Raw genomic sequence first — 57,671 nt, 5'->3', positions numbered from 1 at the left:
TGCTCAACCGCTTCCCGCAGTTGCGCGAGGCGGCGATCAGCGGCTTCCTGCAACCGGCGGGCGACATCTTCATTCGTCTGATCAAAATGGTCGTCGTGCCGATCGTCTTCACGAGCATGGTGGCCGGCATCGCCGGGGTCGGCGACGGCCGCTCGCTCGGACGCATCGGCCTCAAGACGCTCATCTACTTCGAAATCATCACGACGATCGCCATCGTGCTGGGTCTCGTGATCGGCAATGTCCTGCATCCGGGCGCGGGAACGGACCTCTCCCAACTCGCGCATACCGACATCTCGCACCTTCAGCAGACGTCGCAGCAAAGCCAGGGGCATCGCGGCTTCATGGCCCTTCTGCTCGCCATCATCCCCGACAACATCGTCATGGCGATGGGGCGCGGCGACTTGCTGCCCGTGATTTTCTTTTCCGTTCTCTTCGGGCTCGGCTTGCAGTCGGTGCCGGAAGAGTATCGCAAGCCCGTGCTCGCCACCTTCAAGGGCATCGGCGACGCGATGTTCAAGGTGACCGGCATGGTGATGCGCTACGCGCCCTTCGGCGTCTGCGCGCTGATCGCGGTGACGGTCGCGAGCTTCGGCTTCGGCTCGCTGCTGCCGCTCATCAAGCTCGTTGCCGTGACCTATCTCGCCATCGTCGTATTCGTCGTTGTCGTGCTCGGCATCACGGCGCGCGTTTTCGGCTTCAGCGTCTTCACGCTCATGAAGGTGATCAAGGACGAACTCATCATCGCGTTCTCCACCTGTAGTTCCGCGACCGTGCTGCCGCAGTTGATGAAGAAGATGGAGGACTTCGGCGTGCCCAAGAGCATCACGACGTTCGTGGTGCCGACCGGCTACACGTTCAATCTCGACGGCGCATCCATTTATCTCGGCATCGGCACGTTGTTCGTCGCGCAACTCTACGGCGTGCACCTCGGTTTGCAGGAGCAGATCGTCCTCGTGCTCACGATGGTCGTCACCTCCAAGGGCGCGGCGGGCGTGCCGGGCTTCATGTTCGTCATCCTGCTCACGACGCTCGCCAGCGCGGGGCTGCCGCTCGAAGGGCTCGCCTTCATCGCGGGCGTGGACCGGATCATGGACATGGGACGCACCGCCCTGAACGTCGTGGGCAACGCGCTCGCGCCGCTCGTCATCGCCAAATGGGAAGGTCAGTACGACGCGGAAAAGGGCAAGGCCTATCTCGCCTCGCTGGACGCCTGAACACCTGAACACTCGAACGCAGCAAGTTGAAGCCGCAATCAAGATACACAACGAGGAGCAAGTCTGATGAGCAGCACCCAGGGTCAATTGTTTTCCGAATCGCTCATGGAGCAGATCAAGAGCCGGTTCCACTACGTCGACCATGACATGGACGGCCGCGAACGTCTCTTCTTCGACAACGCGGGCGGCTCGTTCCGGCTCAAGGCCGCCTTGGAGGCCTATGCCCGCATCGACGCGCTCCCGGACTGTCCGGAGCGCATTCACGAGCGCGCGATATACCTCCAGGACATCCAGGCCCAGGGCGAAGCCGACATTCGCCGCGTGCTCAACGCGCGGGACGGCAGCGTCTATCTCTCGCTGACGGCGTCCGCCGCGATGTTCGAGATGGTGCGCGCCGTGATGGAGAACGTGCCCGGCTCCAACGCGGTCACGACCATCCTGGAGCATCCGTCGTCGTTCGACGCCATGAAGCTCTACTGCGAGCGCACGGGCAAGACGCTGCGCGTCGCGCCGAGCAACGCCGCGACGGGCGGTGTGGATGTCGACGCCATCGTCTCGCTCATCGACGACGACACGGCGCTGCTGAGTGTGATGTACGCGTCCAACATCTCCGGCGCGAAACTCGACATCGCCGCCATTGTCGAGCGCGCACGCGCGCGCAAGCCCGATATCTTCATCATCGTCGATGCGGTCCAGCACGCGCCGCACGCGCTGATCGATCTGCAAGCGACGCCGGTGGACGGCATCAACTTCGCGCCGTACAAATTCTTCGGTTGCCGCGGTTCCGGCGTTACCTGGTTGTCCGATCGATTGGCCGTGCTGCCCCATCATCGGCTCGATGCCAAGGAAAAAGGCGCGTGGGAGCTTGGCAGCCCCGCGCCCGCGCAATTCGCCGTGGTGAGCGCGATGGTCGATTATGTCGCCTGGATCGGCTCGCATTTCAGCGACGCCGCCGACCGGCGCGAGGTGTTCGCGCAAGGCATGCAGCGTATCGAAGCGCACGAACGGGCGCTGCTTGCCGCATTGCTCGACGGCGTCGGGACGCAACGCGGTCTGCGCAAGATTGAAGGCGTACGCGTGTTCTGGGATCACGACGATCTGACACAGCGCGATCTGATCGCGGGCATCGGCTTCGACGGCCTCGATCCGACCGCGGCGGTGCGCGAGTATGAGAAGCGCGGCGTCATCGTCTACGAGCGAATCGGCACCAGCCTCTACTCCGGCCGTATGCTGAAATCCTTCAACCTGGAAGGCGCGGTACGCGTTTCCCCGTTGCACTGCCACACCCCGAACGACATCGCGAAGTTCCTCGCGGTGACGGAAGCCATCGCAAACGCAAACCGGCTTTCCCGATAAGCCGTCGCAGCCCTTCCTGCATGCGCCCGTCGTCCATCGCGTGACGCGGGCGCTCATTCGATCCACGACAGCGTGCGATTCTGAAAATACCGCCATGCCACTCCGGTAACACTAGTGTCAGCCTGAGCGCGCAATCGTCTGCGACGTTCGGCAATGTGTCATCACTTTGACAAAGGCTACGCTATGAACCAGGAAATCGACCATGCCGTGCTATCGGTGTTCACGGACCACAACGACGCGGACGACGCGATCAGAAAACTGGCCGCGTCGGGCTTCGACATGGAGAAGCTATCGGTCATCGGCAAGGGCTACCACTCGGAGGAACACGCGGTCGGCTTTTATTCGACCGGCGATCGCATCCGGACATGGGGGACGACCGGCGCCGTCTGGGGAGGAATATGGGGACTGCTGGTCGGTCCCGCGCTCTTTCTCGTGCCGGGCGTCGGTGTCGTCGCGATGGCGGGGCCCTTCGTGGCGACGCTGCTCACCGCGATCGAGGGCGCGCTGATCGGCGGCGGCATCTCGGCAGTCGGCGCGGCGCTCGCCCAGTTGGGTCTGCCCAAGGATCAGGCCATCAAGTATGAGAGCGCATTGAAGGCGGACGGCTTCCTGTTGATCGTCCACGGCACACAGGACGATATCGCGCAGGCGCACTCAATACTCGGCAACGTCGCGCCACCCGCAAGCGAAGCTTCCGTGCCCGCGCACTCGGCAACCTGAACCCGCTTTTTTGTGCCCTCTTTCTGCTGGAGATCGATCATGAGCAGGACTACCAGGTTCTATCGTTCCATCACGGCCGCCGGCCTGTTCGCGCTGGCTGCCTCAATGCACGTCGCGTCGGCCCAAACCACTGCGGGCTTGCCCGCCGTGCAAACCCAGAACCATGTGGAATACGTCACGGGCGGCATCGGGCACGATCAGGCGCTCGCGCTGCGCGATGCGGGACACACCTGGCCGCTCTCGCTGGGCTTTTTCGGCCCCCAAGGTGATTATCTCGCCAACGTGCATGTCGAGATCACCGCGGCGAATGCGCAGAAGCGGCTTCAGGTGGAATCCACCGGCCCGTACATGCTGGTCAAGCTGCAACCCGGCGCATATCACGTTATCGCCCGCTACGAAGGCAACACCCAGCAAAAGGACATCACGATCACGCAAGGCAAGAACGAGGCGGTTTCATTCAGATTCTGAGTTCGATGCGTGGTGTTCGGGTCAACTCGCCGGGGCGCGTCCAATGACGCGCCCCGGCGCACTTTGGCGCCGCCTCACGCGAGCATAATCGCTCGTGCGATTCCTAAAAATGCACTCCCCGTGCAATTGCCGCCGGCTCCGTTTACGCAGAATGGTCACACAGAAGCGGTTCGTGACCCATAGAGCCATCCGCGCGACATGTCCCATGTCGATCCGGCCGGATGCTCAACGTGAAAGGAGTAACAGGATGAGCCTCCCTCTCAGCGGCATCAAGGTGATCGACTTCACCGGCGTACAGTCCGGCCCCGCCTGCACGCAGATGATGGCGTGGTATGGCGCGGACGTCATCAAGGTCGAGCGGCCCGGCGTTGGGGACGTCACGCGCAACCAGTTGCGCGATATCCCCGATCTCGACGCCCTCTACTTCACGATGCTCAACAGCAACAAGCGTTCGCTGGAACTCAACACCAAGACGCCGGAAGGCAAGGCGATCATGGAGCAGTTGATCCGCGAGGCCGACGTGCTGGTCGAGAACTTCCATCCGGGCGCGATGGATCATATGGGCTTTACCTGGGAGCATCTTCAGGCGCTGAATCCGCGGCTCATTTTCGGCTCGGTCAAAGGCTTCAACGACGCCTCGCCCTATGTGCACGTCAAGGCCTACGAGAACGTCGCGCAATGCGCGGGCGGCGCCGCGTCCACCACCGGCTTCTGGGACGGCCCGCCCACCGTGAGCGCCGCCGCGCTTGGCGACAGCAACACCGGCATGCATCTGCTCATCGGCCTGCTCACCGCGCTGGTGGGCCGCGAAAAGACCGGCAAGGGCCAACGCGTGACGGTTTCGATGCAGGACAGCGTGCTGAACCTGTGCCGCGTGAAGCTGCGCGATCAGCAGCGGCTCGAACGCCTCGGCTACCTGGAGGAATATCCGCAGTACCCGAACGGCTCGTTCTCCGACGCCGTGCCGCGCGGTGGCAATGCCGGGGGCGGCGGGCAGCCGGGTTGGGTGCTCAAGTGCAAGGGCTGGGAAACCGATCCCAACGCATACCTCTACTTCACGATCCAGGAACAGAACTGGCCGAACACCTGCGACGCCATCGGCAAGCCCGAATGGAAAGACGACCCGGCCTACGCCACCGCTCAGGCGCGCCAGCCACGCCTTTTCGACATCTTCGCGGCGATCGAAACCAGGCTCGCGGACAAGACCAAGTTCGAAGCCGTGGACTATCTCAGCCAGTTCGACGTTCCCTGCGCGCCGGTGCTCAACATGAAGGAGATCGCCAACGACCGCTCGTTGCGCGAAAGCGGCACGGTCGTGGAAGTGGCGCAGAAAAAGCGCGGGACTTACCTCACGATCGGCAGCCCCGTGAAATTCTCGGACTTCACGCCGCAAATCCAGGGCGCGCCCCTCCTTGGTGAGCATAACGAAGAAATACTCTCGGGTCTCGGCTATAGCGCGGAGCAGATCGCCCATCTGCGCGAAGCGAAGGTCATTTAAGCCCGCGCGCAGCCGTGCATTCCGTTCACGCATACGAGGCCACACCTATGTCCGAACCGCAAATCAAGCCCGCCGCCACGGATGGTTTTCATCTCGTCGTCAAGGCGCTGCTCGCCAACCGCATCGACACCATCTACGGCGTGGCGGGCATTCCCATCACCGATCTGGCGCGTCTCGCGCAGGCCGAGGGCATTCGCTATATCGGGTTTCGTCACGAGCAATCGGCGGGCAACGCGGCCGCGATCTCGGGTTATCTGCGCCAGTGGCCAGGCGTGTGCCTCACGGTGTCGGCCCCCGGCTTTCTGAACGGGCTGGTGGCGCTGGCCAACGCCACCACGAACGGCTTTCCGATGATCCAGATTAGCGGTTCGAGCGACCGCGCGATCATCGATCTGCAACAGGGCGACTACGAGGAACTGGATCAGTTGAACGCGGCGCGTCCCTATGCGAAGGCGGCCTTCCGCGTGAACCGCGCCGAGGACGTGGGCGTGGGCGTGGCCCGCGCCATTCGCGCCGCGCTTTCCGGCCGCCCCGGCGGGGTCTACCTCGACATCACAGCGGCCGCGCTCGCCTCGACCACCGACGAAGCGACCGCCCAACAGTCGCTGATCGAAGTCGTCGATCCGGCGCCCGCCCGCGCGCCCTCGGCGCAGTCGGTCGAGCGCGCGCTAACGCTGCTTGCCGGTGCGCAGCGCCCGCTCGTCATCCTCGGCAAGGGCGCGGCCTACTCGCGCGCGGAAGGCGCGATCCGCGGCTTCATCGAGCAAACCGGCGTGCCGTTCCTGCCGATGTCGATGGCCAAGGGTATTCTCGAAGACGATCATCCGCTGTGCGCGGCGGCGGCGCGCTCCTTCGTGCTCGCGCAAGCCGACGTGGTCATGCTGGTGGGCGCGCGGCTGAACTGGTTGCTCGGCCACGGCCGCAGCCCGCAGTGGTCCGCCCAGGCGAAGCTCATCCAGATCGACATCGAGCCCACGGAATTCGACAGCAACCGGGCGATTGCCGCGCCCATTGCCGGGGACATCGCGTCGTCGATGCAGGCCCTGCTCGCAGGCTTGCCGGCGCGCCCCGTGCATGCGCCGCCGGCCTGGATCGAGCTCGTCTCGTCTCATCGTCAGCATAACGAAGCACACATGGCCGACATCCTCCGTGCGAATCCCGTGCCGATGAATTTCCATAGCGCGCTCGCGGCCGTGCGCGACGCGCTCGCGCAACGGCCCGACGTGTATGTCGTCAACGAAGGCGCGAATACGCTCGACGTTGCGCGCAATCTCATCGGCATGAAAGCGCCGCGCCTGCGCCTCGATGCGGGCACGTGGGGCGTGATGGGCGTCGGCATGGGCTATTCGATCGGCGCGGCGGTGACGAGCGGCAAGTCCGTCGTGGCGATCGAGGGTGACAGCGCGTTCGGCTTCAGCGGCATGGAGATCGAAACGATCTGCCGCTACCGTCTGCCGGTCGTGATCGTCATCCTGAACAACGGCGGGATCTATCGCGGCGACGACATCAATCGCGGGCCGGGCACCGATCCGGGCGCGACCACGCTCATGGCCAGCGCGCGGTACGACCGCATGATCGAGGCGTTCGGCGGTATCGGCTATCACGTCGAGCGGCCCGAGGCACTGAAGGCCGCCCTCGAAGCGGCGCTCGCGGCCGGCACGCCCGCGTTGATCAACTGCGTGATCGATCCGCACGCCGGCACGGAGAGCGGCCACCTCAAGAACCTCAACCCGAAGAGCGCGCTCACGGGCGCGAACTGAAGGCCGGCGATACAAGACACAAGGCACACGACTCAACGCGGACGCATCGCACCATGGAAACCACGACGACTCACGCACGGATTGCCGGGCCCTTCTCGGACCTTCTGGTGATCGACCTCACGCACGTGCTCAACGGCCCGTTCGGCACCAACCTGCTCGCCGATCTCGGCGCGCGCGTGATCAAGATCGAGCGGCCAGGACACGGCGACGACACGCGGCTGTACGGCCCGTTCGTCGACGACCAGTCGCTCTACTTCAGCTTTCTGAACCGGGGCAAGGAAAGCATCGTGCTCGACCTCAAGGCGGAGCCGGACCGCCTCGTGTTTCTCGACATGGTCCGCCAGGCCGACGTGCTCGCGGAGAACTTCCGCCCCGGCACGATGGAGCGGCTCGGCTTTTCCTATGACGCGCTTTCGGCCATCAATCCGCGCCTCGTCTACGCGTCGTCGTCCGGGTTCGGCCAGACGGGCCCGATGGCCGCGTGGCCCGCCTACGACACAATCGTGCAGGGCATGAGCGGCATACTGGAGGCGACCGGCTTCCCGGACGGTCCGCCCACGCGCGTCGGCACGTCGCTCTCCGACCTGTGTGGCGGCGTCTATCTTTTCTGCGGCATCGCCAGCGCGCTCTACGACCGGCAGAAAACGGGCAAAGGCGCGCAAGTGGACATCGCCATGTTCGACGCGACCATCGCGTTTCTCGAACACGGCCTCATGTCCTACGTGGCCACGGGGGTCGCACCGGCGCGCATCGGCAACCGGCATCCGTATATGGCGCCGTTCGACGTGTTCGACACCCAGGACCGCCCGCTCGTGATCTGCTGCGGCAACGATGAGTTGTTCCAGCAACTCTGCGCCGCCATCGGTCGCGAGCCGCTCGCGGGCGACGCACGCTTCGCGACCAATCGCGATCGCATGGACCATGTCGCCGACTTGAAGCACGAACTCGAAGCGACACTGAAAACGCGCGACGCCGAGCACTGGCTGCGCGTCATCCACGGCGCCGGGGTGCCGGTCGGGCCGCTGCTCGATGTCGCCCAGGCCGCGCAGCTTCCTCAAACGCAGGCGCGCAACATGATCATCGAAGCCGGCGGTGTCGCCATGGCGGGCAATCCCGTGAAAATCAGCGGCTACCCCGACCCGCGTGTGCGTCCCGCCGCGCCGAAACTCGACGAGCATGGCGCTGCGCTGCGGCAGGAGTTCGGCGGCTATGCCGGGGCGCACCGGACAACGGAGCAGGCAACGCCGCCCGCTTCCCCTTTGAAAACGACGGTTTGATGATCGATACGATCGGCGGGCGAAAGGGGCAAGCGCGTGCCCGCCGTGGGCCTGTGCCCCTTCCTCAATCGCCTGCCGTGCCGCCCGCGTGCGGCTGCGTCAACGCTTCGAGCAAGCGGTCGCGGAACGGATTGAGCACCGGCGGCCGGCGCAGGATGCACACGCGCAGGTCGCGCCGCGCCCACGGCTCCGCGAGCTTGAGGACGACGACATTGCCCGCCGCGCCGCCATCCACGGCCGAGCGCGCGACGATGCCGATGCCCGCCCCCGAGGCGACGAGCTTGACGATCGCGCCATAGCCGGAAACCTGCACGCGCAAATCCAGCCGCCCGCCCAGCGCGCTCGCATGATTCATGAGGAAGGTATGCAGCGCCGCGCCCGTGCGCAGGCTGATAAACGGCCGCCCGAGACATTCGGCAAAGGTGATGGACTCGCGCTGCGCGATATCGCTGTTGCATGCGGTCACCACCACGAGTTCGTCCTCGCGGTACGCGTGAAAATCCAGTTCGGGATGCTCGGCCTCCAGCGCCACCACGCCGAGGTCCGCACGCCCGGAAGCCACGGCCGCCACGATGTCGTGACTGAGCCGTTCTTCGAGCGAAATGCGAACGTTCGGATAGTCGGCGAAGAAGCGCGCGAGGTCGTCGGGCAAATAGGAGCTGATCGCGTTGTTGTTCGCGAACAGCGTGACGTGACCGACCAGACCGTTCGAATACGGCAATAGATCGGCGTTCATCTGCTCGAGTTGCGCGATGCACCGCCGGGCGTGCTCCATCACGATGCGCCCGGCCGGCGTGGGCGCCACGCCGCGCGCGAGGCGCACCAGCAAGGCCGCGCCCACCACGTCTTCCAGCCCCTTGATTCGCAGGCTAACCGAAGACGGCGCGAGATGGCAGCGCTCGGCGCCGCGGGTCACGCTACCCTCCTCCGCGACCGCGAGAAATACCTCCAGATCCGTCAGTTCATAGCGCATCGCGTGCTCCTTTCGAGCCGCGATTGTGACGCGAGCATTCGGATTTGACAAACGCTTCGTTTGAATTATCTCGATGTATCTATTCGTTCGAAGCCGTGATACTCGCTGCGACCCGCCGGTATTCACGGAGACGTTTCATGACTCACCCGACTTCACCCGACCACGCGCTGCCGCTTGCCGGCATCACCGTCGTCGCCATCGAACAGGCGCTCGCGGCGCCGCTTTGCACCTGCCGGCTCGCCGACATGGGCGCGCGCGTCATCAAGATCGAGCGCCCCGAGGGGGACTTCGCCCGCGGCTACGACGCCGCCGCGAACGGCAGCTCCTCCTATTTCCTGTGGACCAATCGCGGCAAGGAATCGGTCGTGCTCGACTTCAAGCAGCCCGACGACGCCGCGCTGCTGCACCGCCTCATCGCCAGCGCCGATGTCTTCGTGCAAAACCTCGCGCCCGGCGCCCTCACGCGCGCGGGCTTCGACAGCGCAACGCTACGCGAGCGTCATCCACGGCTCATCACCTGCGACATCACCGGCTATGGCACGGGCAGCGAAACGAGCAAGCTCAAGGCCTACGACTTTCTCGTTCAGTGCGAAAGCGGCCTCGTCAGCGTGAGCGGCGCGCCGGACCATCCGGGCCGCATCGGCGTGTCGATCTGCGACATCGGCGCGGGCATGAACGCGACCATCGCCGTGCTCTCGGCGCTGGCGCTGCGCTCGCGCACCGGCGCGGGCTCGGGCGTCTCGGTCTCGCTCTTCGACGGCGCAGCCGACTGGATGAGCGTGCCTTACGTGCACGAACGCTACGGCAACGGCGCGCCCGCGCCGCAAGGCCTGAAGCATCCTTCGATTGCCCCGTACGGCGCGTATCGCACGCGCGACGCACGCGATATCGTCATCAGCATCCAGAACGATCGCGAATGGGCCAAATTCTGCGCCGTGTTTCTCGGCGACGCCGATATCGCGATCGACGCCCGCTTCCAGACCAACAACGCGCGCGTGCAGAACCGCGAAGCGCTCGACGCGCTGATCGGCGCCGCGTTCGCCGCGCGGCCGCTCGTCGAAGCGTTGTCGCTCCTCGGCGACGCCAACATCGCCTACGGCCAGCTACGCGCGGTCGCCGACATGGCCGTGCATCCCGCGCTGCGCACCTGGCCGATGGCCACCGGCGGCGAGCCACTCCAGATGATCGCGCCGCCGGTGCGCGCGCCGTGGGACGCCCAGCGTTTCGAGGCCGCGCCGAAGCTTGGCGAACACACGGCGCGCATTCGCGCCGAGTTCGCCGCCGTGGCAGAGGAGGCCAGCGCATGAGCCAGGTCGATATTGCCACGCTGCGCGAATGGGTCGGCAAAACGGTGGTCGACGAAGACGTGCTCTCGGTGCGTCACGCGCATCTCATGGCCGCGACGATCGGGCAGGACGCGAGCGCGCTCACCGCGGGTTCGCCATTGCCGCCGTTGTGGCATTGGCTGTACTTCCTCGAAGGCCTTCCCCCGGAGCGCCTTGGCCGCGACGGGCATCCGCAGCGCGGCGGCTTCCTGCCGCCCGTGCCGCTGCCCAACCGGATGTGGGCGGGCGGGCGCGTGCGCTTCATCGAAGCGTTGCCGCTCGGCGGCGCGGTGCAAAAGCGTTCGACGATTCTCGCGGTGGAGCACAAGCAGGGCCGCTCGGGCGAACTCGTGTTCGTCACCGTGCAGCATGAAATCCTGCACGACGGGGTGGTGGCCGTGTCGGAAGAGCACGACATCGTCTACAAGGAGGCCTCGAAGGGCGGCCCGCCGCGCCAGGAAGTGCGACGCGAGCGCGGCGAACACCGCGAGCCGTTCGTGGCCACCTCGACCACGCTGTTCCGCTATTCGGCGCTGACCTTCAACGGGCATCGCATCCACTACGACCAGGACTACTGCCGCGAAGTGGAGGGGTATCCGAACCTCGTCATTCACGGCCCGCTGAACGCCACGCTCCTCGCCGGTCTCGGCCAGCGCCTCGCCGGCAAGCCGCTCAGGACGTTCGACTATCGCGGCGTGCAGCCGGCGACCCTCGGCAACGCGCTCACGCTCAACGCCACGCGCGCCGGCGACCGGCTGGAACTGTGGACCGCGTTACCCGACGAGCGCGTATCCATGCAGGCGAGCGCCACCTGCTGACACCGCCCCCGCTACAACAACATCAAGGAGACACCCGCATGACCGGCAGAACCGCCTTCACGGCAGTCGACCAGCCCGTGCCGTCGCACGAAGTCACGCCCGCCGCGCGCCGCATCGAACGGCGCGCGGCGCTCGCCAGCGTGATCGGCACCACCATCGAGTGGTACGACTTCTTCATCTACGGCACGGCGGCCGCACTCGTGTTCCCGAAGCTGTTCTTCGCGCATGGATCGTCAGGAGGACTACTGGCTTCGTTCGCGACGATCTTCGTCGGCTTCCTTTCGCGGCCGCTCGGCGCGGCCCTGTTCGGCCACATGGGCGACCGGGTCGGGCGCAAGTCCACGCTGATCGCCACGCTGCTGCTCATGGGCGTGGCGACATTCCTGGTCGGCTGCCTGCCCAACAGCCAGACGATCGGTGCCTGGGCGCCGTGGCTGCTCGCGCTGCTGCGCTTCCTGCAAGGCATCGGCGTGGGCGGCGAATGGGGCGGCGCGGTGCTGCTTTCGATGGAGTCGCACCACGGCCCTCGCCGCGGCTTCATGGCGAGCCTGCCGCATATCGGCGTGCCGCTCGGGCTGGTCGTCTCGGTGCTGGTGTGGAGCGCGTGCGCGAGCGCCACGGGCGACCATCTGCTCGACTTCGGCTGGCGCATTCCGTTCTGGATCAGCGGCGTGCTGCTCGTGATCGGCCTCGTGATCCGCTTCGGCGTGCCCGAAACGCGCGACTTCGTCGAAGCGAACCGCGCGCTGGAAACGCGCACGGAGCGCCGCCAGACGCCGCTTGCCGAAGCCCTGCGCACCCAGTGGCGCGCGATCCTGCTGTGCGCGCTGATCCGCCCCGGCGAGCAGGTGGCGTTCTACATGCTCACCACGTTCGTCGTGCTGTACGGCGCGCAGGATCTCGGCCTCGGGCGCGAGTTCGTCCTCAACGCCGTGCTGATCGCGGCCGTGGTGGCCTGCTTCGCGCTGCCGTTCTTCGGCCACGTTTCCGATCGCGTCGGCCGCCGCCGCACCTTCCTCACCGCTTGCGTGTGCATGACCCTCTTCGCGTTCCCGTACTTCTTCATGCTGGAGACGCAGTCGCATCTCATGGTGATCGCGGCGATGATCGTGCTCATGGTCATCCACGCCGCGATCTACGGAACCGAGGCCGCGTACATCGCCGAATCGTTCCCGCCGCATATCCGCTACACGGGGGCGTCGCTCGGTTATCAGGGTGCCTCGATCATCGCGGGCGGCCCCGCTCCGCTGATCTCGCTGTGGCTCTATCAGACGTTTCACAGCGGCTATGCCGTCGCCGCGTTCCTCGCCGCGATGTCTTTCGTGAGCGCCTGCGCTTCGTTCTTCCTCGGTCGCCCGGCGCGCAAGACGCGTTGACCGGCGTGACGCGGCGGGCCTGAGGGCACTTGAGGGCACCTGCGCGCGCCCGCCGCCATCCCTTGCCTTATCTCGCGGCACGCGTCACCAGACAAGTGCACCGATGCACGAAAACCGCCGCGCCTGACTTCCCCGGCGCGCCGCGCCGCCGCGCGAGCGCGATGGCCTAACCGCGTCGCCACGCCTTCGCCGCGCCATCTTCAACGCCTCCCCAAGCCCCCAAAAGCCCGTAGCCACGCGCCTGCGCGGCATCCCGAGGCCGTCTCCCGCGCGCCAATATATCGCCCCGGATACATCGAGTGGCATGGTCGTTGCTCCACTTTAGGAGAAAAACTTCCACCATCGTCACAAGGAGCGATCATGACCGAAGCGGTTGTCAAGGACACGGCGGGCGTGTCCAGGCTGGATTCAACGAGGCGGCTGAACGCCGAACGCAAGCGCGTGCTGATCGCGAGCGTGATCGGCTCCGTCTTCGAGTGGTATGACTTCGTCGTCTACGGCATTGCCTCGGCGCTCGTGTTCAACAAGCTGTTCTTTCCCGTGGTGGACCCGGTGGTCGGCACCATCGCCTCGTTCGGCACCTACGCCGTGGGCTATGTCGCGCGCCCGCTTGGTGGCGCGATATTCGGACACTTCGGCGACCGGCTGGGCCGCAAGGCCATGCTTTCGCTCACGCTGCTCATCATGGGCGTCGGCACGTTCCTGATCGGCTGCCTGCCCACGTATGCGCAGATCGGCCTGTGGGCGCCCGCGCTGCTGATCGCGCTGCGCTTCATGCAAGGGCTCGGCATCGGCGGCGAGTGGGCCGGCTCCATCCTGATGGCCGTGGAGCACGCGCCGCCGAACCGGCGCGGCCTGTTCGGCAGCCTCGTGCAACTCGGCTACCCGATCGGCGTGCTCGTTTCGACGAGCGTGTTCTCGGTGATGGCCTGGCTGCCGCAAGAGGACTTCCTGAGTTGGGGCTGGCGTTTGCCTTTCCTCGTGAGCATCCTGTTCGCGGCCGCGGGCGTACTGATTCGCATGCGCGTGGCGGAAAGCCCGGTGTTCGAGCGCGCCGCGCAGCCCGAAAAGCTCGCGAAGGTGCCGCTCATCGAGATCCTCACGCGCTATCGCAGGACTTTCCTGCTCGCGGTCGGCCTGAAGATCTCCGAAATCGCCTGGGTGAGCGTGGCGACGATCGTCACCATCAGCTACGTGACCATTCATCTCGGACTGCCAAAGAGCGTCATTCTGAACGGGCTGCTCTGGGCCGCCGCGCTGGAGCTGTTGACGATTCCGCTGTTCGGCCACCTTTCCGACCGGTTCGGACGACGAACGATGTTCCTGATCGGCTGCACCTTCTCCATCCTGTTCGCGTTTCCCCTGTTTCATCTGCTCGATACGCGCGACCCGGTCATCATCGCCATGACCATCGCCGTGGCGGTGAGTCTCGGCCAGGGCATCATGTTCGGCCCTGAAGCCGCGTGGATGTCGGAACTCTTTCACACGCGCCTGCGCTATAGCGGCGCCTCGCTCGGCTTTCAGCTAGGCGGCGCGATCTCCGGCGGCCTCACGCCGCTCGCGGCCGCGCTGCTCATGAACTGGGCAGGCGGCGCGACGTGGCCGGTGTCGTGCCTGCTGATCGGCACCGCGTGCATCACCCTGTTCGCGGCGTGGCTTGCGCCCGAAACAGCGCACGCACCGCTGCGCACGTGACGCGCGCCATCCCCATGAGCGATATGAACGACACCATGAACGCCTCACCCCACTCCATGCCGACCGAACACGCCGACGCCTGGCGCGGCCGCGTCGAGGCGCTGCATCTTTGCCCGCGCGCCTTCCTGCCGATGCGCGCCTTCGAGCGGATCGAACTGCTTGCGGGCAAGGGCATCGTCGGCGACCGCTATATGAACGAGAGCGGCTTCTACTCGCACAAGCCCGAGGAGGGGCGGCAGGTCACGCTGTTCGAGGCCGAAGCGCTGGAGGCGATCTGGCGCGACCACGGCATCCGTTTCGGCCCCGAGGAGCATCGCCGCAACGTGACCGTGCGCGGCGTGCCGCTGAACACGCTCGTGGGCCAGCGCTTCTGGCTCGGCGAGACGCTACTCGAAGCGACGCGTCTGTCCGTGCCCTGCCGCCATATCGAGGAGGTCACGGGCAAGCCGGTGTTCGACGCGATGGTGGGCCGCTCCGGGCTGAACTGCCGGATTCTCAAGGGCGGCTTCGTGCGGCTCGGCGATCCGGTCGAGGCCGGGAGTGCCCGCGCAACCGCATACGAGACGGAGCGCGCGTCATGAAACCGATCCGCACGGTCAAGACGGTGGTGTGCGAGATCGCCCCGGCAGGCGACGGCATCGCGCTCGTCCATCTCGCCGATCCCGACGACTGGGAACTGCCCGCCTTCGAAGCGGGCAGTCATATCGACCTGCATTTGCCGAACGGGCTCGTGCGCAGTTACTCGCTATGCGGGTCGCCCGCCGAGCGGCGGCGCTATCTCGTCGCGATCAAGCGCGAGGAGGCGGGGCGCGGCGGGTCGATCGCCGCGCACGCGCTGCGGCGCGGCGACGTGGTGCCGGTCTCGCTGCCCCGCGGCACGTTCAGGCTCGCCACGCGGGCGCGCGAGCACGTGTTCATCGCGGGCGGCATCGGCGTGACGCCGTTCGTCGCCATGGCCGGGCAACTGGCGCGCGACCCGGGTGCGAACGATACGGATCGCGAAGACTTCACGCTGCACGTCCTGCACCGTGGCGCGCCGCCGCTCGCGGCGCTGTGCGAGGCGCAACTGCCGCCCGCGAGCGTGGTGTATCACCGCTCCGGCGAAGGCCGCCCGCGCGCCGATCTCGCGGCGCTGATCGGCCCGTATCGTCAAGGGCGTCACGTCTATTGCTGCGGCCCCGACGCGCTGATGCAAGCCGTCGAGGCGCTCACGCGCGAGTGGCCCGCCGATCATGTGCACGTCGAGCATTTCGTGCCGCCCGCGCGCGCCGTCGATCCGGATGCGAAGCCGTATCGGGCCGAACTCGCGCTCTCGCGGCAAACCATCGACGTGCAGCCGCACGAAAGCCTGCTGCACGCGTTGCGCGCGCATGGCGTGGAGGTGGATGCGGCATGCGAGGGCGGCATCTGCGGCGCGTGCCGCGTGCGCTGGAGCGGCGGCGAGCCGGTCCACCACGATCGCGTGCTGACCGACGCGCAGCGCGCCCACGAAGTCATTGTGTGCGTGAGCGGCTGTGCGTCGGAGCGCCTCGTGCTGGAGCTTTAGGAAGCGCGCCGCGGGTCAGCCGCGCACGGGGCTGATGACGATGAGGTACTTGCAGGCCGTGCGCCCTTCGTTCTCGAAACGGTGCGGCACGTCGGCGCGGTAGTACATGGCGTCCGACGCGTTGAGCACCGCGCGCGTCGCGCCGACCGTCACGACGAGCGAACCCGACAGCACGTAGATGTACTCCTCCACCGGCATGGTGTGCGCGACGAGCGGGCCGGTGTCGGACTTAGGCGGCATTTCCGCCATGACGAAGTCGAGCCCGCGACCCGGCAGGATTGGCGAGAGCACGCGGCGCGAAAAGCCCGTTTCCGCGTCGACGAGCACGACCTGCTGATCGGCGCGCATGAGCACGACGTCCTGCGGCGGCGTTTCCTGGCCGAGCAGGCGCGCCACGGTCGTATCGAGCGCGTCGACGAGTTTCGAGAGGATCGACGTGGAGGGCGACGACTGGCCCCGCTCGATCTTGGAGATCATCGCGCGGCTCACGCCCGATGCGCTCGCCAGCTCGTCGAGCGACATGCCCTTGAGCTTGCGCTGGCGCCGCAGTTCGCCGCCGAGCGCGCCCGCTGCCGATGACGCCGGTGCTTCGTCTGCGTCCGCCGGCTGAGCCGCCGGAGCCGTCTGCTCGCGAGGTTCGGTGGGTTCAGTCGCGTGGCGCGCGACCGTCTTCGCTTTCATCACCATCTGGTCCGCATTCGTTTCGATGGCGTGATTTTATAGCGAGACGAATGCGCGGCGGTCGCCGCCGTTCAGCGCATCAGCCGAGACAGTCCGCGTGCGCGCGCAAGGCGCGGCGCGCGTAGTAGGCGAACGTCACGCGGTCGCGCTTGTCGGTGGACACCCAGTCGTGCGCCTCGTTGGCGAGCGCGGGCGGCAGCGGCTTGATCGTGCCGGCGGCCATCGCAAGCAGTTGCAGCCGCGCCGCTTTTTCCATCAGCAGCGCGAGCATGCACGCCTCTTCCACCGACTTGCCGACTACCAGTTGACCGTGATGCGCGAGCAGGATCGCACGCTTGTCGCCGAGCGCCGCCGAAATGATCTCGCCCTCTTCGTTGCCGACCGGCACGCCGGGCCACTTTTCGAGGAAGGCGCAGTCGTCGTAGAGCGGGCTCGTGTCCATGTGCGACACGTTCATGGGTACTTCGAGCATCGACAGCGCCGAGACGTGCGGCGGATGCGTGTGGATGATGCAGTTGATCTCGGGGCGGGCGCGGTAGATCCACGTGTGAAAGCGGTTCGCCGGATTCGGGATGCCTTCGCCCGCGACCACTTCGAGGTCCTCGTTCACTTCGATCAGGTTGGATGGCGTGATCTCGTCGAAGCCGTGCCCGAGACGCTGCGTGTAGTACGTGCTGCCGTTGCCCGAGCGCCCCGTGATCTGCCCCGCGAGCCCCGAATCGTGGCCGCCGTCGAACAGGATGCGGCACGTGAGCGCCAGTTTCTCCGGCAGGCTCCACGCGCCGTCGCTGACACCGGCCTCCAGACGACGCTCCGCGAGCGCCACGAGTTCCTGCTTCGACATGTCGAGCGTGCTGGCCATGCTGTCCCTCCGAGGATTTCGCATAAAGTGGAATTTACTCTACTTTATGAGAATTTGCGGAGGAAGTAAAGCAGGCGTCCAATCTGTCCCGGCGGACCAGCGCGGTGCGCAGGAGCACCGCTTTCGTGCTGCTTCCGAAAAACCGAAGCAGACAAATTCTCTTCTGATTTGTGCGCGGTTTTTGGGGCTTCTACATTCAGTTCACCGGAATGCGGCGAAATGCCGTACCCAAGGACACAACCCCGCACCCTAGAGGACAGGCGATGCCCACGTTCCCCCCCAATCCACGCTGCGCCCTCCGGCGCGCGCGTCCCGCTCCGGGAGGCCAGGCATGACGGAACTGATTCAGTACCTCGTGTCCGGCCTCGTGGTCGGCTGCATCTACGGACTCGTCGCGATCGGCTTCACCGCCGTCTACAACGCCACGCACATCGTCAACTTCGCGCAGGGCGAGACGTCGATGCTGGCCGCGCTCGCCGCCGCCAGCCTCATCGCGCTCGGCACGCCGCTCGTCGTCGCACTGGTGCTTGCCGTGGGTTTCGTCGCGCTCGTCAACGTGGCGATCGAGAAGGTCGCGATCCGACCGATCGGCAACGACGTGACGCGGGGCATCATCATCACGATCGGCGTGGGCATCGTCGCGCAAGGTGTCGCCGCGCTCGTCTGGGGCACCGACGCGCAGCCGCTGCCGGCGTTCTCCGGTTCGGGATCGATGAACCTGCGCGGCGTGGCCGTGCCGCGTCAGGCGCTCTGGGTGTTCGGCACGACCGCCGTGCTGATGGCGGGGCTCTATCTCTTTCTCACACGCACCTATCTCGGCAAAGCGTTTCGCGCCTGCGCAATGAACCGCGACGCTGCGGGCCTCATGGGCATACCGACCCGCTCGATGCGCGGCATCGGCTTCCTGCTGTCGGGTTTCGTCGGTGGCGTGGCCGGCGTCATCATCGCGCCCATCGCGCTGATGCAGTACGACAGCGGCACGCCGCTCGGCATCAAGGGCTTTGTCGCCTGCATCATAGGCGGCTTCGGCAACCCGCTCGGCGCGGCCGTTGGCGGGCTGCTGCTCGGCGTACTCGAAGCGCTGTGCGCGGGCTATCTCAGCTCGGGCATGAAGGACGCCATCGCGTACGTGCTGCTGCTCGTCTTCCTGCTGGCACGCCCAGGCGGCCTGCTCGGCGAATTCGGAGGCGCGCGCGCATGAAGGCCGTCCTGATACTCGTGGCCGCGCTGGCCGCCGCGCTCGCGGCGGGCAACGCCTACCTCGTCAACCTGCTCGTGGTGTGCGCGATCTACGCGATTCCGGCGATCGGCCTTTCGATGCTGATGGGCTACACCGGCCAGATTTCGCTCGGTCACGGCGCATTCGTCGCGTTCGGCGCGTATCTGGCGGCCTGGCTCACACGTACGCTCGATCTCGATCCGTGGCTCGGCGTGATCGCCGCGACCGCGTGCTCGGCCTTGCTCGCCTGGTGCGTCGGCTGGATCGTGTTCCGCCTGAAGGGCCATCACCTCGCGATGGCGACGCTCGCGCTCGCGCTGATCGTGCATATCGTGCTGGTGCAATGGCGCAGCGTGACTGGCGGCCCGGACGGCCTCTCAGGCATCCCCGCGCTCACGATCGGTTCGTTCAGCCTCGCTTCCGATCAGGCCGTCTACGTGCTCGCCTGGGGCCTCTGCGCGCTCGGTCTCGCGATGGCGCACAACCTCGCCTCTTCGCCCATGGGCCTCGCCATGCGCTCGGTGAGCGAAAGCGAGCGCGTCGCACTCTCGCTCGGTATCGATGCGGCGCGCGTCAAACGCAAGGTGATCGCGCTGAGCGGCGCGTATGCCGGCCTTGGCGGCGCGCTTTACGCGTACTGGATGGGCTACATCAGCCCGGACCCGTTCAACGTGAGCTTCTCGATCAAACTGCTGCTGATCGTCGCCCTGGGCGGCGCAGCCGGCGTGTGGAACGTGCTGTTCGGCACGTTTGTCGTGGTGATCGTCAGCGAATGGCTCAAGCCGTTCGGCAGGCTCGACGTGGTGATCTACGGCGCGCTGCTGGTCAGCGTGATGATCTTCATGCGCGACGGACTCGTGGCGACATGCGCAGCCCAGTTGCGGCGCTTGCGCCAGCGCGCCGCACTGCCTCCGCTCGCGCCGGGCGACGTGCTACGTGACAAGGAATCCTTATGACTTCGTCTTCTCCGGAAACCCTGCTCGAAGTCAACGGCGTGTCGGTCCGCTTCGGCGGCCTGCAAGCCCTATGCGATGTCGGTTTCGACGTGCGGCGCGGCGAGATACTCGCGCTGATCGGCCCGAACGGCGCAGGCAAGTCCACGTTGCTCAACGTGTTGTCGAGTTTCATCGCGCCGCAGACCGGCGAGGTGCGTTTGAAGGGCCGCGCGATCAGCGGCATGACGCCCGACGCGGTCAACCGCTCAGGCCTTGCGCGCACCTTCCAGGCCGCCGAGATCCTGGCCGGCATGACCGTCCTCGATAACGTGGCGTGCGCCGGCGTGGCGCGCGCCAGGACCGGCATGCTACAGGGCATGACCCATCCGTTCGCCACCGCGCGCACGCTCACGGCGCTGCGCGCACACGCCGCCGCGATGCTCGACCTGGTCGGCCTTGGCGCACTGGCGGGACGTCCCGCGGCAGCACTGACGGCGGGACAGCAGCGTTTGCTCGCCGTCGCGCGCGCGCTCGGCAGCGACGCCGAACTGCTGCTCCTCGACGAGCCCGCCGCAGGGCTCACCACCGACGAAAAAAAGCTGCTCGCAGCCGCGATTTGCCGCATTCGCGAGCGTGGCGTCACGGTGCTTTTCGTCGAACACGATCTGGCCTTTGTGAGCAGCCTGGCCGACCGCCTCGTCGTGCTCAATCACGGCGCGGTGCTCGCGAAAGGCGATCCGCAAACGGTGCGTCACGATCCGGCGGTGGTCGCCGCGTATCTCGGCAACACCGACGTGCGCGCCGAACGCCAACCGGCGCGCACTGTCACGCCGGACGCGGGCGCCGCGCCCGTGTTGCGGCTCGATCGCCTGAGCGTGCGCTACGGCCAGGCCGACGCGCTCGTCAACGTGTCGCTCGAAGCGCGGCGCGGCGAGATCGTCACGCTGATCGGCGCAAACGGCGCGGGCAAGTCCACGCTGCTCAAGGCGATCGCCGGGCTCGTCGCGCCGGTGTCGGGCGGCATCGCGTTCAATGGCGAATCGATCGCGCGCCTGCCGATGGAGCGCCGCACCGCAGCCGGCATCGCGCTCGCGCCGGAAGGACGCCAGTTGTTCGGCACGCTGAGCGTGCGAGACAACCTCCAGATGGGCGGCTACACCGGCCTGCGCGGCGCCGGACTCCTGAACCTGTTCCACCCGCGCCGCGCCGTCGCGCGCGCAATGACCGAGACGATGGACGACATCCTCACATTCTTCCCGCGCCTGAAAGAGCGCATCGACCAGCAGGCGGGCACGCTGTCCGGCGGCGAAGGGCAGATGCTGGCGATTGGGCGCGCGTTGATGAGCCGCCCGCAACTGCTGATGCTCGACGAGCCCTCGTTCGGGCTCGCGCCGCAGGTCACGCGCGAAATCCTGGAATCGCTGCCGCGTCTCGCCGAACGCGGTATCACGGTGCTGCTGGTCGAGCAAAACGCGCATTGCGCGTTGCAGGTCGCCGATCGCGGCTACGTGCTCGTCAACGGCCAGATCGCGCTGGAAGGCCGCGCCGACACCCTGCTCGATTCGCCCGACATCGGCGAGGCGTATCTCGGCTGGCAAGACGCTGCATCCAGCGAGGCCGCATGATGGAACGCCACGACGAAACCGTATCGTCCGCGCCTGCGATGCACGAGCAAGCCGACCGGGTCGCGCTTGAAGCCATCGCGGCGAGCCGCCCGGTGCTGCACGCGCTCCGGCGCGCAGGCGAAGCGATCCGCTGGCCCGAGCGTACACTGCTGCACGCGGGACCACCGCTGGACGGGAGCGCGCCGCCGCCCCTACTTCATTCCGCCGCGCACGCCGCGCTGTTCGAGGGCTGGGCAACGTCGGTCGATGAAGCGCTAGCGGCCATCGAAGCGCGCGAGATCCTGCTCGCGAGCGCGCAGGAGCACGACTGCGTCGTGCCGCTTGCGGCGGTGCTGTCGCCTGGCCAGTACGTGCAGGTCGTCTCCGATGCCGCGGGCCGCGGCCGCACGATTCACGCCGCGCTGAGCGGGGGAAGCGGCCCCGCAATACGCCTGGGCATGGACGATCCGCAGGTGAGCGCGCACCTGCATTGGGTCAACGGCCCGCTCGCGCAGGCGATCGGGGCGCGCCTGAATGCACCGGTCGATCTCGCCGCGATCGCAGACGCGGCGCTCGCGGACGGGGACGATTGCCACGGCCGTACGATCGAAGGCACGCGCCTGTTCGTCGTGCAGCTTGCCGCACAAGGCGGCTGGGCCAACGACGCAGTGCAGCGATTTTTCGACACGTCGCCGGGGTTCTTTCTGAACACGTGGATGGCCGCGTCGCGCTGCATGCTGAGCGCGGCGGAAGGCATAAGCGGCAGCGCGATCGTCACGTCGATGGGCGCGAACGGAAGCCGCGCGGGCATTCGCCTCGCGCATGCGCCGCAGCGATGGTTCACCGTCGAGGCGACGACGCCCGTCGGTCGTTTCGACACCGGCTTTGGCGCGAGCGACGGTCTACCCGCAATCGGCGATAGCGCCGTGGTCGAGGCGCTCGGCCTTGGCGCCATGTGCATGCATCGCTCGCGTGCCCAGCAAGACAACCTTGGCGCGTTCATGCAAGCCTCGCCCGAAGCGCTCAACGCAATACTGCTACGCGCGCTTCATCCGGCGTTCGTGCGCGGCGCGACGCGCGTTGGCCTGAGCGCGCGCAGCGTCGTGGCGAGCGGACTGCGGCCCGCCGTCGCGCTGGGCATTCTCGATTCGAACGGACGGCGCGGGCGCATCGGCGGCGGCGTCTGGACCGCACCGCCCGCGCTGTTCGAAAGCGCACTGACCGCCCTCTTCCCCTGACACCACAAGAACGGAACACTCGACATGAAACGCACGCTTCGCATTACCTTCGGAATCCTTATTTCATTGGGAATCTGCCGCGCCACGCTTGCCGCCGACGACATCAAGATCGGTGGCCTGCTGGAGACGTCGGGCTTCGTGGCCTCGCTCGGCCAGCCCGCGCTCGAGGGCGCGCAACTGGCCGTGGATCAGGTCAACGCGGCGGGCGGCATCAAGGGCCGCAAGTTGAGTCTCGTGAACATCAACACCGAAAGCGACAATACCAAAACCGTGTCGGCACTCAAGCGTCTGACCACCCAGGAAAATGTGATCGCGATAATCGGACCGTCGAGCAGCGGCTCGAACTTCGCAGTCGTCGACGCGGTCGAGCGCGCGAAGGTTCCGATGATCGGCATCGGCGCCACACGCGGCATCGTGCTGCCGCCCGAGCGCCGCAAGTACACGTTCCTCGCACCGCTCACCGACGTCGTCGTGCAAAGCGTGATGCTTCAGGACATGAAAAAGCGCGGCATCACGAAGATCGCGATGCTGCATTCGGATGTCGCGTTCGGCACCAGTGCGAGCGACAGCCTGGAGAAGCTCGTCAAGGACTACGGCATCACGCTCGTCGATAACGAAACCTTCGGCAACGGCGACACCGACATGACGCCGCAGCTCACGAAAATCCGCGGCGCCGCGCCGCAGGCGACGGTGATCTGGGCAACGGGCCCCGGCCTCGCCATTGCAACGCGCAACTATCGCGCGCTCGGCATCAAGGCCCCGCTCTATCTCACGCACGCCGCGAACGATTTCAACTTCCTGCGTCTGGCGGGCGACGCCGCCAACGGGGTGCTGCTGCCTTCGTCGAAAATCTACGTCGCCGGCGAACTGCCCGACTCCGATCCGCAAAAGCGAGTACTGACCTCGTTCTCGGCAGCGTATCAGGCGAAATACGGACACCCTCCGGCCACGTTCGCGGGTAACGGCTATGACGCCGCCATGCTGCTCATCGACGCGATCCGCCGCGCCGGCGACAAGCCCGAGGCGATCCGCGACGCACTGGAAAACGTACAGGACTACGTAGGTGTGACGGCGCGCTACACCTATGGCCCGCAGGATCACTTCGGCACGCGCCCGGACAGCGTGGAAATGCTCACCGTCGAGCAGGGAAAGTTCACGCTCGCGCATTGAAGCGCGCTCTCCAACGTCGCTTATTCCTCGCGGGAATCAACGCCAGCCATGAACCGCAATCCATTCGTATTCGCACCCGTCGCGCCGTCGCACGCCAACGACGCGAACGGCGACCCCGCCGGGCTGCGCGAGCGCCGCAAGCGCACCGCTTCGGCGGCCTTTCACCTGCTCGCCTCGCTGCATATGAACCTGGGCGTCTCGGGGCATCTCTCGGTGCGCGATCCGGTGCGCGCCGACTGCTTCTGGGTCAATCCGTTCGGCGTCGGCTACGGCGCAATGCGCGCGGCCGATCTCGCGCTCGTTTCGCACGATGGCGACGTGATCGAAGGACACGCGATCAACGCCGCCGCTTTTGCGATCCACGCGCAGATCCATCGCGCGCGCCCCGAGGTCGTGTGCGTGGTGCACGGCCACCCCCCGCACGCCACCGCCTGGTGCGCACTCGGACGCTTGCTCGATCCGATCAACCAGGACGTGTGTGCGCTCTACGACGATCACTGCGTCTACGCGCAAGACAGTGGACTCGTCGTCGAGCTGAGCGAGGGCGAGCGCATTGCCGGTGCGCTCGGCGCACGCAAGGCGGCCCTGCTGCGCAATCACGGCCCACTGACGGTGGGACGCAGCGTCGAGGAAGCGCTCTGGTGGTTCCTGCTGATCGAGCGCTCGGCGCGCATTCAAATACTGGCGGAGGCGGCCGGGAAGCCCTCGCTGCTCCCGTCTCAAACCGCGCACTCGATCGCGCAAGGCATCGGCTCACCGGCCTTCGGTCATTTTCAAGGCTCGACCTGTCTCGCGGAATACGCGGCACTGGGACACGAGCGCGCTTTCACGCCTCAGGAAAACCGTAGCTAGCGGGCTTATTTGTGAATGTCGCCCAGCGCTTGGCGCCGCTAGCATCGTATTGGAACCGTCATCCCCAGAGTGAACCCATGACTCAGAAAACCATTTTGATCAAACCCTACTCGGCGTACGAGCGGGAACGCCAACCGGCGGAAAATGCGGAGCTCACGCACGTCGAGAAAGGCTCGCCGATGGGCGAGTATCTGCGCCGCTTCTGGCAGCCTGTCGCGCTCAGCACGGAACTCGGCGAATTGCCCAAGGCCGTGCGCATGTTCGGCGAGGATCTCGTACTGTTTCGCGCGAAGAACGGCAAGCCGGGCTTGCTCGAAAAGCATTGCAGCCATCGCGGCACCTCGCTCGAATTCGGCATCTGCGAAGACGAGGGCTTGCGTTGCTGCTACCACGGCTGGCTGTTCGGCGTGGACGGCACGATACTCGAAACGCCGGGCGATCCGCCCGATTCGCAATTGCGTTTTAACGTGTGCCATGGTGCGTATCCGCTGCACGAATATCGCGGCATCATCTTCGGCTACTTCGGGCCGCCTCAGGAGAAGCCCGAGTTTCCGCTGTTCGACACCTACGCCATCGACGACGACCGGCTCGTGCCGTACTGCCTCACCTATCCCTGCAACTGGCTACAGGTGCACGAAAACGTAATGGACCCGGCGCACGCGGTGTTCCTGCATACGCGCATCAGCTTCACGCAATTCGCGGAAGCCTGGGGCGAGCTGCCCGACATGGATTTCGTGCCGACGCCCGCCGGCATGATCTACGTGACGACCCGGCGCTGGAAGGACAAGGTGTGGGTGCGCTCGAACGACATCATCCTGCCGAATCTCGCGCAGGTCGGCCACATCTGGGAAGATGGTCAGGATGACAAATGTTTCGCGCGCGTGGCGATCACGCGCTGGACTACGCCGATCGACAACCAGACTTGCCGCATCATCGGCTGGCGTCATTTCCACCCCGACGCGGACCCGCGCGGCATTGCCGACGAAGCGCAATGCGGCGTCGAGTCGGTCGACTTCTTCGGCCAGAACGGCGCGCGGCCGTACGAGGACCGCCAACGCATGCCAGGCGATTACGACGCACAGGTATCGCAACGGCCAATTGCCGTTCATGCGCTCGAAAACCTCACGCGCTGCGACCGCGGCGTCGCGATGCTGCGCCAGTTGCTCCGTCGGGAAAGCAACAAGGTTGCGCAGGGCGGCAAGCCTTCGGTGTCGCCGCTGCGCACGGACGGGGCCACGCCGACCTATGCGCACGACACGGTCATCAGCGCCCCACCGCGCGAAGACGACGCGGCGTTCATCCGCGAGGTCGGCAAGACGATCACGGGCATCGTCGTGCGCGGCGAGCATCACGAAGCCGCGGACCGCGACCGCCAGGTGCGCGCGCGCATCGAAGACTACGCGCAGTCGCTCGCCGGCACCACGGTCTGAATCCCCATCGACACCGCTGTTCTTTCAAAGGCACACGAAACATGAGTCAACCCATTCACCCCGGCACGGTTGCCTGGACCGGCGACAACCCCGGCATTTACCTGAAGGAGCGCGACGACGGCGAATGGACCAGCCTCGCCGCCAGCTTCAAGATCAACTACTCGCCTTTCGGCATGGGCAAGGGCGTGCTGCTACTGGAAAAGCCGGGCGTAGCGGCGAGCCTGCCGCAAGCGTGCAACGTGTGCATCGCCGACAACGAAGCGCTCGCACGCTATCTGATGGAGCATTTCTTCAGCAAATTCGCGGCATTCCGCATTTCGGCGGGCACGGCCGCCGTGCAGTATCTGCCGCTCACGGATTCGCGCTCGGTCGGCGACACGCGCTCGCGCTACCAGGAGATTCTCTGTTCAGGCGATCTGGAAGTGGTGATGACGTGGAGCCGGCTTGGCACGCCCTACGCGGTCGACATGCCCGCGGAAAAAGGCCCGACGTTAAAGCACGAGATGTACAGCCTCTTCATCGACGCGCAAGACGCCAGCATCGAGGTGAACGGCCGCGCGCTGGCAGGCAAGGTCACGACGCGAAACTTCGACGGCGGCAAGAAAAGCTCGGCGTTTCTGGCGTTTTCCGAATCGTGGATGGAGATGCCCTGAGCGTCGACGGAACCCGGGCCCTCAGCCTCGCATAACACCGGCTCCGACGATCACGGCGATTCGATCGTGAGCGTATCGACGATGGACGCGATGCGCTCGACGATTGCCGCCGCGACACGCGGATAGTGATAGCGGTACGAATACGCGACCACGATATTGGGCTGACGTACAAGCGAGTCGAACGGGCGCGAAACGATACGGCCGATGCCCGGCACCATGTATGGCGGACAGAAGTTGAGCAACGAGAAACCGTGTCCCGCCGCGACAAGGCCAAAGAGCATGTTCAGCGACGTGACCGAATGCGCGATGCGTGGCAGCACGCCGTGCGAGCTGAAGGCCGAAAGCATGTATTCGCGCGTACGTGGGAGGTCGAGCAAGATGAACGGTTCGGTGTTGATTTCGGCGGCGGGAATATGCGTGCGCGCGCAAAGCGGATGATGGGGCGGCAACACGACCTGCAATGGCGCGCCGCGCAACGTCATGATCTGGATGCCCGAAGGAATTTCGAAGTCGTACAGCACGGCCAGATCGAGCGTGCCGGTGCGCAGTCCTTCGATCAGGTATTCGTGGTGGCCTTCGGTCCACGTGAGCTTCGCATTGGGAATGTCGGCGCGCACCGTGTTCAGAAGCGACGGAATGACGAGAGGCGCAAACGTGGTCAGACACCCGACTTTCACCTGCCCGCGCAGCGCGCCGCGATCGAGCGTGCCGGGCACAAGCAACTCGTTCGCGTTTTGAAGCACGGCGCGGCATTGCACGGCAAACTCGCTGCCCGCTTCGGTAAGCAGCAGCCCGCGCGCGTGTTGCCGGTTGAACAGCGTGACGCCCAGCGTGCCTTCGAGATGCGCGATCGCCGCTGAGACGGCGGGCGATGAAACATGAAGCACGGCCGCGGCCTTTTGCACGGATTGATGCTGGGCGGCGGCGAGAAAGTACGAAAGTTGTCTGAGCGAAAAATCCGGCGCCCGGATCGGCCCGTCGCTGTTTTCCTCCGGGTCGGGTCTGGAAAAGTTCATGTTGGGCGAGCAGTTCGATTGCGGCGGGATAGTCGCGGCGAGTCGGTAAAGGAAAAGGCAAATGTCACCAGAGAATACATGTGTGAACGACGATCCGGCAACCGGTGAGTCCGCCAGGCAGACGAGGCGCCCGATGCCAGGTGGCGCGTATTGCCTCGGCGAAGCGGTCGTGCTCGACGGCGAGACGCGTGTGCCCGTGCTCTCCCGGATCGCATCCACGACGGAGCATGCCACACCGCTTTCGCCACAACGCTTGACGTTCACCGTTCCAACGCGCGATGGCGCGGCGTGCGTACCCTCGCTAACGCCGAGTCATGCGCTGAGCGTGCCGCCGCATCTTTGCGAACACGACGCGTTGCTGTTGCCGGGCGACTGGACGAAAGCGTGGGTGGCGCTGATGAAGCGGCTGAATCTGCAAGCCCACGAAACCGTGCTGATTCACGAGGCGCACACGACAACCGGCATGCTCGCAACGCTGCTCGCCGCAGAAACCGGCGCCCAGGTGCTGGCGCTTTGCGATTGCGCGCATGCCGCGCGCCGCCTGATCGCGCTCGGGGCCGGCGAGGCGGCGACGTATGCGTCGGCCTGGCCGGAGATCATGCGCGAGCACGGCGGAGCCGATGTGGTGCTCGATCTGGCGGGCGGACGCCATGCGGGCGAGTCGACGCTCTGTGCACGACGTCATGCGCGCATCGGCGTGATGGACGCGGCGACCCGAGATCTCTTCGACGAAACGCAGTGGCGGCGTTTCGTCTCCCGTCAGCTTGCATTGATCATCACCGACTGGTCGCCCCTGCGCGAGGCCGCGAGCGCAAGCGAGGCGGCGCAGGAATTCGAGGCGATGACGCGCACTTCCGCCTGGGATCGATTTAAAAGCTGCCGCCGCGAATCCCCTATCGAATCTCTCTGTGACCATTGACCCATGAACACATACCATGACGCTGCGCCGCTCACGGCGCTCGCTATCCGCCACGGGCTCGTACAGGGGCACCTCACGCACGACGACGTGCTCGATCGAATCGACGCCCGCATCGCGTCATGCGAGTCCCACGTCAAAGCATGGGTGGCGTTCGACACGAGCACGGCGCGCACCGATCTTTCAAAGGGAAACACCTCGACTACGGGCGACGCGTTGCTCGCGGGCGTGCCGATCGGCGTGAAGGACATCTTCACGACGCGCGATTTTCCAACGCACTACGGCTCGCCGATCTACGCGCACGGCGTCGTGGCTGACGACGCCGCGTGCGTCGCGCTCGCACGCGCGGCGGGCGCACTCGTCATCGGCAAAACGGTGACAACCGAATTCGCGTACTTCCAGCCCGGCCCGAGCGCCAATCCTCACGACGTGCGGCGCACGCCCGGCGGTTCGTCTAGCGGATCGGCAGCGGCGGTCGCGGCCGGCATGACACCGCTTGCATTCGGCTCGCAAACGGCCGGGTCGTTGATCCGCCCGGCGTCGTATTGCGGGGTGTTCGCGTTGAAGCCGACCTACGACGCGTGCAGTCTCAACGGTGCGAAAGCCATGTCACCGTCGCTCGACACATTGGGCTGGCTTGCCCGATCGGCCGATGACCTCGAACTGCTGCGTGCCGCGCTGACCCTGGAGCGTTTCGACGCGCTACCGGAACTCGAAAACCGTGCACTGCGCATCGCGATACTGCCCGGTTACGAACAGGAGCCGATCGAGGCCGCCGCACACGATGTGCTCGATAGCGCGCTAGTCCGTCTTTCGCGAGCGGGCGTGTCGATCATTTCGCTCGACGTGCCCAATGACATGCATGTGCTGGTCGATGCGCAGAAAACCGTGCAGGCCTATGAAGCGGCGCGGTCGTTCAAGTCCGAATGGCGCACGAAGCGCGATTTGTTGAGCGCGCCATTTGCGAGGCTGATTGGCGACGGCCTCGCGACAACCGGCACGGCGTACGACACGGCGCGCGAACTGGCCGCCCGCTCGCGCAACGCGTTCGCCGCGCTCACGCGCGAGGTCGATGCGGTGCTGACGCTCGCCGCGCCGGGCGAGGCGCCCATCGGGCTGGAGGCAACGGGCGACCCGGTGCTGAGCCGCTCATGGACGCTGCTCGGCCTGCCGTGCGTCAACGTGCCGGGTTTGCACGGACCCAACGGCCTGCCGCTCGGCTTGCAGGTCATCGGCAAGCCGAAGCAGGAGCGTCGGCTGCTTGCCATTGCCAAACGCCTGAACTGTTTGATCGAACAAGGCAACTGAAATGAAACTGATCGTCGAGAAAAATACCCCCATCGCCCCGGCCGTGCGACTCATCACGCTGCGCGCGCAGGACGGTTCGCAGTTGCCGCCCTACACGCCGGGCGCGCACCTGAAGTTTGCGATTCCGGGCACGCACCTGCATCGCGAGTATTCGCTGACCGGTGATGGCTACCCCGGCCACACGTACGAAGTCGCAGTGCTCAAGCGTGGCGCGGGTTCGATGTGGATGCACGCGTTGCAGGCGGGCGAGCGCGTGGAGGCGCAACTGCACAACGCGTTTGCGCTCGAACCTGCCGAAGACGGCCATCTGCTGATCGCGGGCGGCATCGGCATCACGCCCATCCTCTCGATGGCGCGGCGGCTGGCTCGCGATGGCATGCGCTTCTCGTTGCACTACGCTTCGAAGGCGCCGGCGAGCGCTGCGTTCGGCGCGGAGGTCGCGGCGCTCGGCGCACATTGTCACTTGCATGGCGGCAGCCCGAATGCGCTAAGGGCCAGGCTCGCCGAAGTCCTTGCCTCGCCGCGCCCGGGCGCGCGCCTGTATGTGTGCGGACCGCAGGCGATGATCGCCGAGGTTGTGGGAACCGCGCAGGCTTCTGGCTGGCCTGCCGGGCGCGTTCATGTCGAGCTGTTCGAAGGCGCGCTGGCCGCTTCGGGCGATCAGCCCTTTGATGCCGAGTTGAGTCTGAGCGGTGTGACCGTTCATGTCGAAGCGGGCCAGAGCCTGCTCGACGCATTGATCGCCGCCGGCGTGGAGCCGCTTTACGACTGCAAGCGCGGCGAGTGCGGCATGTGCGTGACGCCCGTGCTTGCCGGAGAGCCGGATCATCGCGACAAGTATCTGTCGGCTGGCGAGCGCGCAGCAAATCAGTCGATCTGCGTTTGCGTGTCGCGCGCCCGCTCTTCCCACATCACGCTTGGCCTCTAGAAGATGGGCGCGTCCCGCCGCCGACGCACCGAAGCGCCGGCGGCAACCACGGACTACGCATCCCCCTCCCGATGCACGGGCTGCGTCTCCTTGAGGCTCTTCGCGAGCCGCGACGCTTGCAGGTATCCAGGGTTCGCGGGCCGCTTCAGATATCGCCCGGCGCCGCGCCGCGCGCGCAGGTCGCCGTCCGCCCACACGAGTTCGCCTTGCGAGACCGTGTGCGTGGGCACACCGCGCACGGTCATGCCCTCGAACACGTTGAAGTCGACGTTCTGGTGATGCGTCTTCACCGAGATCGTGCGTGTGGCCTGCGGGTCCCACACGACGAGATCGGCGTCGGCACCCACGGCCACCGTGCCCTTGCGCGGGTAGAGGTTGAAGATCTGCGCGGCGTTGGTCGACGTCACGCGCACGAATTCGTTCGGCGTGAGGCGCCCCGTGTTCACGCCCTGGTCCCACAACACCGCCATGCGATCCTCCACGCCGCCGCATCCGTTCGGAATCCTTGTGAAATCTTGCCGCCCCATGGCCTTCTGCGATGCGCAGAACACGCAGTGATCGGTTGCCGTGGTGTGCAGCAAACCGCCTTGCAGGCCGCGCCAAAGCGCGTCGCGATGCTCCTTCGTGCGAAACGGCGGGCTCATCACATGCGCGGCGGCGCGTGTCCAGTCGGGATCGCGATACACCGCCTCGTCAATCACGAGATGCCCGGCCAGCACTTCGCCGAACACGCGCTGACCTTCGGCACGCGCGCGTGCAATCGCTTCGAGCGCGTCTTTCGCCGAAACGTGCACGATATACACCGGCACGCCCAGCACCTGCGCAATGCGAATCGCGCGGTTCGCCGCTTCCCCTTCGACTTCGGGCGGCCGCGACAGCGGGTGCGCCTCCGGTCCCGTGAAGCCGCGCGCAAGCAACTGGCGCTGCAACTGGAACACCAGCTCGCCGTTCTCCGCATGCACGGTGGGCAGCGCGCCCAGTTCGAGCGAGCGCGCGAAACTGTTCACGAGTATCTCGTCGTCGGCCATGATGGCGTTCTTGTACGCCATGAAGTGCTTGAAGCTCGACACGCCGTGGTCGTTCACAAGCAGGCCCATGTCGCGATGCACGCTGTCGTCCCACCAGGTCACCGCTACGTGAAAGCCGTAATCGGCGGCGGCCTTTTCGGCCCAGCCGCGCCACTCGCGAAAAGCGTCCATGAGCGGCTGCTTCGGGTTCGGTATCACGAAGTCGATGATCGACGTCGTGCCGCCGGCGAGCCCCGCCGCCGTGCCCGTGTAGAAGTCGTCGCTCGCGGTCGTGCCCATGAACGGCAGTTCCATGTGCGTGTGCGGATCGATGCCGCCCGGCATCACGTACTGGCCGCCCGCGTCGACCACGGTCGCGCCCGCGGGCGCGTCGAGGCTCTCGCCCACGGCCTGGATTACGCCGTTTTCGCAAAGCACGTCCGCGCGCCAGCTTTTGTCCGCGTTGACGATGGTGCCGCCTCGAATCAGGATCGCCATGATGCTCTGTCTCCTTGGGTTGAATCGGCGTGGAAACGGCTCACGCGCTCGCGACGCTCGGGCGGCGGCTCTTGCCGAGCTTCATCAGCACGCCGTAGACGAGCGAGGCGATCGCGAGCCCCACGAACCACGCATAGGTGTAAATGCTTTTGAACGCGTCGGGCACAGAGGGAAACGCGTCCGGAAACGCGATATTCAGGAAGCCCGGCAGGTTCGGCAGCACGCCTGCGGCTAGCGCGATCACGGCCGCGAGATTCCAGCCGTTCGTATACGCGTATTCGCCGTTCTCCTCGAATAGCTGGGCCGTGTCGAGGCGCGTGCCGCGCACGAGGAAGTAATCGACCATGAGGATGCCCGCCACGGGCCCGAGCAGTGCCGAATAACCGACGAGCCAGGTGAAGATATAGCCCTGCGTGGTCGCGAGAATCTTCCACGGCATCATCACGATCGCGATACCCGCGGTGATCAACCCGCCTGCCTTGTACGAAATGCCCTTGGGCCAGAGACTCGAAAAGTCGTAGGCCGGGCCGACGAGATTCGCGGCGAGATTGCAGCACATCGTGTCGAGCGTGAGGATGATGAGCGCGATGCCCACGCCGACGCCTTCCATGCGGCTCGTGAGGTCGATGGGGTCCCAGATCGCCTTGCCGTAGATGACCACCGTGGCCGAGGTCACGACCACCGAAACCACCGAGAGCAACGCCATCGGAATGGGCAGACCGATGGCCTGGCCCACGAACTGGTCCTTTTGCGTTTTCGCGAAGCGCGTGAAGTCGGGAATGTTCAGCGCGAGGGTGGCCCAGAAGCCCACCATGGCGGTGAGGCTCGGCCAGAACGTCGCCCAGAACAGGCCCGCCTTCTTGCCGCCCGCCGCGAACTGCGAGGGTTGCGAAAGCATCGAACCCACGCCGCCCGCTTTCGAGCAGGCCCACCACACGAGCACCACGCACATCACGACCTTGATGGGCGCGGACCAGCTTTCGAGCCAGCGGATCGAGTCGGTGCCGTGCAGGATGAAATAGAGTTGCAGCACCCAGAAAAGCAGGAAGCACGCGCCCTGGCCGATCGAGATGCCGAGAAAAGGCAGCGCGTCGCCCACCAGCGCGTTGTGCGTGAGGATATTGACGAGCGTATAGATGGCGCTGCCGCCAAGCCACGACTGGATGCCGTACCAGCCGCACGCCACGATCGCGCGCAGCATGGCCGGCAACTTCGCGCCGCGCGTGCCGAACGACGAGCGCACCAGCACGGCATAGGGAATGCCGTATTTCGTGCCCGCATGCCCGATAAGCAGCATCGGCACGAGCACGATGAGATTGCCGAGCAGCACCGTGAGCACCGCCTGCCACGGCGACATGCCCTGTTCCGTGAGGCCGGCGGCGAGCATGTACGAGGCGATGTTCATCACCATGCCCACCCACAACGCCGCGAAGTGATACCAGCGCCAGGTGCGCTGCGCGACGCCCGTGGGCGCGAGGTCGTCGTTGTATAGCTCGCTTTCGGCCCGGCGCGCGCTGGCGTCGCCGGCTAGGGGCTGGCTCATGGTGCAGGTTCTCCGTGTCTTGTCGTGGGTTTTATACGGCTCGTTCGGCTTGCGGTATCGCTTCGGTATTTCAGGCCGCCTTGGGGTCGGCCACGCGCGCGGGGTTGTTCGGGTGCGTGGTCCAGTTCGCGTAGCGGCCCGAGTCCACGCGTTCCATCGTGATGCATTGATCGACCGGGCACACATGCATGCATAAATTGCACCCGACGCAGTTCGCATCGACCACCTCGAAGTGGCGCTTGCCGTCGCGCGTGGCGGTGATGGCCTGATGCGAGGTGTCCTCGCACGCGATGTGGCAGAGGCCGCATTGAATGCAGCGGTCCTGATCGATGCGCGCCTTGATGTCGTAGTTGAGGTTCAGGTATTGCCAGTCGGTGACATTGGGCACGGCGCGGCCGCGAATGGCGTCGAGGTTCGCGTAGCCCTTGTCGTCCATCCAGTTCGACAGGCCGTCGATCATGTCGTTGACGATTCGGAATCCATAATGCATCGCGGCGGTGCAAACCTGGACGCTTCCCGCGCCCAGCACGATGAATTCGGCGGCGTCGCGCCAGTCGGAAATGCCGCCGATGCCGGAGATCGGCAAGCCATGGGTTTGCGGGTCGCGCGCAATCTCCGCGACCATGTGCAGTGCAATGGGCTTCGCGGCGGGGCCGCAGTAGCCGCCGTGCGTGCCTTTGCCGTCGACGGTGGGCAGCGGCGCCATCACGTCGAGATCGACGCCCACGATCGAGTTGATCGTGTTGATGAGGGAGACACCGTCCGCGCCGCCCTTGAGCGCCGCGCGTGCGCCGTGGCGGATGTCCGTCACGTTGGGCGTGAGCTTCACGAGGCAAGGCAGGCGCGTGCCCTCCTTCACCCAGCGCGTGACCATTTCGATGTACTCGGGCACCTGCCCCACGGCCGCGCCCATGCCGCGCTCGCTCATGCCGTGCGGGCAGCCGAAGTTCAGCTCCACCGCATCGGCGCCGGTATCCTCCACCTGCGACAGGATCCATTTCCAGTCGTGCTCGGTGCAGGGCACCATCAGCGAGACAATGAGCGCGCGGTCGGGCCAGTCGCGCTTGACCTGGGCGATTTCCTTGAGGTTCACGTCGAGCGGCCGGTCGGTAATGAGTTCGATGTTGTTCAGGCCCGCGATGCGCTGGCCGCGCCACGTGGTCGCGCCATAGCGCGAACTCACGTTCACCACGTGCGGGTCGAGCCCGAGGGTCTTCCAGACCACGCCGCCCCAGCCCGCCTCGAACGCGCGGTTGACGTTATAGGCCTTGTCGGTGGGCGGCGCGGAGGCGAGCCAGAACGGATTCGGCGATTCGATACCGGCAATCTTGCAGCGCAGGTCGGCCATGATGCGACTCCTTCGTTTTATCTGGATTCGATGGGCTCTTCGGGTGGCACGATTGGCTCACGCCGCTCTCACGGACTGGCTCGCGAGGTAGCGGTCGATCGCGCGCGCGGCAAGCTTGCCGTCCTGCACGGCCTGCACGGTGAGGTCGGCCGCGCCGTGGCCCGCACAATCGCCGCCCGCGAAAACGCCCGCGAGGGACGTCGCGCCGTGCGCGTCCACGGCAATGCGCACGCCGCGCTCGTCGAGTTGCAAACCGTCGAGCCCTTCGGGCAAGAGCGTCTGGCCGATCGCCTTCAACACGACGTCAGCTTCCACGCGCGCGATTTCGCCGGTGCCGCGCAACGCGCCGTTCGCGTCGAGCGCAGTGCGCTCGAACTCCACGGTCTGGACATGCGTGCCGCCCGTGATGCGCAGCGGCTTCATCCACTCGACGAGCGTGACACCCTGTGTACGCGCGAATTCCTGCTCGGCCCACGTGGCGCTCATTTGCGCCGCACCGCGCCGGTACGCGAGCGTCACCTGTTCGGCGCCCAGCTTGCGGCTTTGCACCGCTGCGTCGATTGCCGTATTGCCGCCGCCGATCACCACGACCTTGCGGCCCACGGGCAGCGTGGAAAGATCGTCGGCATCGCGCAGGCGCGCAATGAAATCGACGGCATCGAGCACGCCGTCGAGCGATTCGCCTTCGATGGACAGCGCATGCGTGCCGCCCAGGCCCACGCCGATGAACACGGCGTCATACGCCGCGCGCAGTTCGGTGAGCGTGACGTCGCGGCCAAGGCGTTGCCCCTGGCGTAACTCGATCCCGCCGATGGAGAGCAGCCACTGCACCTCGCGTTGCGCGTAGTCGTCCACGGTCTTGTACGCCGCGATCCCGTATTCGTTGAGGCCGCCCGGCTTCTCGCGTGCATCGAACACGCTCACGCTATGCCCGGCGAGCGCGAGCGTATGCGCGCAGGCGAGACCGGCCGGGCCCGCCCCGACCACGGCGACACGGCGGCCCGTTTCGCTTGCGCGCCTGAAAAGCGCCGGGCCGCCTGCTGCTTCGCGCGCCATCTGGAAGTCGGTGGCATGGCGTTGCAGCGCACCGATCTGAACCGGTTCGCCATCCTGATGATTTCTCACGCACGCGCCTTCGCAAAGAATCTCGGTCGGGCACACGCGCGCGCACATGCCGCCCAGCGGATTCGCGCTCAGGATATCGCGCGCCGCGCCCTTGAGGTTGCCGTTGCCGATCTTGCGAATGAAGCCCGGAATGTCGATGCCGGTCGGGCAGGCCGCAACGCACGGCGCGTCGTAACAGTAATGGCAGCGGTCTGAGGCAATCACGGCTGCATTGGCGGACAGCGGTGGCGCGACGTCGGCGAAGTTGCAGCCTAGCTGTTCGGCGGTGAGGCGGCCTGCGGCGATGCCGTCGGCGGCATTCGAGGTGGGCTGGGACATCCGGATGCTCCTTGCGAGGCAAAACACGGGTCCGCCGGCAGCGCGTGAAAGGCGCAGCCGGTACGTGGGGAAAGCGGGAAATTCAGCGCGGCTCTCAGGCCGCTTGCTTCAGCGTCAACCTGTTCAGCCGGGTTCGCTCGCGCGTTCGAGCATGGCGTGCAGCAGCACGTTCGCGCCCGCCTCGATCCATTCGATCGTCGCGTCCTCCACCTCGTTGTGGCTGATGCCGTCGATGCACGGCACGAACACCATCGAGGTCGGCGCGACCGTCGCGAGATAGCAGGCGTCGTGGCCCGCGCCCGAAACGATGTCGCGATTCGAGTAGCCGAACCGCTCGGCCGCCGCACGCACGGACTTCACACAGGCCTCGTCGAACGGAACCGGCGCGTAATAAAAAATCTGCTCGACCTGGGCTTCCAGCTTGCCTTGCTCCGCGATCTTCGCAATGCCTTCGCGCAGTTCGGCGTCCATCTTTGCGAGCACGTCATCGAGCGGATGGCGGAAGTCGATGGTGAAGAACACGCGGCCCGGAATCACGTTGCGCGAGTTCGGGTGCACCTGCATCATGCCGACCGTCGCGCAGGCAAGCGGCGCGTGGCGCAGGCCGATTTCATTCACGAGTTGCACCACGCGCGAGGCGCCCAACAGCGCGTCGCGGCGGCGCGGCATGGGCGTGGGGCCCGCATGCGCTTCCTGGCCCGTCAGCACGACCTCGTACCAGCGCTGGCCCTGGGCGTCGGTCACGACGCCGATGGTCCTGTCTTCGGTTTCGAGAATCGGCCCCTGCTCGATATGCAGTTCGAACGCCGCGTGAATCGGGCGGCCGCCACACGGCAGGTCGCCCGCGTAGCCGATGCGCTGGAGTTCCTCGCCGATGGTCTTGCCTTCGATGTCCTTGCGCGACAGCCCGTAGTCGAGCGTGAACACGCCCGCGAACACGCCCGAGGCCACCATCGCGGGTGCGAAGCGCGAGCCTTCCTCGTTAGTCCAGATCACGGTTTCGACGGGGCGCTCGGTTTCGATGCCGTGGTCGTTGAGCGAGCGGATCACTTCGAGCCCGCCCAGCACGCCGTAGATGCCGTCGAAGCGGCCGCCCGTGGGCTGCGAGTCGGCGTGCGAGCCGGTCATCACGGGCGGCAGGTCGTTGTTGCGCCCCGCGCGGCGCATGAACACGTTGCCCATCTGATCGACGCTCACCGTGCAGCCCGCCTCCTTCGCCCATTGCACGATGAGATCTCGCCCCTGTTTGTCGAGGTCGGTGAGCGCGAGGCGGCACACGCCGCCCTTGGGTGTCGCGCCGATCTTCGCCATCTCCATCAGGCTGTCCCACAAGCGCTGGCCGTTCACGTGGATCGCGGTTGTCAGCGCGGCTTCGCTCACTGCGTTCATACGTACTCTCCTGTGCATGTTCGTCAACCGTGCACTCATGCCACTGTTCGGGGCGCGAGGAACCAGGGCGGTGCACGCTTCGATGGCGCTTCGCGGGTCGCGAAACCCCGCTCTTCGAATCCTGTCCGATTGGACAGGTTGTAGGCGATAAACTTCGCGAATTCAATGCGGTATTACCAGCGAGAAGCGTGCCACCGATGTTGCAGTGCGCGAAAAAGGGCCGCGTGCGTCCACGCGTTTTCCCCAAGGCTCGCGAATGCACGAGACGCTTACATCGTGACTACAATGAACCCGGCATGCACGCGGACCACCGCGCCGCGCCTCTTTTCTTCAGAACGGACCGAATGTGATGCGCGACGACGAAACGACCACGCGAACCACAGCCATTGCGCCGCGCGCCGCCGGGCAGGTGCGGGAAAGGCAGGAAGCCGCTGACGCGGCGCACAAGCCGCAGCGGCGCAAGGCCTCGATTCGCGCATCGAACGAAGCGCATCTGCTCGCCTGCGCCGAGGCCGTATTCGCCGAGCGCGGTTTCGAAGGCGCGAGCACCGCGCTGATCGCGGAGCGCGCGGGCTTGCCGAAGGCCAATCTGCACTACTACTTCCCAACCAAGCTGGCGCTGTACTGGCGCGTGCTCGACGATCTGTTCGAGGAATGGAACGCCGCTGCCGACACGTTCGATGCGAGCGACGATCCGGTCGAAGCGATTGGCGGCTACGTGCGCGCGAAGATGGCGCTTTCGCGGCGCAGGCCGCTCGGCTCGAAGGTGTGGGCCAATGAGATCATCAGCGGCGCGACGCACATGCAGGACATTCTGCTGGAGCGTGTGAAGCCGTGGATGGAAACGCGCGTGAAGCTGATCGACCAATGGATCGCCCAGGGCCTGCTCGCGAGCGTCGATCCGCAAGCGCTGCTCTTCATGATCTGGGCGACCACGCAGCACTATGCCGATTTCGAGGCGCAGATTCGCGCGCTCTCGGGCAAGCGCGCGCTATCGGCAAAGGCCTTCGAGGCGACGACCGAGGAAGTCGTGCGCATGATTCTGCGTGCGAGCGGCGCGCGCTCGCCGTGAAAACGCTCGGCCGGTTGCGGGCGGCTAGCGCGTGGAGACTTCGCGCGGCACCTCACCGGCGCGAGGCTGCGCCTCGGCCGCCGTCCCGAAGTGTTCGCGCAGTGTGTCGATGAAACACTTCAGCGCGAGCGACAGAAATACGTCGCGGCGGCGCACGAGCAGCGTTTCGGCCACACCCTCGTCGTCCGGCAGCGCATGAATGGCGATCTTGCCCGCCTCGGCCATTGGCGCGACAACCGACCTCGGCAGCAGACTGATCGCAAGGCCCGCGCGAACGCAACCCAGCAACCCGTCGAGCGTGCCCAGTTCCATGCGCTTGATGCTGGTCACGCCTCTGCGAATCAAGAGGCGTTCGAGGCGCTCGCGATACGCACAGCCGTGACGGAAGATGGCGATCTTCAGCTCGCCGCGCGACTCGGCCCATGGGTAGCGGTGACCATGCTGGGCGTGCCGGACCCAGGGCGCGGTCACCACGACCAGTTCCTCGGTCACGAGGCCTTCCGATACCAGATCGACGTGATCGACCGGTGCGCACACCAGCGCGCCTTCGATTCGCCGTTCGAGCACGTCCTCGATCAAGGACTGCGACGTCCCCGTCGAGAGCGAGATGTCGACTCGTGGATACTCCAGCGCATAGTCGACGAGCGCGTCCGGCAAGCGGGCGGCGGCGGTCGACTCCATCGAGCCGATGCGCAGGATGCCGCCCGGCGTCGATTCGCTGACAATGGCGCGGCGCGCCTCGACCATCATGTGATCGATCTGGCTGGCGTAGGGAAGCAGTTGCGATCCCGCGGGCGTGAGCGACACGCCTCGACCATGACGATGGAATAGCGGTACGCCGAGTTCTTCCTCCAGACGGCGAATCCGTTGGGTGACATTGGACTGCACGGTATCCAGAAACAACGCCGCCTTGGTGATGCTTCCCGTGCGCGCCACCGCCGCGAAATAAGTCAGATCTCCTGAATCCATGCAATCCGCCCTCCCCAGATGTTCGATTCCAGACAACACGCGTTCAGCGTTTTGACCGGATGACGTCGCGCTGAACACGCGTGGAAGCGGGCAATGTTCATGCCATGGCTACCGGGTGGTTTGAAACCGGAAAATGCACCGCGACGTCACTTCACCGCCCGCGATTGACGCATCACCCACAGCGGCAGTTCGACTGTGGTGCACAAGTCACGCCTGTGTCGTGCATTGAATTGCCGCACGAAAGCGGATTCAGGCGTGCTGTTTGCCCAGATACGCCGTTAAAAAGCGGCGAGCCATCATTCAATCGAATGGCTTCTATCTCCACGAGTGAACGCGCGGGTCAGTGGCATACCCCCTGCGTCGCCTCCGGCGTGTTTACGCACTTCCTCCTCCTGACCGCACCGGCCGGGAGCATGTTTGAACCCACTACCCGAGACGCTCGCCAAGCGCACACCCACTATGGATACTGCAGGCATCCCCCTCTGCGCGTCGTCATCCGACCGCGACGAACACACCGGCCTCGGCATCACCTTGACCGTCATTCAGGTCGCCGTGTTTTTCACGTTTATCTCGCTATGCACGTTTCATCCCGCACTGCTGGAAAAAGACGTTTTCGACATCGGCATTCCGCTTTCCTTTCTGAGCGGACTGGCGGTCATCGCATGCGGAATCGTATTGACCGCCGTGTACGTCGGCGTTGCCAACAGCGGCGCAGGAGAGTGAAGTGAAAGCCCTTTGTTTATTGCTTATTCTGCCGGGCCTCGCCTCGAATGCAATGGCTGCCGGCATGCATGCACAGGCCACGAGCGGCATCGCCATCGCGCTCTTTCTGGGCATTATCGCCATCACGCTCGGCATTACGTGGTGGGCCGCCAGGCGCACCCGCACCGCAAGCGACTATTACACCGCGGGTGGGCAGATCACCGGCCTTCAGAACGGTCTCGCCATCGCCGGCGACGCGATGTCCGCCGGCGCGCTGCTCGGGCTGACCGCGCTCGTGTTCTTCAAGGGCTTCGACGGTCTCGTGTACGCCGTGGGCTACACCACAGGACTGCCTATCGTCGTGTTCCTGATGGCAAGCCGCATGCGCAAACTGGGGCGATATACGTTTATCGACGTCGTCGGTGCGCGTTTGAACGGCCCTTCGATACGTGTGTTTTCCGCGTGCGCTTCACTGATTATCGTGCTGTTCTACCTCGTCGCTCAAATGGTGGGCGCAGGGCAACTGATCGAAATCCTGTTCGGCATCGACTATCTATATGCAGTGCTGCTGGTCGGCGCGCTCATGATCCTGTATGTCACCTTCGGCGGCATGATGGCGACTACGTGGGTGCAGATCATCAAGGCCGTACTGATGATTTCCGGCTGCGCACTGCTCTGCGTGCTCGTGCTGAAACAAACCGGCTTCAGCTATGGCGCGCTGCTTGCGGATTCCACCGCGGTGCACAAGGCGGGTCACGGCATTCTCGCCCCGGCCTCGTTCTCGAAGAGTCCGCTTTCGGCGTTTTCGCTGGGTATCGCGCTCATGCTCGGCACGGCCGGCCTGCCGCACGTGTTGATGCGCTTCTTCACCGTTCCCGACGCGAAGGCCGCGCGCAGCTCGGTGCTGTGGGCCACCATCCTGATGAACAGCTTCTACGCCATGATTTTCATCATCGGGTTTGGTGCGCTCTATTTGCTGCGCAAGCATCCGCAGTTCCTCGACGCGCACGGCGGCCTGATCGGCGGCGGCAACACGGCCGCACTGCATCTGGCCTACGTGCTGGGCGGCGACGCGCTGTTCGGCTTTCTCGCGGCCGTGGCCTTCGCGACGATACTCGCAGTCGTCTCCGGGCTCACCTTGTCGGGCGCGACCGCCATCAGCCACGACATTTGCGGCGCCCTGACCCGACACCGTCACGACCCCGAAAAAGCGGAGAAGACGGAAATGACCGTGATGAAGATCGCGGTCGTCCTGATCGGCGCTATCGCCGTCGCCCTGAGCCTTGCATTCAGGACGCAAAACATCGCGTACATGATCAGCCTGGCGTTCTCGATTTCGTGCTCGTCCACGTTCCCGGTGCTCATCCTCGCGATCTACTGGAAGCGCTTCACGACACTCGGCGCGCTGTGCGGCGGCGGCGCGGGTCTCGCCGCATCGTTGCTGCTGACGATCCTGGGCCCGTCGATCTGGGTTGCCGTGCTCGGCTTTCCGGCTCCCGCGGTGCCGATCGACCCGCCCGCCATCATCACCGTGCCGCTCGCGTTCGCGGTCGGCATCGTGGTCTCGCTGCTCGAACGCAGCCCGGCGCGCGTACCCGCCGGCGAACTCTCCTAATCCCACCCGAATCCCTCTCGTCACAAGGCAAACAGCATGAACGCACTACACAGGAACGGCGCCTACGCCGAACTCATGGCCATCCGCGGCGGCACGCCGCCTGGCGCCGACGAGGTCCATATCACCGGTTCGGACCCGCTCTACGCGTCGCCATTCCGGATCGGCGAAACGTCGGCAGGCGTGCTTGCGGCGCGCGGCGTCGCGGCGAACGACCTTTGGGAACTGCGCACCGGGCGCAGGCAGGCAATCAGCATTGACGTGCGCGCCGCGGCGGCAACCTCGCGCTACGGCGGCGACATGACATTGCGGCGCGATGAGCACGGCGAATACCGGCCGATTCCCTATTCCGACGCGATGAAGCACATGGTCTCGCTCACGCAGCCATGGCAGGCGCGCGACGGCCGCTGGGTGTTGCCGCATACCAATCTCGCGCACCTTGAACGCCGGGTGCTCGATGTGCTCGACAGCCAAAGCACGGTCGAGTCGGTCCGTGCCGGCGTGGCGCGCTGGGATTCGGACGCACTTGAAGACGCCATCGCCGCCGCGCAAGCCTGCGCGGGCAAGGTTCGCACACCTGAGGAATGGCTGGCGCATCCACACGGTGCGTATCTGGCAAGCCGGCCCGTGGTCGAGATCACCAAGCTCGCCGAGGGCGAACCGGAACCCCTGCCGACCGGCGAGCGTCCCGTGTCCGGCATCCGCGTGCTCGACCACACGCGCATTCTCGCGGGGCCGACTGCCGGGCTGGGGATGGCCGAGCATGGCGCGGACGTGCTGATGGTCACCGCTTCGCAACTGCCACAGGTCCCTTCGTTTGTGCGCGACACGAGTCACGGCAAGCGCAGTTGCTTCCTCGACATGGGCCGCGCGGAGGAAGCCGCGCGATTGCGCGATCTCGTCAAAGACGCCGACGTCGTGATCGACGGCTATCGCCCGGACCGGCTCGCCGCACACGGCTTTGGCGTGGACGAACTGGTCAGGCTGCGCCCCGGCCTGATTCACGTTTCCGTGAACTGCTTCGGTTCCGGCGGCCCCTTCGCGGATCGCGCCGGCTGGGATCAGGTCGCTCAGGCGGTCACCGGCATGTGCGTAACGCAGGGGCTCGCGACCGGCGCGGGTAGACCGCAACTCACGCCCGTGTTCACCTGCGACTTCCTCACCGGCTTCCTCGCCACGTTCGGCGCGTTGATCGCGCTCGCGCGGCGCGCCCGCGAAGGCGGCACCTATCGTGTGCAGGTGTCGCTTTGTCAGTCCGCCATGCTGCTGCAACGTCAGGGTCTGCTGGATGACTTCGCCAATGCGCCCGGCGGCCTGACTCCGGCCGAGTTCGAAGCGCTCGCGGTCCGCAGCGACGGCACCGTGTACGGCGACCTGAAAACGCTCGGGCCGGTCTTGCGCATGTCGGAAACACCGTGCACGTGGTTCGGGACGACTCCTGAACTGGGCAGCGGCGAGCCGGTGTGGTTACCGCGTTAAGGGCGAGTGTGGCGATGACGGCCGGGCTCACCTGTAGCGGGTTCGGCCGGATCCGAATTGCGCCATAGTTCCCCGAGCACCTCGATTGACCATTTAGTCGCGATCTATGGCATGCGCGAATGCCTGGCGCGACTTTCTTTCGCGCGGCGTGGGTAGACCTGCCCGCGCGTGTCGTCGATGACCTGAAGACGATGGTTTGCACCAAGTCTCGCCGGCTACCCGGGCGGCACCACAGTCGATGCGTGGAGATTGCCTGTCTGAACTACGGCGGTTGACGCCAGCGCGTCACCTATCAGGTTGCGCGTGGCGCCGCTTCGCTGTTCGGCAACCCTTCTCTTCTTGATGACTGCCCTCGCCTCGGGCCGGCGTTCCAGCGTGATAATGACTTGCTACATGTAATGCACTACACATTACGTAGCAAAAATCACATTGAGCTTGTGAATTACGGAAATGACTGCAAGCACGGCGCGCCCATGTTGATCGCCCGGCTTCATCCGGCGCCGAATACGCCTGGCGCGTGAAACAATGGGGCGCGATTCACGCTAACCCATTGATTATATTTCCATTCAGCAATTCGCTGATTTGTCGCCGATTGTTTCACAACGTCTGATCCCCGGACGAGCGATTAGACGCTCAAACGGGCGATCGGCCGAATGATCGGCCAAATGTTCCAAAACCAACGAATCATAGACACGGGACCCCAGTCGGCCCTGCGTCATGCTGGCGCGCGGCCCAAGCGGCCGTTTCCACCGCCATCCAACGCTCTGCAACCACGCAGTTGCATCGCTGACGCCCCAATCTGCCACTGAAAACCCGTCCGCAGCGGCCATCCGGATCTCAAAAACTGACGAGCTACTGAACCAGTTTCGAGGTTTTTCCGGCAACCCCAGGAGCGAAGCGGGTTTCAAGATGGTGACAGACCGAAAAGTTAACTTGCACAGCCCGAGGTTAACCTCTATTCTTCTGTGAAATTCAACACGCAGTAGCTCATTTTCGATTTCTTTGTTGAAACGAATACTCGGAAGCGAAACTCGCACCGGGAGGCTAATTGGGAGCTAACCAATGAATACCGTCGCACGCCCGCGCGCTACAAAGGGACCGGCATCGCAGATGTCCATCCAGCTGAAGAGCGCACCGAAGCGCCGACCGCTTTCCGACATCAAGGAAATTGCAGTCAACGCGAGCGGCATGCTGATCGACGTGCGCGAAAGCATGCTGGCGCCGCATCCGCGTAAGCATCCCCCTGTTTTTACCACAACGCAAGTCGCTGAACTATGTCATCTCGACAGGCAGCGAATGCACTACCTTTCGCGCACCGAACCAGACCTCCCGCAGGGTACGCTGCGCCACAGCCGCAGCCGCGAATTCACGTTGCAGGAAACACGCGTCTGGATCGACCGCGTCGCCCCGTACGTGAAGCGCCCGGAAGGCGTGCTCGGCAAGAAGATCGCCATTGGTAACTTCAAGGGCGGCGTGAGTAAAACCACGACCGCGATGACGCTCGCCCAGGGCCTCTCGCTGTTTGGGCGCAAGGTTCTGCTGGTCGACCTCGACCCGCAGGCATCGCTCACGGCACTCAACGGCATCCTGGCCGACAGCGAAGTGACAGACGAACAAACCGTCCTCCCGCTGATCTACGGGGACCAGACCGATCTGGAGTACGCCGTTCAGGGCACGTACTGGGACGGCATCCACCTGATTCCGGCAAGCGCCGCGCTCTTCGGCGCGGAGTTTTTTCTGCCGTTCAAGCAGTCGAAGGATCAGTCTTTCCAGTTCTGGAACGTGTTGAACAAGGGCCTCGAACCGCTGCTCGAGTACTACGACGTTGTCATCATCGACACGCCCCCTGCCCTGTCGTACCTGACCATCAATGCCTTCATGGCGGCAGACGGACTCATCGTCCCCACGCCGCCGAGCGCGCTGGATTACGCGTCGTCAACGCAGTTCTGGAACCTTTTTGCCGACCTGTCCGAAAGCATGCAACAGGTTGCACCGGCGCTCCAGAAGAGTTTCGACTTCATCCATGTGTTGCTGGCCAAGGTCGATCAAAGCCAGGCGGCCACGCCCATCGTCCGGGACTGGATCAACAAGACCTACGAAGGTTTGGTTTTGCCGATCGAGATTCCGACTACGGCCGTGACCCAGAGTGCGGCAGCCGAGTTTGGCACTGTGTACGACATCTCGCGCTACCAGGGAAGCCTGAAGACGTATCAGCGCGCGCGTGAGGCATACGACCGATTTTCAGAGATTGTGGACCAGCAACTGGTATCGCTCTGGCAAGCAGAACAGGAGGGTGAATGAGCATCAGAGACCGATTGGCGGCCAAGTCATCGGCCGTAGGCGCCGCGCCGCGGCCCCAGCGACCGGACAACGAAGTGCCGGGCCGCCCGAAGACCGCACCTGGCCAACTTATGGCTTCGCTGCCGATTCTTGCCGACAAGGACAAGGAACTGCAACAGGCGCTGGATCGAATCAAGGAACTGGAGTCCGCGGGGACGAGCGGCGCGCAAGAAGTCGAAATCGCTACGCTTGTCGAGATACCAGGGCGTCGCCGCATTTTGTCTGAACAGGAATTCGTCGAACTCCGCGACAACCTCGCCTCCAACCCGCTTACCCACCCCATCGTCTATCGCCCGCTAGGGGACGGCCGGAACGAGATCGTTTCCGGCAATAACCGCGTGGCGATCTACAGGGATCAATTGCATCGCGCGAAGATCTGGGGCGTGCCGTTCACCGGCGAGCCGGCCCAAATCGAGTTGGCCGCGCTGTTCTCCAATCTGCTGGCACCTTCGCTTCCGGATTTCGAGAAATACAGGCAATTCCTCCGGATTCAGGAACACCAAGGGCTATCGCAGGCGGAGATCATCCGCCTTTCTGGTTTGGCGCAGAGCCATGTCGCGCGCATTCTGTCGTTCGACAACCTGCCCGCCGAAGCGAAAGATCTGCTCGCCACCAACCCCCATCGACTCGGCGGAACTGCGGCAGCGAAGTTCGCCGCGCTCACGCAACAAGGTCGCGGAGCTGAGGTGACGAATGCCATCAAGGCCTTGATTGAGTCGACGGAGATCACGCAGGAAAGAGCGCTCGAACTTGCCGCGCCCGCCAAGCCAAAGACCGCCGCACCCGCTGCGGAAGCGATCATGGTCGGCAAGCGCAAGCTTTGCGACGTATCGGTGAGAAGCGGCGTGATTGGCGTTCGATTTGCCGGGAAAGATGGGGGCGAGAAAGCCGCTCAGTGGAGCGAGAAGATCTCCGCCTTCATTCGATCGGAGCTGGAGAAAGAACAGGGCTCATCCAAGTTGGATGAGCAATGAAATCAATGACTTAGCAGAACAAGGCATCCGGGTTCGGCTCAACATCCAATTTGGATATCCTTGAAAATCAATGACTTAAGTTTCTGAGCTTCTGTCGAGAGTCGATATGAACTAACGGAACCCTGAAAAAACAAAAGCCCTCGGCTGGAACCGAGGGCTTTTGCAACGGGCTTGGCTGGAACCTCGCTCGTTACACTCACCGGCTGGAACCGGCAAGGGCTTAACGCTAAACCCGAGTGTAGCGGATCGCGACAGACAGTCAAGCGCTGACCAACCATTTTTTGGTTTGGCCGCTAAAAATGTCTATCGCGCAACGTTACGTTGCTGGCGAGGGTGACGCTCACCCCGACGCAACGCACCTTTTAGTATCCGCACCGGACTCGCAGGCGCTTGTTGAGTTCAGTTGCGACGCAACCAATCTGCCCTGGGTCATTTTCCGGGCAGCATTCCGTGCCGCTCATATCGAAGGCCTTCCGCAACGTGCTCGCGCACTCCTGTCCGCGCTGGCGCGTACCGTAGACGCTCAGCGTCCCTTTGCGGCTGTCTTCGCTCGTCGCGAGCTTTTGACCGGACGCGCGATGCAATCAATGCGCACGCTCTACCGTAGCCTGGATGATCTGGAAGCCGCGGGTCTGATCGATCGGCGCGCGCAGTCCCGCTACGTTGAGGCGGGCCTCTTTGGTCGCGCGTACCTGCACCTGACCCAACGTGCAACGGATCTGCTCGGCCTCACTGAGAGCCGTCCTGCCGTCTCCGCGCCTGCCTCCCTGCCTTCGCCGGCTGTCACGCCTACCGAATCCGATTCTTTGCAGGGTCCGTCTGCCAAGGTGGCAGACGGCGCTATATATAAGGATCTTAGCCCTACTTCTTTTCAAAAGAGACAATCAGGACAGGTGCCCGCGGATCTTCAGCGTCTGAAGGTGCTGGGTTTTTCTGATTTCCTGATTTTCAAACTCATGCGGATTGCACGCGAACACGGCAAGCGCCTCTCAGAAGTTGTCGAAGCTACGTGGGAACACCTGAAGCAAGCTCGCACCCCGATCAACTATCTCGGTGCACTGCTTCGCAACCCCGTTGATTTTGGGTATCAGATCCGTCAAAAGCGTGCTGCTGAGCTCGATGTGCAGCAACGCGCCGTACAGACCAAGGAAGCCACTGTCGTTGCCGAACGGCACGCCGGCGAGACATTCGAGTCCGCCGACGGCCTGGTACGCTACAGCATCGCTCCTGATGGCCAGCAACTCACGGTCTGCAACGTCGACGAGGGCGTTGAACGTGTGGCGGTCGACTGGAAGCAAGGCTTTGCGAGCGCGCTCCAAGGCGGCCGGATCCGCCGCGTTGTCCAGGCGCCGCCTGTGGCTATCCTGTCGCTTCCGGGCAAGGCGCCTGTTACCGAAGTCGTGCGGTCGCATATCGCCGGACTGAGGAGCTTCCTCGGCATGCGTGCAGATCAGTCGACTGCCTGAGCGGGGTAAGACGGGGCGAAGATTTCAGACACTGGCATTTGCCACCAATGCTCGCCGCTTACGCACTTCTTGCCCGGCGGAAGGTTGAGCACATATCTCACTGCGACCCGCACCGTCTTTGCAGCACGAATCACGTAGCGCTTCCTGTGCGAACTTATGTGTGTCTTTGCTACTGGTTAGGCACGCGGGAGTGGGCGGTAAGTCGCGAGCGATGTTCCCGGTGCCTTCTTATGAAGTAGGCCGAGCATGCGATCCCACACCGGGCTTTGACGTGTTCAAGTTTGTCCGCCTGGCCGAGCATAGCCCTTGGCTCCTTTGCCGCCAAATATCATCAAGATACAGTTTGCATTACTAAATATATTTCAGATTGTCCTCGCTCACCTCTATCGGGCGTGTCCTCTTGTTAATCCTTCTAGATGCAGAGAAAAGTCCCAGCAGCCGGCCGCGTCGAAAACGAACATCGGTAGCCAAATTCGCGATCAGCTATGTAATCCTAAATTACTGGTCACCGAACTTTGCAAAGCTTCAGAAGCCAGTAGTCGCTCTCGCGGCGAAACAGGCATGAGTCGACCTGACCCAAATCCGCAACCTGAGGCGCAAACACGATTTGAGTCTTGCCGACATGGAAAGGCTCAGTCGGTACGTGGGGCGGAGGAACCCGCGTGGCGATGGAAGCCGTTGATGTTACCCACACGCCTGAAATTTCAGCAGCGCAACGGCCGAGACAGATGGGACCGGGAGAACCTCATGCTACTCCGGCTGAATTTATATCCTGTGACGCCCGATCACTCAGGTTCCATCGGGCGCGAGATGAAACACGAAGAAGCTACTGTGCAACCTGGAGGTGGCTATCATTGGTGCGCGTTTCACGCACGGCGAGATCAACAAGCTTTCCGAGGTGATCGCTCGCCCGGGCAACGATCTCCATGCGGGTCACGCACAGTTGACGGTCGTACTCGTTGACCACGGCGGTGATACCGTCGATCAACGACTCGGACACGTTCCACGTTCCCGTGTGATCCGCCTCGGAGAGCACTTGTCCGAGCCCACGTTCAACGCGTTCAATCTCCGCGATATCGAGCTTCCCATGTCCCGCACGGATGATGAACCCCGCGATGATCACAACCTGTGAAATGAGATTGACGAGCGAGCGGCTGGCTTCGCCATTGCGCAGACGCTCAAGTGCGATCCGCGCACGCAAGGCGAGATCCGAGGCTTCCTTCCGGGGCATGGGGAGAAAGAGCGACTTCGCATGCGCGCCTGCGGACCGCTGACGCAAGGATCGATAGTTTTTGCTGTCAGGCATATCGAGTAGCCGATTAATGGATATCGAAATGCCATATTGGGATCCGTCTCGGCTCGTCAAGAGTGGATGCCGCAATTCATCTTTGACGCGTCAAAGTCGCGAGTGTCAGGGCAGAGGCGTGCCAGCGGATAACGATACCGGTAAAACGCCATGTATGGTGATGCCGCTTCGGCTGTTGCACAGCCGAATAGATGCCTGGAATCCACGTTGGAACTAACCGCGCGGCTAGCGACAACGACTCAATGCCTGGCGGTAGCGAGAAACGACGCCAGGATTGCCGGAGTTTGCCCGCAATAAAGACAAAGCCAACGGGAGCCGGCAGGCAGCCGCGCACTCAATGCAATTGAAAGGGCGATACCGTCCATTCCGGACTGACTTCGGCGCCATCCAGGCCCAATAACGCACCGCTTTGGACGCACTTCAGAAACGTCGCGACCGCGCCGTCGATTCACGAATGCTCAGAGGGTACCCACGCGCTCGGGCGTTGCGGTCGCCAGACGGCTACCGGCGAACGGATCGTCGGCCCAGTTGACTTCACGGCGTTTGGCCGCCGTTTTCTCGACCGGGGCGCTGATGGCGAAGTGCTCGCGCGATTGTCCCGCGCTCATCGCCTGAACGAGCCACTGCGGAATCTCGCCCTGGCCGTCCCACTTTTCTCCTGATGCATTCTGGTACCGCGCGGCGCGCTGCCGAAGCTGGTCTTCTGCGATCGAGGCCGCGACATCCTCCGGCTCGATCCCGAACTCCGCCATCCTGTGGCGAAGATATGAAATTATGCTATCCCGTTTGCGTTCATCCACGCTTGAAACTCCTTCTATGCGACAGGCTGCTTCACAATTGCAGCTCGCAAACCGCATAACGCAAGCATAGCACGGCGGTTGACATACGTTACCTAATCCAGGGTATTCGCCGAAGGGCTGCGGGGCGCGCATGGAATGGTTTGCCCATTCCCGGCGAATATGCCGCTTTCCGCCGAAAACAGGACTGCGATTTAGCATGAGCCTGAGGGTCATCCCGCTTCGGATCAGCATCGGACAAAAGTCACTATCATGAGCGCGTGGTTTCCACATGGGGGGACATTCCGTGGCAACGTACAAGGAACTGAAAGCACAACTCGCCGAACTCGAGAGTCAGGCGGCCGCCATTCGGCAACAGGAATACGACGCGGTTCTCGCTGATATCCGCGCAAAAGTGGCTGAATTCGGATATACGGAACGGGAGATCTTTGGTAGTCGTCGCGGCAGGCCGCGACACTCGCCCGATGCGCTGCCTGCGAAGTATCGTGATCCGGCGACCGGCGCCACCTGGTCCGGCAGGGGACGCGCACCAAACTGGATCAAGGACGCGAAGAATCGCGACAAGTTCCTGATTCTCGAATAAGGTGCCTTGTCCCTTACGATCGATTGCCACAACGGCAATACCGGCAGTCATCGGACCTCGGCAAGCGATCTTTATGAAAGGGCTTGTTCTCCGGATTTATTCCAGGGAGAATTTGCGCTGACTGAAGATGTCGGGCGGCGCTCATCCTGGTCACCCGGCAGGGCGCTCGGACATTCTCGATTGGCCGCCAAAAACCAGCATCGACGCTGGCCATGTGCGATCGGATACATCGCAGCGGGCGGGGCAAAAACTTCTCGGGCAAAGGCGTCCGGAACGGCAGCTATCCGGAAGCAACCTATGTTCAGACGCATCTTTCTCGAACTCTCCCGTGTCTTCGAACCGGCGGAGCATAAGCCCGTGCTTCCTCCCGCGAGTCTGCACGAACGCATCGACCTGCCATTCGGCGCTTTTGACGACCCGAGCGTTGGCGACGAAAACGGTCTATGCCGGCGACGTGACTGTGCGGGAATGCGTCAGGCCCGTTCAGGTCGCCGTGTCTGGAGGCCGCGCGAAATGCGTCATTCAGCACGCTCGTACGGAGAACGGCCCCTGCGTCGCGCGAACGTGCCGCGAAGTTGATCCTCGCTTCGCATTTCAATGCTGTACTGCGCCTGGCACCGGATGGTGCCTTCAGGCTTCTTATGCTCGCCGCCGTGAAGGCTCCCACCCGTTATTCGGCATTTATTATGCATAACGAATTATTGAGGAAAAGCGGCCCCTCGCTGCTTGCCAGAGATAAGGGTTAGAGGGCCAACGAGGCAAGCGTCTCCACAAGCCGTTTGCCTGCTTCCCAGACATCGTCGAGCACGTTCCGCGAAGCACCCGTGATATCGGCTGCGCTCGAACTGACCCGCATTGCACCCGTTGACCGCGGTCGCGCCGTCCTGTAGTGAACCCCTCATTCAGTGTTAATACTGATATCGAAACCGATATTGGTATCGCTCATTTTCTCATTAGAAATTTATCGATCGTGTCCTTAAACTGCTTCGACGGTTAATTCTTACGAATAAGCAGGCCCATTTTCCGGGAGGAGACACCCGCCGTGACAAGCACTGTCGCGAAGCCCATAGGGCAAATCCCTATGGGTCGGCCGTTTTTCACAATATTAATATATTAGAACGCATTTGGCACCGCGTAGCGGGCGCTGTTCATGGCGCTTACTGTCTTGCCGGGACGAGAGGCGGTCCGCGATCGGCAAGGAGATGCGTTGCGAATGTTTTCTCGGAGCAAGGATGTGATCGATAACATCAAGTCGAAGGAAGGCGCGTCCCCACTCATACGGTTTTCCGGTATCGGTAAAAGTTTTGGAAATGTAAGGGCCTTGTCGGAGATCGATTTCGATTTCATGGCGGGCGAATGCGTTGGCATTGCGGGCCACAATGGAGCCGGCAAATCGACGTTGATGGCAGTGCTGGCCGGCGTCTACACGCCAACCGACGGGTATATCGAAACCGGCGGCAACCGCACCCAGCACTACGACGCCGACGCCGCGCGCCGCGCGGGCGTGCGCTGCGTATTTCAGGAACTCTCGCTCTGCCCGAACCTCAGCATTGCCGAGAATATGTGCGTCGTGCATCCGCGTTTGCGCGGGCGCGGCTGGCGCAAACGCGCGAGCGCGCTGATGCGCGCGAAACTCGAAGAGATCTTCCCCGGCAATGGACTGAGCGGTAGTGAACTGGTGTCCGATCTCACGCTCACGCAGCGCCAGATGGTGGAGATTGCCCGTGCGTTCACCGAAACCGATACGCCTGTGCGGCTCGTGATTCTCGATGAGCCCACTTCCAGCCTCGACGCGCACACCGCCGAACAACTGCTCGATTACGTGCGCAAGGCCAACGCGCGCGGCGTGACGTGTCTGCTTGTCACGCACATGCTTGGCGAGATCGAGCGCGTGTCGGACCGCGTGATGGTGCTGCGCGACGGCAAGCTCGTACGCATTTTGCCGCGCGAGAATCTCACGCGCGACGCGATCATTCAGGCAATGGGCCAGCACGTCGAGGTGGCGCATGCGCCGCGCGAGCACGCGGTAGCGGGCGCCGCAGTCGGGGCGCATGCGGCTGCAAGCGAGTACCGCTGGATGGTCGGGCCGCACCGGCGCACCGAAATCAACGCCGCGCGCGGTGAAGTGATCGGCTTCGGCGGCCTGGCGGGGCAGGGGCAGACCGATGCGTTGCTCGCCATTTACGATATCGCGCAGCGCACGGCACGTGACAGCGTCGCGTTCGTGGCAGGCGACCGCGCGCGCGACGGCGTGTTTCCCGTCTGGTCGATCGCACAGAATCTCGACGTGCGCTGGCTCGGTCGAGGCGGCATCGCCGCTGATGGCGCGGTCGATAGTCAGCGAAAGCGATCAGGATGGCTAATCGATTTCCGGGCGGCGCGCTCGCTCGTAGAAACGTGGCGCACGAAGATCGGCATTCGCGGCGCGTCCATGCAAGCCAATATCCTTTCGCTCTCCGGCGGCAATCAGCAGAAAGTGCTGTTCGCACGCGCCCTCGCTTCGAACGCAGCATTGATTTTGATGGACGACCCCACACGCGGCGTGGACATCGGCACCAAGCGCGAGATCTATGCGCTCGTGCGCGCCGAAGCCGCGAAGGGCCGCACGTTCGTCTGGTACACGACCGAAAACGACGAACTTGCGTATTGCGACCGTACGTTCGTGTTCCGTTCAAGCCGCGTCACGCGCGTGCTGCACGCGAGCGAATGCACGGAGGAAGCGCTGCTTGCGGCAAGTTTCGAGGAGCAGGCCGCATGAGCACGGTTCTCACGCAAGCGCGTTTGCGCACGCTGTTGCCTGTCGTCTCGCTGGGCGCGGTGCTGGTGCCCATCCTGATCCTGCAACCGGCCACCTTCAGCTATTTCGGCTCGAATCTGCTGCTCAATCTCGCGGTGCCGCTGGTGCTCGCGACGCTCGCCCAGCTTGCGATCATCACTGTCAACGACCTTGATCTGTCGATCGGGCCGTTCGTGAGCCTCGTCGCCTGCATCGGCGCGACGATTCTCGACCAGCATCCGTGGCTCGGCGTACTCGCGCTCGCCGCATGTGTGCTGGGTTACGCGTTGATCGGCGCGCTCATCGAGATCCGCCGCATTCCGTCGATCGTCGTCACGCTCGGTCTGTCGTTCGTCTGGAGCGGGCTTGCGATCGTGCTGCTGCCTTCGCCGGGCGGCGCGAGCCCCACATGGCTTGGCACGGCAATGAGCTTTCAGACGCCGCTGATCGCCGCGCCCATTGTGTGGTCGGTGCTCATCGCCCTGCTCGCGCATGTCTTCCTGATGCGCAGCTCGGTGGGCGTGCGCAGTCGGGCCGTGGGCGGCAATCCGCGCGCGGTAAGCCGTTTCGGCTGGTCGCTGGTCGCACGTCGCGCCATGCTCTACGCCGTGGCGGGCGTGTTCGGCGTGCTCTCGGGACTCGCGTTGCTCGGCCTCACGACTTCCGCCGACGCCAACATCGCGCTGCGCTACACGCTGCTCTCGATTGCGGCTGTGATTCTCGGCGGCGGCGAGTTCGTGGGCGGGCGTGTTTCGGTGGTGGGCGCCGTGCTCGGCGCCATCACGCTCACGCTCGCGGCTTCGTTCCTGGCATTCCTGAATATTTCGTCAGACTGGCAGGTCGGCATGCAGGGCGCGATCCTGATCGTCGTGCTTTCCCTGCGCGTCCTGCTTCAACCCAACGGAGACCGCCAATGACGCTCCCCCGTTCCGGCGGCGTCATCGCGCCGCCTCCCGAGCCGCCGGTGCGCGGCAACCTGTTTGCGCGCGTGAAAGCGCTCGACGCGCCGTGGGCCCTCTCGTTTGCCGGCGCCGTGCTGGTGTGGGGCGCAACCGTCGGCTTCTTCGGCTTGCCGGTGGCGGCCAATGTCCTCCAGACCGCGCTCGTCTACGGCATTTTCATGGTGCTCGTCGGCCTCGGGCAGATGCTTGTGATCACGTCGGGCACCGGGAATATCGACCTCTCGGTGCCGTCGACCATTGCGCTCGCGGGCGTGATCGGCATGCATGTCATGAACGGCGCGGACTCGCGTATCGCGCTCGGCATCGTGGCCGTGATTGGCGTCGGGCTCGCGGTCGGCCTCGCCAATTACGCGCTGATCCGCCTGCTGAGCATTCCGCCCATTATCGCCACGCTCTCGTCGAGCTTCATCATCCAGTCGGTGGCGATTACGCAAGGCGCGGATTTGCCCGCGCCGCCCGCGGCGCTCGGCAACTTCGCCACCGGCCGCTTCTTGCATGTGCCGTATCTCGCCTGGCTCGCGGCCGTGCTCTCGCTGCTGCTCGCGGTGGTGATGTATCGCTGCGTGTTCGGCCGCCGGCTTTCGGCAGTCGGGCAGAATGCGCGCGCGGCCTGGCTCGCGGGCGTGAACGTGCATCGCACGCGTTGCATCGCTTACGTGCTTTCGGCGGTAATCGCTTCGCTTACGGCCGTGTGTCTCTCGGCGGTGGCGGGCGGCGCGGCGCTCGATATGGGCGTCGAGTACATGCTGATTTCGATCGCGGTGGTGGTGATCGGCGGCACGCTCGTGACAGGCGGCAAAGCCTCGATTCTCGGCGTGTGGGGCGCCTCGATGTTTCTCTTCATGATGACGTCGATCCTCAACGCCGTCGGCGCCGACGCGGGCGTGCGCTCGCTCGTCTACGGCGCGCTGATCATCGCCGTGACAGCGATAGCGGGCGGCCGCGCGCCGCGCTGAGCGCACCCGACATAAAAAAGAAGGAGACGACATGAATCAGCACGACCACGAAGTTCACGACGCGCGTTTCCGGCATCTGATCCAGCCGAACGCGCTCTTGCAGAAGATCGCGGGCGATTGCTTGTGGACCGAAGGGCCGGTGTACTTTCCCGCGAGCGACCTGCTCGTGTGGAGCGACATCCCGAACAACCGCATGCTGCGCTGGGCGCCCGGCATGGGCGTGGGCGTGTTCCGCGCGAACTCGAACTTCAGCAACGGCAATACGCGCGACGGCGAAGGGCGGCTCGTGACCTGCGAGCATGGGCGACGCTGCGTCTCGCGCACCGAGCACGATGGCAGTGTGAGCGTGCTTGTTTCGCATTACGAAGGAAAGCGCCTCAATTCGCCGAACGACGTCGTGGTCGATTCGCAGGGCACGGTCTGGTTCACCGATCCCGACTACGGCATTCTCAGCGACTACGAAGGCTTTCGTGCGGACAGCGAGATCGGCGGCTGCCACGTCTACGCGCTCGCACGCGGGGAGCGCGAGGCGCGCCGCGTGGCCGACGATTTCGTGAAGCCGAACGGCCTCGCGTTCTCGCCCGACGAATCGAAGCTCTATATCGCCGATTCGGGCGCTTCGCATGTCGAAGACGGCCCGCGCCATATTCGCGTGTTCGATGTGCGCGACGGACGCCTTTCGAACGGCCGTGTGTTCGTGACGATGGCAAACGGCATTCCCGACGGTCTGCGGCTCGATGAGCACGGCAACGTCTGGACCAGCGCCGCCGACGGCGTGCACTGCTACGCGCCGGACGGTACGCTGCTCGGCAAGATCCTGCTGCCGGAGGCGGTGGCCAATCTCACCTTCGGCGGATTCAACCGCAACCGGCTGTTCATCACGGCGACGACTTCGGTCTATTCGCTGCACGTGGGCGTGCGCGGGGCGGGGCGATAGCGGCGCAACGGAAGGCAACGGAAGGCAACCTAGGGCCCATTTCCGGGCGCAAGCAACCAACACCATGCAGCAGAGACCATCAGAGGAGATGACATTTCATGCGTAGACTGAGCCAGATTGCGCTTGCCGCGACCACCCTGAGCCTTGCGCTCGCCGCGGCGAACGCAAACGCGCAGGTCGTGCAGACGAGCACGGCCACCAAGAAGATCGCGCTGTCGAACAACTACGCGGGCAACGCCTGGCGTCAGACGATGCTCAAGGACTGGCAGGCGGTGACGGGCGAGGCGGTGGCGCAAAAGCGCGTCGCGGCCGCGCCCACCTTCACGACCGCTGAGAACCAGGTGACCGAGCAGGCCCAGCAGATCCAGAACCTGATCCTGCAAGGCTATAACGCGATCGTCGTCGATGCGGCTTCGCCGACTGCGCTCAACGGCGTCATCAAACAGGCCTGCGCGGCGGGCATCGTCGTGGTGTCGTACGACGGCACCGTCACGGAGCCGTGCGCGTACCGCGTGTCGTTCGACTTTCACGCGTGGGGCGAGGACCAGGTCGACTATCTGGCCAAGCGCCTGAACGGCAAGGGCAATCTGCTCGAAGTGCGCGGGCTCGCGGGCGTTTCCGTCGACGAGGCGATTCATCAAGGCGTAGTGGACGGCCTGAAAAAATACCCTGGC

The 57,671-nt window shown here is 64.6% G+C and carries 49 protein-coding genes (2 of these 49 cut by a window edge); 37 read left to right on the top strand and 12 right to left on the bottom strand.

Going from position 1 to position 57,671, the window contains the following annotated elements; genetic code table 11:
* From C7401_RS32135 to yfdE, 7 genes are all read left to right on the top strand, one after another.
* Positions 1-1,214: the 3' portion of a cation:dicarboxylate symporter family transporter gene (locus C7401_RS32135; protein WP_112175535.1), read on the top strand. It extends 112 nt beyond the left edge of the window; the window shows 1,214 of its 1,326 coding nt (coding positions 113-1,326); its start codon lies off the left edge, out of view; its stop codon occupies positions 1,212-1,214.
* Positions 1,215-1,280: 66 nt separating this feature from the next.
* Positions 1,281-2,570 (top strand): aminotransferase class V-fold PLP-dependent enzyme, encoded by a 1,290-nt coding sequence (locus C7401_RS32130; RefSeq protein ID WP_112175533.1) that lies wholly within the window; start codon positions 1,281-1,283, stop codon positions 2,568-2,570.
* 183 nt (positions 2,571-2,753) lie between these two features.
* Positions 2,754-3,290 (top strand): DUF1269 domain-containing protein, encoded by a 537-nt coding sequence (locus tag C7401_RS32125; RefSeq protein WP_112175531.1) that lies wholly within the window; start codon positions 2,754-2,756, stop codon positions 3,288-3,290.
* 39 nt (positions 3,291-3,329) lie between these two features.
* A complete protein-coding gene (locus tag C7401_RS32120; protein ID WP_112175529.1) occupies positions 3,330-3,758 on the top strand; it encodes a carboxypeptidase-like regulatory domain-containing protein in 429 nt (142 codons plus the stop codon).
* 247 nt (positions 3,759-4,005) lie between these two features.
* A complete protein-coding gene (gene frc, locus C7401_RS32115; RefSeq protein WP_112175527.1) occupies positions 4,006-5,256 on the top strand; it encodes a formyl-CoA transferase in 1,251 nt (416 codons plus the stop codon).
* Positions 5,257-5,303: 47 nt separating this feature from the next.
* Positions 5,304-7,016, top strand: coding sequence for an oxalyl-CoA decarboxylase (oxc, locus tag C7401_RS32110; protein ID WP_112175525.1), 1,713 nt, complete (start codon positions 5,304-5,306; stop codon positions 7,014-7,016).
* 53 nt (positions 7,017-7,069) lie between these two features.
* Entirely contained in the window at positions 7,070-8,293 is a 1,224-nt protein-coding gene (gene yfdE / locus C7401_RS32105; RefSeq protein WP_112175523.1) for a CoA:oxalate CoA-transferase, read from the top strand.
* A gap of 64 nt (positions 8,294-8,357) precedes the next feature.
* Here the strand turns inward: yfdE and C7401_RS32100 are convergent, their stop codons facing one another.
* A complete protein-coding gene (locus C7401_RS32100; RefSeq protein ID WP_112175521.1) occupies positions 8,358-9,266 on the bottom strand; it encodes a LysR family transcriptional regulator in 909 nt (302 codons plus the stop codon).
* Between the two features lie 137 nt (positions 9,267-9,403).
* On the opposite strand from C7401_RS32100, the gene C7401_RS32095 reads away from it, so the two are divergent.
* The 6 genes from C7401_RS32095 to C7401_RS32070 all read left to right on the top strand — a co-directional run bounded on the left by C7401_RS32095 (position 9,404) and on the right by C7401_RS32070 (position 16,026).
* Positions 9,404-10,573 (top strand): CaiB/BaiF CoA transferase family protein, encoded by a 1,170-nt coding sequence (locus C7401_RS32095; protein WP_112175519.1) that lies wholly within the window; start codon positions 9,404-9,406, stop codon positions 10,571-10,573.
* Positions 10,570-11,409: an HTD2 family dehydratase gene (locus C7401_RS32090; RefSeq protein ID WP_112175517.1), complete on the top strand. Its 840-nt coding sequence runs from the start codon at positions 10,570-10,572 to the stop codon at positions 11,407-11,409. The genes C7401_RS32095 and C7401_RS32090 overlap by 4 nt, the downstream gene beginning before the upstream one ends.
* 38 nt (positions 11,410-11,447) lie before the next feature.
* Positions 11,448-12,785 (top strand): MFS transporter, encoded by a 1,338-nt coding sequence (locus tag C7401_RS32085; protein ID WP_112175515.1) that lies wholly within the window; start codon positions 11,448-11,450, stop codon positions 12,783-12,785.
* A gap of 360 nt (positions 12,786-13,145) precedes the next feature.
* Positions 13,146-14,480, top strand: coding sequence for an MFS transporter (locus tag C7401_RS32080; protein WP_112175513.1), 1,335 nt, complete (start codon positions 13,146-13,148; stop codon positions 14,478-14,480).
* Positions 14,481-14,515: 35 nt separating this feature from the next.
* Positions 14,516-15,061, top strand: a complete 546-nt coding sequence (locus tag C7401_RS32075) for an MOSC domain-containing protein (RefSeq protein WP_224044882.1) — start codon at positions 14,516-14,518, stop codon at positions 15,059-15,061.
* Positions 15,058-16,026 (top strand): PDR/VanB family oxidoreductase, encoded by a 969-nt coding sequence (locus C7401_RS32070; protein ID WP_112175509.1) that lies wholly within the window; start codon positions 15,058-15,060, stop codon positions 16,024-16,026. The genes C7401_RS32075 and C7401_RS32070 overlap by 4 nt, the downstream gene beginning before the upstream one ends.
* 15 nt (positions 16,027-16,041) lie before the next feature.
* Here C7401_RS32070 and C7401_RS32065 read toward each other — a convergent pair whose 3' ends face one another.
* Both C7401_RS32065 and C7401_RS32060 read right to left on the bottom strand, forming a co-directional pair.
* The gene (locus C7401_RS32065) at positions 16,042-16,707 is read right to left on the bottom strand and encodes a helix-turn-helix domain-containing protein (protein ID WP_181565751.1); all 666 of its coding nucleotides are present in this window, start codon (positions 16,705-16,707) and stop codon (positions 16,042-16,044) included.
* Between the two features lie 79 nt (positions 16,708-16,786).
* Entirely contained in the window at positions 16,787-17,569 is a 783-nt protein-coding gene (locus tag C7401_RS32060; RefSeq protein WP_112175505.1) for an aldolase, read from the bottom strand.
* Between the two features lie 331 nt (positions 17,570-17,900).
* Between C7401_RS32060 and C7401_RS32055 the strand changes: the two genes are divergently transcribed.
* The 8 genes from C7401_RS32055 (at position 17,901) to C7401_RS32020 (ending at position 26,670) form a co-directional block, all read left to right on the top strand.
* Positions 17,901-18,770 carry a branched-chain amino acid ABC transporter permease gene (locus C7401_RS32055; RefSeq protein WP_112175503.1) on the top strand — a complete coding sequence of 290 codons (870 nt, stop codon included), beginning with the start codon at positions 17,901-17,903 and terminating at the stop codon, positions 18,768-18,770.
* Positions 18,767-19,744 carry a branched-chain amino acid ABC transporter permease gene (locus tag C7401_RS32050; protein WP_112175501.1) on the top strand — a complete coding sequence of 326 codons (978 nt, stop codon included), beginning with the start codon at positions 18,767-18,769 and terminating at the stop codon, positions 19,742-19,744. Before C7401_RS32055 ends, C7401_RS32050 begins: the two co-directional genes overlap by 4 nt.
* Positions 19,741-21,348, top strand: a complete 1,608-nt coding sequence (locus tag C7401_RS32045) for an ATP-binding cassette domain-containing protein (RefSeq protein ID WP_112175499.1) — start codon at positions 19,741-19,743, stop codon at positions 21,346-21,348. The genes C7401_RS32050 and C7401_RS32045 overlap by 4 nt, the downstream gene beginning before the upstream one ends.
* Positions 21,345-22,565 carry an oxamate carbamoyltransferase subunit AllG family protein gene (locus tag C7401_RS32040; protein ID WP_258397312.1) on the top strand — a complete coding sequence of 407 codons (1,221 nt, stop codon included), beginning with the start codon at positions 21,345-21,347 and terminating at the stop codon, positions 22,563-22,565. The genes C7401_RS32045 and C7401_RS32040 overlap by 4 nt, the downstream gene beginning before the upstream one ends.
* Positions 22,566-22,589: 24 nt before the next feature.
* On the top strand, positions 22,590-23,735 hold the full coding sequence (locus C7401_RS32035) for an ABC transporter substrate-binding protein (RefSeq protein ID WP_112175496.1): 1,146 nt from the start codon (positions 22,590-22,592) through the stop codon (positions 23,733-23,735).
* A 48-nt stretch (positions 23,736-23,783) separates the two neighbouring features.
* Positions 23,784-24,587: a class II aldolase/adducin family protein gene (locus C7401_RS32030; RefSeq protein ID WP_112175494.1), complete on the top strand. Its 804-nt coding sequence runs from the start codon at positions 23,784-23,786 to the stop codon at positions 24,585-24,587.
* A gap of 77 nt (positions 24,588-24,664) precedes the next feature.
* Positions 24,665-26,017 (top strand): aromatic ring-hydroxylating dioxygenase subunit alpha, encoded by a 1,353-nt coding sequence (locus C7401_RS32025; RefSeq protein ID WP_112175492.1) that lies wholly within the window; start codon positions 24,665-24,667, stop codon positions 26,015-26,017.
* A gap of 41 nt (positions 26,018-26,058) precedes the next feature.
* Complete coding sequence (locus C7401_RS32020) at positions 26,059-26,670, top strand: hypothetical protein (RefSeq protein ID WP_112175490.1); 612 nt, start codon at positions 26,059-26,061, stop codon at positions 26,668-26,670.
* A 50-nt stretch (positions 26,671-26,720) separates the two neighbouring features.
* On the opposite strand, the gene C7401_RS32015 is transcribed toward C7401_RS32020, so the two are convergent.
* Positions 26,721-27,686 carry a LysR family transcriptional regulator gene (locus C7401_RS32015; RefSeq protein WP_258397311.1) on the bottom strand — a complete coding sequence of 322 codons (966 nt, stop codon included), beginning with the start codon at positions 27,684-27,686 and terminating at the stop codon, positions 26,721-26,723.
* Positions 27,687-28,074: 388 nt separating this feature from the next.
* On the opposite strand from C7401_RS32015, the gene C7401_RS32010 reads away from it, so the two are divergent.
* From C7401_RS32010 to C7401_RS32000, 3 genes are read left to right on the top strand one after another with little or no spacing between them, the layout of a single operon-like run.
* Entirely contained in the window at positions 28,075-28,605 is a 531-nt protein-coding gene (locus tag C7401_RS32010) for an MDR/zinc-dependent alcohol dehydrogenase-like family protein (RefSeq protein WP_146758036.1), read from the top strand.
* Positions 28,606-28,608: 3 nt separating this feature from the next.
* Complete coding sequence (locus tag C7401_RS32005; RefSeq protein ID WP_112175486.1) at positions 28,609-29,910, top strand: amidase; 1,302 nt, start codon at positions 28,609-28,611, stop codon at positions 29,908-29,910.
* Position 29,911: 1 nt separating this feature from the next.
* Positions 29,912-30,838, top strand: coding sequence for a PDR/VanB family oxidoreductase (locus C7401_RS32000; RefSeq protein ID WP_112175484.1), 927 nt, complete (start codon positions 29,912-29,914; stop codon positions 30,836-30,838).
* 53 nt (positions 30,839-30,891) lie between these two features.
* Here C7401_RS32000 and hydA read toward each other — a convergent pair whose 3' ends face one another.
* The 5 genes from hydA to C7401_RS31975 form a co-directional block, all read right to left on the bottom strand.
* Positions 30,892-32,343: a dihydropyrimidinase gene (gene hydA, locus C7401_RS31995; RefSeq protein WP_112175482.1), complete on the bottom strand. Its 1,452-nt coding sequence runs from the start codon at positions 32,341-32,343 to the stop codon at positions 30,892-30,894.
* Between the two features lie 40 nt (positions 32,344-32,383).
* Positions 32,384-33,886, bottom strand: coding sequence for an NCS1 family nucleobase:cation symporter-1 (locus C7401_RS31990; protein ID WP_112175480.1), 1,503 nt, complete (start codon positions 33,884-33,886; stop codon positions 32,384-32,386).
* Positions 33,887-33,956: 70 nt separating this feature from the next.
* Positions 33,957-35,234, bottom strand: a complete 1,278-nt coding sequence (preA, locus tag C7401_RS31985; RefSeq protein ID WP_112175478.1) for an NAD-dependent dihydropyrimidine dehydrogenase subunit PreA — start codon at positions 35,232-35,234, stop codon at positions 33,957-33,959.
* Between the two features lie 57 nt (positions 35,235-35,291).
* A complete protein-coding gene (locus C7401_RS31980; protein ID WP_112175476.1) occupies positions 35,292-36,677 on the bottom strand; it encodes an NAD(P)-dependent oxidoreductase in 1,386 nt (461 codons plus the stop codon).
* A 123-nt stretch (positions 36,678-36,800) separates the two neighbouring features.
* Entirely contained in the window at positions 36,801-38,066 is a 1,266-nt protein-coding gene (locus tag C7401_RS31975) for a Zn-dependent hydrolase (protein WP_112175474.1), read from the bottom strand.
* 346 nt (positions 38,067-38,412) lie between these two features.
* Here C7401_RS31975 and C7401_RS31970 point away from each other — a divergent pair, with 346 nt between their 5' ends.
* Positions 38,413-39,138 (top strand): TetR/AcrR family transcriptional regulator, encoded by a 726-nt coding sequence (locus C7401_RS31970; protein ID WP_112175472.1) that lies wholly within the window; start codon positions 38,413-38,415, stop codon positions 39,136-39,138.
* A 24-nt stretch (positions 39,139-39,162) separates the two neighbouring features.
* Here C7401_RS31970 and C7401_RS31965 read toward each other — a convergent pair whose 3' ends face one another.
* Positions 39,163-40,107, bottom strand: coding sequence for a LysR family transcriptional regulator (locus C7401_RS31965; protein WP_112175470.1), 945 nt, complete (start codon positions 40,105-40,107; stop codon positions 39,163-39,165).
* Between the two features lie 417 nt (positions 40,108-40,524).
* On the opposite strand from C7401_RS31965, the gene C7401_RS31960 reads away from it, so the two are divergent.
* The 6 genes from C7401_RS31960 to C7401_RS31935 all read left to right on the top strand — a co-directional run bounded on the left by C7401_RS31960 (position 40,525) and on the right by C7401_RS31935 (position 48,680).
* The gene (locus C7401_RS31960; RefSeq protein ID WP_133254617.1) at positions 40,525-40,830 is read left to right on the top strand and encodes a DUF485 domain-containing protein; all 306 of its coding nucleotides are present in this window, start codon (positions 40,525-40,527) and stop codon (positions 40,828-40,830) included.
* 1 nt (position 40,831) lies between these two features.
* On the top strand, positions 40,832-42,424 hold the full coding sequence (locus C7401_RS31955) for a sodium:solute symporter family transporter (RefSeq protein WP_258397310.1): 1,593 nt from the start codon (positions 40,832-40,834) through the stop codon (positions 42,422-42,424).
* Between the two features lie 36 nt (positions 42,425-42,460).
* On the top strand, positions 42,461-43,900 hold the full coding sequence (locus C7401_RS31950; protein ID WP_220092878.1) for a CoA transferase: 1,440 nt from the start codon (positions 42,461-42,463) through the stop codon (positions 43,898-43,900).
* 1,062 nt (positions 43,901-44,962) lie between these two features.
* Positions 44,963-46,201 carry a ParA family protein gene (locus C7401_RS31945; protein WP_112175466.1) on the top strand — a complete coding sequence of 413 codons (1,239 nt, stop codon included), beginning with the start codon at positions 44,963-44,965 and terminating at the stop codon, positions 46,199-46,201.
* Positions 46,198-47,214: a ParB/RepB/Spo0J family partition protein gene (locus tag C7401_RS31940; RefSeq protein ID WP_112175464.1), complete on the top strand. Its 1,017-nt coding sequence runs from the start codon at positions 46,198-46,200 to the stop codon at positions 47,212-47,214. The genes C7401_RS31945 and C7401_RS31940 overlap by 4 nt, the downstream gene beginning before the upstream one ends.
* Before the next feature lie 299 nt (positions 47,215-47,513).
* On the top strand, positions 47,514-48,680 hold the full coding sequence (locus C7401_RS31935; protein WP_112175462.1) for a Replication protein O: 1,167 nt from the start codon (positions 47,514-47,516) through the stop codon (positions 48,678-48,680).
* Between the two features lie 826 nt (positions 48,681-49,506).
* Here the strand turns inward: C7401_RS31935 and C7401_RS31930 are convergent.
* Both C7401_RS31930 and C7401_RS31925 read right to left on the bottom strand, forming a co-directional pair.
* A complete protein-coding gene (locus tag C7401_RS31930; protein ID WP_258397309.1) occupies positions 49,507-49,986 on the bottom strand; it encodes a hypothetical protein in 480 nt (159 codons plus the stop codon).
* A 458-nt stretch (positions 49,987-50,444) separates the two neighbouring features.
* Entirely contained in the window at positions 50,445-50,786 is a 342-nt protein-coding gene (locus C7401_RS31925; RefSeq protein ID WP_112175458.1) for an H-NS family nucleoid-associated regulatory protein, read from the bottom strand.
* A 283-nt stretch (positions 50,787-51,069) separates the two neighbouring features.
* On the opposite strand from C7401_RS31925, the gene C7401_RS31920 reads away from it, so the two are divergent.
* The 6 genes from C7401_RS31920 to C7401_RS31895 all read left to right on the top strand — a co-directional run.
* Entirely contained in the window at positions 51,070-51,366 is a 297-nt protein-coding gene (locus C7401_RS31920; RefSeq protein WP_112175456.1) for an H-NS histone family protein, read from the top strand.
* Positions 51,367-52,579: 1,213 nt separating this feature from the next.
* Positions 52,580-54,124: an ATP-binding cassette domain-containing protein gene (locus C7401_RS31915; protein ID WP_112175454.1), complete on the top strand. Its 1,545-nt coding sequence runs from the start codon at positions 52,580-52,582 to the stop codon at positions 54,122-54,124.
* Positions 54,121-55,059: an ABC transporter permease gene (locus C7401_RS31910; protein WP_112175452.1), complete on the top strand. Its 939-nt coding sequence runs from the start codon at positions 54,121-54,123 to the stop codon at positions 55,057-55,059. The genes C7401_RS31915 and C7401_RS31910 overlap by 4 nt, the downstream gene beginning before the upstream one ends.
* A complete protein-coding gene (locus C7401_RS31905; protein ID WP_112175450.1) occupies positions 55,056-56,060 on the top strand; it encodes an ABC transporter permease in 1,005 nt (334 codons plus the stop codon). Before C7401_RS31910 ends, C7401_RS31905 begins: the two co-directional genes overlap by 4 nt.
* Positions 56,061-56,091: 31 nt before the next feature.
* Positions 56,092-56,997, top strand: coding sequence for an SMP-30/gluconolactonase/LRE family protein (locus C7401_RS31900; protein ID WP_112175448.1), 906 nt, complete (start codon positions 56,092-56,094; stop codon positions 56,995-56,997).
* Between the two features lie 98 nt (positions 56,998-57,095).
* Positions 57,096-57,671, top strand: partial view of an ABC transporter substrate-binding protein gene (locus C7401_RS31895; protein WP_112175446.1) — the 5' portion only. Its footprint extends 453 nt past the window's final position; only the first 576 of its 1,029 coding nucleotides appear in the window; its start codon is at positions 57,096-57,098; its stop codon lies beyond the right edge, outside the window.

This window comes from Paraburkholderia unamae (assembly GCF_003268775.1).
Lineage (GTDB): Bacteria > Pseudomonadota > Gammaproteobacteria > Burkholderiales > Burkholderiaceae > Paraburkholderia > Paraburkholderia unamae.
The sequence above is the reverse complement of the archived record's forward strand: the minus strand, read 5'-3'. Positions and strand labels throughout refer to the sequence as shown.

What these genes read in the sequence shown, in the direction of transcription:
- C7401_RS32015 (WP_258397311.1), bottom strand. Translation starts at nt 27,686, where the DNA reads ATGAACTTTTCCAGACCCGACCCGGAGGAAAACAGCGACGGGCCGATC.
- yfdE (WP_112175523.1), top strand. Translation starts at nt 7,070, where the DNA reads ATGGAAACCACGACGACTCACGCACGGATTGCCGGGCCCTTCTCGGAC.
- C7401_RS31910 (WP_112175452.1), top strand. Translation starts at nt 54,121, where the DNA reads ATGAGCACGGTTCTCACGCAAGCGCGTTTGCGCACGCTGTTGCCTGTC.
- C7401_RS32035 (WP_112175496.1), top strand. Translation starts at nt 22,590, where the DNA reads ATGAAACGCACGCTTCGCATTACCTTCGGAATCCTTATTTCATTGGGA.
- frc (WP_112175527.1), top strand. Translation starts at nt 4,006, where the DNA reads ATGAGCCTCCCTCTCAGCGGCATCAAGGTGATCGACTTCACCGGCGTA.
- C7401_RS31950 (WP_220092878.1), top strand. Translation starts at nt 42,461, where the DNA reads ATGAACGCACTACACAGGAACGGCGCCTACGCCGAACTCATGGCCATC.
- C7401_RS31980 (WP_112175476.1), bottom strand. Translation starts at nt 36,677, where the DNA reads ATGTCCCAGCCCACCTCGAATGCCGCCGACGGCATCGCCGCAGGCCGC.
- C7401_RS32070 (WP_112175509.1), top strand. Translation starts at nt 15,058, where the DNA reads ATGAAACCGATCCGCACGGTCAAGACGGTGGTGTGCGAGATCGCCCCG.
- C7401_RS32075 (WP_224044882.1), top strand. Translation starts at nt 14,516, where the DNA reads ATGAACGCCTCACCCCACTCCATGCCGACCGAACACGCCGACGCCTGG.
- C7401_RS32095 (WP_112175519.1), top strand. Translation starts at nt 9,404, where the DNA reads ATGACTCACCCGACTTCACCCGACCACGCGCTGCCGCTTGCCGGCATC.
- C7401_RS32090 (WP_112175517.1), top strand. Translation starts at nt 10,570, where the DNA reads ATGAGCCAGGTCGATATTGCCACGCTGCGCGAATGGGTCGGCAAAACG.
- C7401_RS31915 (WP_112175454.1), top strand. Translation starts at nt 52,580, where the DNA reads ATGTTTTCTCGGAGCAAGGATGTGATCGATAACATCAAGTCGAAGGAA.
- C7401_RS32000 (WP_112175484.1), top strand. Translation starts at nt 29,912, where the DNA reads ATGAAACTGATCGTCGAGAAAAATACCCCCATCGCCCCGGCCGTGCGA.
- hydA (WP_112175482.1), bottom strand. Translation starts at nt 32,343, where the DNA reads ATGGCGATCCTGATTCGAGGCGGCACCATCGTCAACGCGGACAAAAGC.
- C7401_RS32085 (WP_112175515.1), top strand. Translation starts at nt 11,448, where the DNA reads ATGACCGGCAGAACCGCCTTCACGGCAGTCGACCAGCCCGTGCCGTCG.
- preA (WP_112175478.1), bottom strand. Translation starts at nt 35,234, where the DNA reads ATGGCCGACCTGCGCTGCAAGATTGCCGGTATCGAATCGCCGAATCCG.
- C7401_RS32080 (WP_112175513.1), top strand. Translation starts at nt 13,146, where the DNA reads ATGACCGAAGCGGTTGTCAAGGACACGGCGGGCGTGTCCAGGCTGGAT.
- oxc (WP_112175525.1), top strand. Translation starts at nt 5,304, where the DNA reads ATGTCCGAACCGCAAATCAAGCCCGCCGCCACGGATGGTTTTCATCTC.
- C7401_RS32055 (WP_112175503.1), top strand. Translation starts at nt 17,901, where the DNA reads ATGACGGAACTGATTCAGTACCTCGTGTCCGGCCTCGTGGTCGGCTGC.
- C7401_RS32025 (WP_112175492.1), top strand. Translation starts at nt 24,665, where the DNA reads ATGACTCAGAAAACCATTTTGATCAAACCCTACTCGGCGTACGAGCGG.
- C7401_RS32060 (WP_112175505.1), bottom strand. Translation starts at nt 17,569, where the DNA reads ATGGCCAGCACGCTCGACATGTCGAAGCAGGAACTCGTGGCGCTCGCG.
- C7401_RS32125 (WP_112175531.1), top strand. Translation starts at nt 2,754, where the DNA reads ATGAACCAGGAAATCGACCATGCCGTGCTATCGGTGTTCACGGACCAC.
- C7401_RS31905 (WP_112175450.1), top strand. Translation starts at nt 55,056, where the DNA reads ATGACGCTCCCCCGTTCCGGCGGCGTCATCGCGCCGCCTCCCGAGCCG.
- C7401_RS31975 (WP_112175474.1), bottom strand. Translation starts at nt 38,066, where the DNA reads ATGAACGCAGTGAGCGAAGCCGCGCTGACAACCGCGATCCACGTGAAC.
- C7401_RS31900 (WP_112175448.1), top strand. Translation starts at nt 56,092, where the DNA reads ATGAATCAGCACGACCACGAAGTTCACGACGCGCGTTTCCGGCATCTG.
- C7401_RS32050 (WP_112175501.1), top strand. Translation starts at nt 18,767, where the DNA reads ATGAAGGCCGTCCTGATACTCGTGGCCGCGCTGGCCGCCGCGCTCGCG.
- C7401_RS32100 (WP_112175521.1), bottom strand. Translation starts at nt 9,266, where the DNA reads ATGCGCTATGAACTGACGGATCTGGAGGTATTTCTCGCGGTCGCGGAG.
- C7401_RS32040 (WP_258397312.1), top strand. Translation starts at nt 21,345, where the DNA reads ATGATGGAACGCCACGACGAAACCGTATCGTCCGCGCCTGCGATGCAC.
- C7401_RS31940 (WP_112175464.1), top strand. Translation starts at nt 46,198, where the DNA reads ATGAGCATCAGAGACCGATTGGCGGCCAAGTCATCGGCCGTAGGCGCC.
- C7401_RS32005 (WP_112175486.1), top strand. Translation starts at nt 28,609, where the DNA reads ATGAACACATACCATGACGCTGCGCCGCTCACGGCGCTCGCTATCCGC.
- C7401_RS31965 (WP_112175470.1), bottom strand. Translation starts at nt 40,107, where the DNA reads ATGGATTCAGGAGATCTGACTTATTTCGCGGCGGTGGCGCGCACGGGA.
- C7401_RS31945 (WP_112175466.1), top strand. Translation starts at nt 44,963, where the DNA reads ATGAATACCGTCGCACGCCCGCGCGCTACAAAGGGACCGGCATCGCAG.
- C7401_RS31990 (WP_112175480.1), bottom strand. Translation starts at nt 33,886, where the DNA reads ATGAGCCAGCCCCTAGCCGGCGACGCCAGCGCGCGCCGGGCCGAAAGC.
- C7401_RS32030 (WP_112175494.1), top strand. Translation starts at nt 23,784, where the DNA reads ATGAACCGCAATCCATTCGTATTCGCACCCGTCGCGCCGTCGCACGCC.
- C7401_RS31935 (WP_112175462.1), top strand. Translation starts at nt 47,514, where the DNA reads ATGTCTATCGCGCAACGTTACGTTGCTGGCGAGGGTGACGCTCACCCC.
- C7401_RS32120 (WP_112175529.1), top strand. Translation starts at nt 3,330, where the DNA reads ATGAGCAGGACTACCAGGTTCTATCGTTCCATCACGGCCGCCGGCCTG.
- C7401_RS32065 (WP_181565751.1), bottom strand. Translation starts at nt 16,707, where the DNA reads ATGAAAGCGAAGACGGTCGCGCGCCACGCGACTGAACCCACCGAACCT.
- C7401_RS32130 (WP_112175533.1), top strand. Translation starts at nt 1,281, where the DNA reads ATGAGCAGCACCCAGGGTCAATTGTTTTCCGAATCGCTCATGGAGCAG.
- C7401_RS32045 (WP_112175499.1), top strand. Translation starts at nt 19,741, where the DNA reads ATGACTTCGTCTTCTCCGGAAACCCTGCTCGAAGTCAACGGCGTGTCG.
- C7401_RS31930 (WP_258397309.1), bottom strand. Translation starts at nt 49,986, where the DNA reads ATGCCTGACAGCAAAAACTATCGATCCTTGCGTCAGCGGTCCGCAGGC.
- C7401_RS32020 (WP_112175490.1), top strand. Translation starts at nt 26,059, where the DNA reads ATGAGTCAACCCATTCACCCCGGCACGGTTGCCTGGACCGGCGACAAC.